General features: G+C 70.5%; 38 protein-coding genes and 1 pseudogene. 18 read left to right on the top strand and 21 right to left on the bottom strand.

What is annotated here, in order from left to right:
- The first annotated feature begins 802 nt into the window (after window positions 1-802).
- The 3 genes from BLQ63_RS26955 (at window position 803) to BLQ63_RS28690 (ending at window position 5,039) form a co-directional block, all read left to right on the top strand.
- Complete coding sequence (locus BLQ63_RS26955) at window positions 803-3,226, top strand: alpha/beta fold hydrolase (protein WP_091040640.1); 2,424 nt, start codon at window positions 803-805, stop codon at window positions 3,224-3,226.
- 74 nt (window positions 3,227-3,300) lie between these two features.
- Window positions 3,301-3,972: a winged helix-turn-helix domain-containing protein gene (locus BLQ63_RS26950; protein ID WP_091040639.1), complete on the top strand. Its 672-nt coding sequence runs from the start codon at window positions 3,301-3,303 to the stop codon at window positions 3,970-3,972.
- Complete coding sequence (locus BLQ63_RS28690; protein WP_177155127.1) at window positions 3,969-5,039, top strand: HAMP domain-containing sensor histidine kinase; 1,071 nt, start codon at window positions 3,969-3,971, stop codon at window positions 5,037-5,039. Before BLQ63_RS26950 ends, BLQ63_RS28690 begins: the two co-directional genes overlap by 4 nt.
- A gap of 267 nt (window positions 5,040-5,306) precedes the next feature.
- Here BLQ63_RS28690 and BLQ63_RS28685 read toward each other — a convergent pair whose 3' ends face one another.
- The 6 genes from BLQ63_RS28685 to BLQ63_RS26915 all read right to left on the bottom strand — a co-directional run bounded on the left by BLQ63_RS28685 (window position 5,307) and on the right by BLQ63_RS26915 (window position 8,740).
- Entirely contained in the window at window positions 5,307-5,459 is a 153-nt protein-coding gene (locus BLQ63_RS28685) for a hypothetical protein (RefSeq protein ID WP_177155126.1), read from the bottom strand.
- 196 nt (window positions 5,460-5,655) lie between these two features.
- Window positions 5,656-5,922: a hypothetical protein gene (locus BLQ63_RS26935; RefSeq protein WP_091040637.1), complete on the bottom strand. Its 267-nt coding sequence runs from the start codon at window positions 5,920-5,922 to the stop codon at window positions 5,656-5,658.
- Window positions 5,919-6,941: a hypothetical protein gene (locus BLQ63_RS26930; protein ID WP_091040636.1), complete on the bottom strand. Its 1,023-nt coding sequence runs from the start codon at window positions 6,939-6,941 to the stop codon at window positions 5,919-5,921. Before BLQ63_RS26930 ends, BLQ63_RS26935 begins: the two co-directional genes overlap by 4 nt.
- Window positions 6,938-7,258, bottom strand: a complete 321-nt coding sequence (locus BLQ63_RS26925; RefSeq protein WP_091040635.1) for a type VII secretion target — start codon at window positions 7,256-7,258, stop codon at window positions 6,938-6,940. The genes BLQ63_RS26930 and BLQ63_RS26925 overlap by 4 nt, the downstream gene beginning before the upstream one ends.
- Complete coding sequence (locus tag BLQ63_RS26920; RefSeq protein WP_091040634.1) at window positions 7,259-7,612, bottom strand: YbaB/EbfC family nucleoid-associated protein; 354 nt, start codon at window positions 7,610-7,612, stop codon at window positions 7,259-7,261. It lies immediately after the preceding gene.
- Window positions 7,613-7,732: 120 nt separating this feature from the next.
- Window positions 7,733-8,740, bottom strand: coding sequence for a 2-dehydropantoate 2-reductase (locus BLQ63_RS26915; protein ID WP_091040633.1), 1,008 nt, complete (start codon window positions 8,738-8,740; stop codon window positions 7,733-7,735).
- A gap of 117 nt (window positions 8,741-8,857) precedes the next feature.
- Here BLQ63_RS26915 and BLQ63_RS26910 point away from each other — a divergent pair, with 117 nt between their 5' ends.
- The 3 genes from BLQ63_RS26910 to BLQ63_RS26900 all read left to right on the top strand — a co-directional run bounded on the left by BLQ63_RS26910 (window position 8,858) and on the right by BLQ63_RS26900 (window position 12,750).
- Window positions 8,858-9,457 (top strand): hypothetical protein, encoded by a 600-nt coding sequence (locus BLQ63_RS26910; protein ID WP_143015119.1) that lies wholly within the window; start codon window positions 8,858-8,860, stop codon window positions 9,455-9,457.
- Between the two features lie 172 nt (window positions 9,458-9,629).
- Window positions 9,630-11,402 (top strand): bifunctional metallophosphatase/5'-nucleotidase, encoded by a 1,773-nt coding sequence (locus BLQ63_RS26905; protein WP_091040631.1) that lies wholly within the window; start codon window positions 9,630-9,632, stop codon window positions 11,400-11,402.
- 157 nt (window positions 11,403-11,559) lie between these two features.
- Window positions 11,560-12,750: a M20 metallopeptidase family protein gene (locus tag BLQ63_RS26900; RefSeq protein ID WP_091040630.1), complete on the top strand. Its 1,191-nt coding sequence runs from the start codon at window positions 11,560-11,562 to the stop codon at window positions 12,748-12,750.
- Window positions 12,751-12,917: 167 nt separating this feature from the next.
- Here BLQ63_RS26900 and BLQ63_RS26895 read toward each other — a convergent pair whose 3' ends face one another.
- Both BLQ63_RS26895 and BLQ63_RS26890 read right to left on the bottom strand, forming a co-directional pair.
- Complete coding sequence (locus BLQ63_RS26895; RefSeq protein WP_091040629.1) at window positions 12,918-14,312, bottom strand: GntP family permease; 1,395 nt, start codon at window positions 14,310-14,312, stop codon at window positions 12,918-12,920.
- 70 nt (window positions 14,313-14,382) lie between these two features.
- A complete protein-coding gene (locus BLQ63_RS26890; RefSeq protein WP_091040628.1) occupies window positions 14,383-14,883 on the bottom strand; it encodes a gluconokinase in 501 nt (166 codons plus the stop codon).
- A 91-nt stretch (window positions 14,884-14,974) separates the two neighbouring features.
- Here BLQ63_RS26890 and BLQ63_RS26885 point away from each other — a divergent pair.
- From BLQ63_RS26885 to BLQ63_RS26870, 4 genes and pseudogenes are all read left to right on the top strand, one after another.
- Window positions 14,975-15,676: pseudogene (locus BLQ63_RS26885) on the top strand (FadR/GntR family transcriptional regulator); the annotation flags it as partial.
- 439 nt (window positions 15,677-16,115) lie between these two features.
- Window positions 16,116-17,123 carry a hypothetical protein gene (locus BLQ63_RS26880; protein WP_177155125.1) on the top strand — a complete coding sequence of 336 codons (1,008 nt, stop codon included), beginning with the start codon at window positions 16,116-16,118 and terminating at the stop codon, window positions 17,121-17,123.
- A gap of 126 nt (window positions 17,124-17,249) precedes the next feature.
- Window positions 17,250-18,137 carry a poly(ethylene terephthalate) hydrolase family protein gene (locus tag BLQ63_RS26875; RefSeq protein WP_091040626.1) on the top strand — a complete coding sequence of 296 codons (888 nt, stop codon included), beginning with the start codon at window positions 17,250-17,252 and terminating at the stop codon, window positions 18,135-18,137.
- Window positions 18,138-18,241: 104 nt separating this feature from the next.
- Window positions 18,242-19,957, top strand: coding sequence for a helix-turn-helix domain-containing protein (locus BLQ63_RS26870; protein WP_091040625.1), 1,716 nt, complete (start codon window positions 18,242-18,244; stop codon window positions 19,955-19,957).
- A gap of 344 nt (window positions 19,958-20,301) precedes the next feature.
- Here the strand turns inward: BLQ63_RS26870 and aceB are convergent, their stop codons facing one another.
- Window positions 20,302-21,954, bottom strand: a complete 1,653-nt coding sequence (gene aceB / locus BLQ63_RS26865; protein WP_091040624.1) for a malate synthase A — start codon at window positions 21,952-21,954, stop codon at window positions 20,302-20,304.
- Between the two features lie 90 nt (window positions 21,955-22,044).
- Entirely contained in the window at window positions 22,045-23,373 is a 1,329-nt protein-coding gene (gene aceA / locus BLQ63_RS26860) for an isocitrate lyase (RefSeq protein WP_091040623.1), read from the bottom strand.
- A gap of 129 nt (window positions 23,374-23,502) precedes the next feature.
- Here aceA and BLQ63_RS26855 point away from each other — a divergent pair, with 129 nt between their 5' ends.
- Window positions 23,503-25,032 carry a helix-turn-helix transcriptional regulator gene (locus BLQ63_RS26855; RefSeq protein ID WP_091040622.1) on the top strand — a complete coding sequence of 510 codons (1,530 nt, stop codon included), beginning with the start codon at window positions 23,503-23,505 and terminating at the stop codon, window positions 25,030-25,032.
- A gap of 35 nt (window positions 25,033-25,067) precedes the next feature.
- On the opposite strand, the gene BLQ63_RS26850 is transcribed toward BLQ63_RS26855, so the two are convergent.
- Window positions 25,068-25,430 (bottom strand): hypothetical protein, encoded by a 363-nt coding sequence (locus tag BLQ63_RS26850; RefSeq protein WP_091040621.1) that lies wholly within the window; start codon window positions 25,428-25,430, stop codon window positions 25,068-25,070.
- Between the two features lie 291 nt (window positions 25,431-25,721).
- Between BLQ63_RS26850 and BLQ63_RS26845 the strand changes: the two genes are divergently transcribed.
- Window positions 25,722-26,954 (top strand): right-handed parallel beta-helix repeat-containing protein, encoded by a 1,233-nt coding sequence (locus tag BLQ63_RS26845; protein ID WP_091040620.1) that lies wholly within the window; start codon window positions 25,722-25,724, stop codon window positions 26,952-26,954.
- A 123-nt stretch (window positions 26,955-27,077) separates the two neighbouring features.
- Here BLQ63_RS26845 and BLQ63_RS26840 read toward each other — a convergent pair whose 3' ends face one another.
- Complete coding sequence (locus BLQ63_RS26840; protein WP_091040619.1) at window positions 27,078-27,728, bottom strand: hypothetical protein; 651 nt, start codon at window positions 27,726-27,728, stop codon at window positions 27,078-27,080.
- A 202-nt stretch (window positions 27,729-27,930) separates the two neighbouring features.
- Here BLQ63_RS26840 and BLQ63_RS26835 point away from each other — a divergent pair, with 202 nt between their 5' ends.
- A complete protein-coding gene (locus tag BLQ63_RS26835; RefSeq protein WP_091040618.1) occupies window positions 27,931-28,767 on the top strand; it encodes an alpha/beta fold hydrolase in 837 nt (278 codons plus the stop codon).
- A gap of 965 nt (window positions 28,768-29,732) precedes the next feature.
- Here BLQ63_RS26835 and BLQ63_RS26830 read toward each other — a convergent pair.
- Together BLQ63_RS26830 and BLQ63_RS26825 are read right to left on the bottom strand one after the other, a co-directional pair.
- Window positions 29,733-29,912 (bottom strand): DUF397 domain-containing protein, encoded by a 180-nt coding sequence (locus BLQ63_RS26830; RefSeq protein WP_091040617.1) that lies wholly within the window; start codon window positions 29,910-29,912, stop codon window positions 29,733-29,735.
- A complete protein-coding gene (locus BLQ63_RS26825) occupies window positions 29,890-30,741 on the bottom strand; it encodes a Scr1 family TA system antitoxin-like transcriptional regulator (protein WP_091040616.1) in 852 nt (283 codons plus the stop codon). The genes BLQ63_RS26830 and BLQ63_RS26825 overlap by 23 nt, the downstream gene beginning before the upstream one ends.
- A 203-nt stretch (window positions 30,742-30,944) precedes the next feature.
- On the opposite strand from BLQ63_RS26825, the gene BLQ63_RS26820 reads away from it, so the two are divergent.
- Window positions 30,945-31,283, top strand: a complete 339-nt coding sequence (locus tag BLQ63_RS26820; RefSeq protein WP_091040615.1) for a hypothetical protein — start codon at window positions 30,945-30,947, stop codon at window positions 31,281-31,283.
- Window positions 31,276-31,575: a hypothetical protein gene (locus BLQ63_RS26815; protein WP_091040614.1), complete on the top strand. Its 300-nt coding sequence runs from the start codon at window positions 31,276-31,278 to the stop codon at window positions 31,573-31,575. The genes BLQ63_RS26820 and BLQ63_RS26815 overlap by 8 nt, the downstream gene beginning before the upstream one ends.
- A 168-nt stretch (window positions 31,576-31,743) precedes the next feature.
- Here the strand turns inward: BLQ63_RS26815 and BLQ63_RS26810 are convergent, their stop codons facing one another.
- Entirely contained in the window at window positions 31,744-32,931 is a 1,188-nt protein-coding gene (locus BLQ63_RS26810) for a hypothetical protein (protein WP_091040613.1), read from the bottom strand.
- Between the two features lie 49 nt (window positions 32,932-32,980).
- The gene (locus tag BLQ63_RS26805) at window positions 32,981-33,796 is read right to left on the bottom strand and encodes a phosphotransferase (RefSeq protein ID WP_091040612.1); all 816 of its coding nucleotides are present in this window, start codon (window positions 33,794-33,796) and stop codon (window positions 32,981-32,983) included.
- A 149-nt stretch (window positions 33,797-33,945) separates the two neighbouring features.
- Between BLQ63_RS26805 and BLQ63_RS26800 the strand changes: the two genes are divergently transcribed.
- Complete coding sequence (locus BLQ63_RS26800; protein ID WP_091040611.1) at window positions 33,946-34,947, top strand: phosphotransferase; 1,002 nt, start codon at window positions 33,946-33,948, stop codon at window positions 34,945-34,947.
- Between the two features lie 115 nt (window positions 34,948-35,062).
- Here BLQ63_RS26800 and BLQ63_RS26795 read toward each other — a convergent pair whose 3' ends face one another.
- Window positions 35,063-35,929 carry a GNAT family N-acetyltransferase gene (locus tag BLQ63_RS26795; RefSeq protein ID WP_091040610.1) on the bottom strand — a complete coding sequence of 289 codons (867 nt, stop codon included), beginning with the start codon at window positions 35,927-35,929 and terminating at the stop codon, window positions 35,063-35,065.
- A gap of 312 nt (window positions 35,930-36,241) precedes the next feature.
- Between BLQ63_RS26795 and BLQ63_RS26790 the strand changes: the two genes are divergently transcribed.
- Window positions 36,242-37,207, top strand: coding sequence for a helix-turn-helix transcriptional regulator (locus BLQ63_RS26790; RefSeq protein ID WP_091040609.1), 966 nt, complete (start codon window positions 36,242-36,244; stop codon window positions 37,205-37,207).
- Here the strand turns inward: BLQ63_RS26790 and BLQ63_RS26785 are convergent.
- The 4 genes from BLQ63_RS26785 to BLQ63_RS26770 form a co-directional block, all read right to left on the bottom strand.
- Complete coding sequence (locus BLQ63_RS26785) at window positions 37,164-38,405, bottom strand: MFS transporter (RefSeq protein ID WP_091040608.1); 1,242 nt, start codon at window positions 38,403-38,405, stop codon at window positions 37,164-37,166. The genes BLQ63_RS26790 and BLQ63_RS26785 overlap by 44 nt on opposite strands.
- 114 nt (window positions 38,406-38,519) lie before the next feature.
- Window positions 38,520-39,476, bottom strand: a complete 957-nt coding sequence (locus BLQ63_RS26780; protein WP_091040607.1) for an acyl-CoA desaturase — start codon at window positions 39,474-39,476, stop codon at window positions 38,520-38,522.
- A 192-nt stretch (window positions 39,477-39,668) separates the two neighbouring features.
- Complete coding sequence (locus tag BLQ63_RS26775) at window positions 39,669-40,310, bottom strand: response regulator (protein WP_091040606.1); 642 nt, start codon at window positions 40,308-40,310, stop codon at window positions 39,669-39,671.
- A gap of 55 nt (window positions 40,311-40,365) precedes the next feature.
- Window positions 40,366-41,676, bottom strand: coding sequence for a sensor histidine kinase (locus BLQ63_RS26770; RefSeq protein ID WP_091040605.1), 1,311 nt, complete (start codon window positions 41,674-41,676; stop codon window positions 40,366-40,368).
- Window positions 41,677-41,807: 131 nt separating this feature from the next.
- Here BLQ63_RS26770 and BLQ63_RS26765 point away from each other — a divergent pair, with 131 nt between their 5' ends.
- Window positions 41,808-42,626, top strand: a complete 819-nt coding sequence (locus BLQ63_RS26765) for an SDR family NAD(P)-dependent oxidoreductase (RefSeq protein ID WP_091040604.1) — start codon at window positions 41,808-41,810, stop codon at window positions 42,624-42,626.
- Window positions 42,627-42,921 lie beyond the last annotated feature (295 nt).

The following is a 42,921-nucleotide window of genomic DNA, read 5'->3' as shown; positions in this document are numbered from 1 at the left end:
CTTCGCCATCACAACACCGGACCCCGAACCCCAAGCCGCCCAAGGGCGTCGATCAAGGTCGGAGCCCGCCCTCACCGCCACCGCCACCGCACCGGGGCCGGGCCCTTCTCGGTCGACCGACTTCGGGGAACCGCCGTTCTTACCCTGCCCCAGCAGGCCACTGCTGGGGGAAGCGCCACACGCCAGGCGCAGCCCGAACCCACCACGCGGGATCGGGCCCCTCACCATGCCCAGGCCACGATCAGCCGCCAGGCAGCCCCCGAACCCACACCGCCCCAGGCCACCAACCCACCCCAGCCCACCACACAACCCCGTATCGCCGCCCGCCCTGACCCCGAGCATCAACTGCCCCAAGCTCGCAGACTCAACCCAAGGGGAAAGCCACCCCTTGTCGCCGCCCGCCCGAACCCCGAACACCCGCCACCGCAACGCCGACAACCGGGCCCAACAAGAAGCCACCCCTCCGTCGCCGCCCGCCCTGACCCCGAGCACCAACTGCCCCGACCCCGCAGACTCAGCCCAAGGGGAAAGCCACCCCTCCGTCGCCGCCCGCCCGAACCGCAGGTATCCAAGCACCCGATGTCGAAGGCCAAGCCCGGCAACGGAACGCCTCTTCTCGCTGCCCGTTCTCATCCTGACCACAGCACCACCTCATGCCGAGGCAATGAAGGCGGCCCTGCAGGCTGGTCTCGGTTCCATTGGGCATCTTCATGTCAGACCCGGGGCGCAAGGTTCGGCCGCTGCTACGGGGTCGTCCGATCCCCGGCCGCTCAGTACGGCGCGCGTGCGGGAGGATCGGTCGATGCACTCGATGAGCGTGGACGCCGACGACAGGACCCGCCTGCATGTCGGCGTCGCCGGAAGCGGACCTGATGTGCTCGTCCTGTCCGGAGGCCCCGGCTGCGTCCACTACCTCGAGCGGGAGGAGCTCGCGCCCCGCGCCATGCGGGCGTGGTACCCCGAACCGCGCGGCGTGGGCGGCTCCGCCGGAGGACCGCACACCCTCGAACAGGCCGTCGCCGACCTTGAAGCGGTCAGACGCGCTGCGGGACTGGACGATTGGGTGGTCCTGGGTCATTCCTGGGGCGCGGACCTGGCGGTCCGTTACGCATTGGACCATCCCGCGCGCGTCCGGTCGGTCGTCGCGGTGGCCGCCCACGGACTGCACAAGGACCGCAGCTGGTCGCAGATCTACGAGTCCTTGAAGGACACCGAGCCGAAGGTCGACATTCACTGGGAGCCTCCGGTCCACCGCGCCCTGATGGAGTCGTTCCTGGAGTGGATCCACGAACCCGACCTGTTCCGGCGCCTGGCCGACTGCACCGTGCCGATGACCGTCATCGCCGCCGAGGAGGACATCCGGCCCGCTTGGCCGCTGCGGCAGCTCGCGGCCCTGGTGCCGCACGGCGTCTTCGAGGAGATCCCCGGTGTCCCGCATGATTTCTGGTCGACCCATCCGCAGGTCTGGATCGACGTCGTCTCCGGCGCCTGCCGCAGCCCGGTCGATCGCTCGTCGCGTTTACGGCTCGTTCACAGCCGGGCCCTTACGGTCTCGGGCATGAGACGCATCTCCATCATCGCGGCCGCAGTGCTCCTGTCGGCCGCCTGCACCGGCGACCCCGAAGTAGAGGTAGAGACGGGAGGCACCGCGGCCTGCGACCCCGACCTGGCGGCCGGCCTCGAGCGGTGGGCCGAGGCCGGGTTCAGCGGGTCGGTCGCGATCGGCGACGCCGAGGGCCCCTCGTGCCTGGCCTCGTTCGGCACGGCCGAGGGGGACGCCCCGAACACCGAGGAGACGGTCTTCGCGATCGGCTCGGTGAGCAAGGCCTTCACCGCGGCGGCGGTCTACGACCTCGTCGACACCGGGGCCTTCACGCTCGAGGACACGGCCGGTTCGCTGGTGGCGGGCCTGGGCGGTCCCGCGGCCGAGGCCACCGTCGAGCAGCTGCTGCTCCACACCAGCGGCCTCGCCGGGTCGCACGGCACCGACCACGAGCCGCTCTCGCGCGAGGAGGCCGTCGCCGCGTTGAGCGCCCTGGACGCCGATTTCGAGCCCGGCACCGACTATCTGTACACCAACGCCGGGTACACCCTCCTGGCGCTGATCGTGGACGAGCAGTCCGGATCGTCCTATAGGGACTACATGGTCGAGGAGATCCTCACCGGCCCGGACGGCGAGCGGTACGGCGGGTTCTGGGACGGCGAACCGGCCGCGCCCGGCCCCCGCGCCGTCGGGCTGACCGAGGAGGGCCCGGCCGAGTCCGTCGGCGACTTCGCGGGCCCGCACTGGGCGATGGAGGGCAACGGCGACCTCGCGATGAGCGCCGCCGACCTCGCGGCCTGGACCACGGCCCTCTTCGCGGGCGAGATCATCGCCCCCGAGGCGGTCGAACTGCTGGGCGCCACCGGGTTCGACCACGGCGAGGGCGCGACGGAGATCGGCGGCTGGGTAGTGCTCGACACCGAGCCCTTCGGCACGCAGGCCGTCGTCTCCTCCGGCGGCGGGGGCGACACCGGGCAGGAGGCGGTGATCGCCTGGCTGCCCGACACCGGCGCCGTCTTCGCGGTCACCTCCAACACCGCCGGCGTCACCGCGGGCGAAGTGCTCCAGGCGGTCGGCCCGGCCCTCGCCGCCGGGGAGCCGATCCCCGCCCCCGAGACGCGCGTCGAGGTCGATCCCGAAGAGCTGCAAGCGAGGGAGGGCGTCTACCTCCTGGAGACGGGCGGGTCCTTCACCGTCACCGCGGCGGACGGGGCCCTGGCCGTCACGGCCGACGGCGCCGACGCCGCGGCGGCGATGTTCGACTCGGCCGACCTCACCGTCGAGGACGCCGCCGACCACGAGGCGGCCGTCCTGGCGCTGCTGGAGGGCGGCACCGAAGCGGGCGACGCCGAACGCGCCGCCGTCGAGGAGACCGTCGGCGCGATCGAAGCCGTCGAGACCGCCGGGACGATCGTCGCCGAATCCGAGCTGCGCACCTACGTGCGCTTCACCGGCGGGACGGGCTCGCTCCTGGCCTGGTACGCCCTGGCCGAGCACGACGAGATCGCGGGCGTCGCCCTCGGCATCGAGCCGCCGGTGTTTACGCTGGTGCCTGCCGGCGAGGGCGAGTACCGCCTGGAGGACCTCGCCGGCACCGGAGCCGGCGTGGCCGTCGTCTTCGACCAGGACCTGATGAGCGTCGAAGGGCCGGCCGGCTCGGTCGACGCCCAGCGCCAAGGGTGATCGGGAACGCCCGGCGGGCCGGACAGCGGCCGCCGGGCGTTCCCGGACACCCCCTGACAGTGAAGGAGGGGGCCGTGCGCATCCTGCTGGTCGAGGACGACCGGGACCTGGGCCCGGTCCTGGCCCTCGGGCTCCGCAACGAGGCCTACGCGGTCGACCTCGCGACGACCTGCGCCGAGGCGGAGGAATTGCTGTGCTGCAACGACTTCGACGTCGCCTGCCTCGACCTGGGCCTGCCCGACGGGGACGGCATGGACCTCGTGCGGCGCCTCGGCACCGACCCGGCGCTGCGCCGTCCCCGCCGGCTCCTGGTGCTCACCGCCCGCGACGCCGTGGACGACCGCGTCGCCGGACTCGACGCCGGGGCCGACGACTACCTGGTCAAACCGTTCAGCTTCCAGGAGCTGGCCGCCCGGCTGCGGGCCCTGTCGCGCCGCGCCGACGTCTCCGGCGCCCTCATCGACGTCGGCGACCTGCGATTGGACGCCGCCGCGCACCGCGCCTGGCGCGGCGGCCGCGAACTGCGCCTGACACCGAGGGAGTTCTCCATGCTGCGCTACTTCATGCACCACCCGGGGCGGACCGTCACCGCCGAGGACCTCCTCGAACACGTCTGGGACGCCAACGCCGACCCGTTCACCGCCTCGGTGCGGGTCATCCTCAGCCGACTGCGCCGCAAACTCGGCGAGCCCGGGCTCCTCGAGACGGTGACCGGCGTCGGCTACCGATTGGTGGCGTCGCCGTGATCGGGGCGCTGCAGTCGCTGCGGGTCCGCTTGGCGCTCACGGGGTTCCTCGCGATCTACCTGCCGGTGGTCCTGGTCTTCGCCGTCACCGCGATCGACGAGCAGCAGGTGGTCGAGACCGGATCGGACGGCGTCTCGCGCACCGTCACCGACACCGGCGTCGTCCCGACCGGCTGGACGCTGGCGACGGTGATCGCCCTGCTGCCGGCCACGATCGCGCTCGCGTGGTGGTGGTCGGGCCGGGCCGTGCGCCCCTTCGAGCGCGTCCGCGCCGCCGCCGAGCGGATCGAGGCCTCGGACCTGAGCCTGCGGGTCGGCCCGGCGCAGGGCACGACCGAGGCGACGGACCTGGCCGCGGCCTTCGACGCGATGCTCGACCGGTTGGAACGCTCCGCGCAGGTGCAGCGGCGCCTGGTCGAGGAGACCAGCCACGAGCTGCGCACGCCGCTGGCGGTCCTCATCACCGGCGCCGACGTGCTGCTGGCCCATCCCGAGCCGAGCCTGGAGCTGTACCGGGAGGGCCTGGAGCGCAGCCGGAACGCGGCCGAGCGGCTGCGCGGCACGGTCGGCGAGCTGCTGGTGGACGCGCGCGGGCGGGCCCGGGTGATCGACCGGCGCGCGACCGACGTGGTGGCGCTGGCGCGAGCGGTCGCCCGAGAGATCGGCGCGGTCGCCGCGGCCCGCTCGGTGGTGGTGCGCCTCGGCGGATCGTCGACCGCGCTCGCCCCGGTGGACGGCCCGAGCGTGCAGCGGGCGATCGCGAACCTGGTCGGCAACGCCGTCAAACACGCGCCCGAGGGGACCGCCGTGACCGTCGAGGTGTCGCGGCGGGGCGAGGCGGTCGATGTGGTGGTGGCCGACGAGGGCCCGGGGATTCCCGAGGCGGAGCGCGAGCGGGTCTTCGAGCGGTTCTGGCGCGGCGAGAGCGCGCCGGGCACCGGTCTGGGGCTGCCGATCGCCCGCCAGATCGCGCAGGCGCACGGGGGTGAGGTCGAGCTGCTGGACGCGGACCGAGGATGCCGGTTCCGGCTGTCGCTGCCGGCCGGGCCGGCCCCGGACCGGGCCTGATCCGATCCTCAGGGGAAGGTGCCGGGAGCCGGGCCGACTGTCAAGCCGCACCCGTCGGCGCGCCCCGACCCGATGGGGACCCCGGGTTCGACCACCACGCCCGCGCCACCACTCCGGCACCGAACAACGTCCCCGGCCATGGCCGCCAGGGGGTCCAAGGTCGCGAAAGGGCCCTCGCACGCCATGTCCGCATGCAAGGGCCCTGGCAACGCGTCAAGCAGTCCATCGGGCCGGATGACGGCCGATGGAGGTTCGGGAACGCGTTCTTTAGCAGCAGAGTTCGTCGCCGGCGATGATGCCGGTGTTCGAAGGCTCGTCCGAGGCCGCGGCCTGAGCGAGGGAACCGGTCAGTGCGAACGCCAGTGCCGCAGCGAGCGCGAGCAGCCCGGTGGTGGCGACGCGAACAACGTTTTTCGTCATGGAATCTCCTCAGGGACAGGCCCGTCGGGGCCGTTGGGGGTCGCCTTCGATGAAACCAGTGGAACCGCCGCGCGGACAAGCGTTCCGCTGTCCGGGACGTTCCCGGACGGGGGCTCCGTTCACGCGCGCGCGTACACGCTACGGGTGCGGTGGCGGCGGTGTCGCCCGAACGTCGCGCGTCAGGGGCGGCGCCAGTTCACTCGGACGCCGCTCCGCCGCGGGATCGGCGCTCGTCCTGCTCGCGCATGAGCGCCCGCGCGCGGGCCCGCTCGGCGTCCTCGTCGGCCTGGCGCGTGCGGCGCTCGGCGATGAGCCGCTCGTACTCGGCGCGCCGCTCGGGGGTGAGGTCGGCGAGGGCCTCGGCCGCCTCCTCGCTCCGGCGGCGCCGCCAGGAGGGCAGCGCCGCGACGGCGAGGACCGCGAGGACCGCGCCCGCCGCGGCGAACCACCAGGAGCCGCTCACGGTCCCCCGTTGGCTTCCCGCTCGGCCGCGTTCTGGCTGTACTGGTTCTCCCCCGCCGCAACGGAGTTGCCCGTGTACTTGATGGTCTTCATCTTGTCGATGGGGTTCTTCCAGCTGTTCTTGAGCGGGTCCCACGACTTCACGAGCGGCCCGTCCGAGAGGTTGTACAGGCTTCCCGCGCTGCGGTTGGCCCGGTCCCCCGCGCCCATCAGGACCTTCCCCGAGCCCTTGAGGAGCTGGTCGGTGGCGCCGTCGAGGGACTTCTTGAGGCCGGTGGAGCCGGTGCCGAACTTGCGCAGCGAGACGACCCAGCGGCCGAGCTTCGTCATGAGCTCGCCGAGCTTGCGGACCATGTCGCCGAAGACGCTCACGGCCTTGGAGACGACCCGGGCGACGGCCGCGGCGGCCGTGGCGCCGAAGGTGAACCCGGCGGTGGCGAGGGCGCTGAGGAGCCACAGGATCGCCTCGGCGATGAAGTTGGAGATGATCTCCAGGAACATCGTCCGCGTGATGGAGACCAGGACGCCCGCGCCGGTGATGAGGTTCGCGGTCCACTTCGCGCCCTCGGCGGCGCCGTTGATGACCTCGCCGAACGCGGCGGCGCTCTGGCGGTAGGCGTCGGCGTCGGTGCCGTCCCAGTCGGCGGCCGACTGGAGTTCGGCGGCCCATGCGCCGGAGGCGTCCTGGAGGGCCATGGCGATGTTGTTCCAGGTCGTCGAGAGGCCCTCGATGGCGTTGGGGTTGCCGGCCACCCAGTCGAGGGGTTCGCGCAGGAACGAGATGTGCTCGAACAGCCAGGAGACGCCGGCCTGCACGAGGTGCTTGAAGGGGTTGGAGATGAACGAGAGCGCGTCCAAGCCCACCGAGAACGTGGAGGCGGCGATGTCGCCGACGTCGACCTTCCCCTGGGTGATGACGTTGCCGTAGGCTTGGCCGGCCTTGTAGACGCCGTAGAAGATCTTGGAGCTCTGCGGCATCGACGTGGGGGTCTCGCCGGCGATGAGGGGGTTCGCGTTCACTTGTCGAGCTCCTTGAGCAGCGCGTCGAAGACCGCGGCGACCTCTTCGTCGGCGGTCTGGTACTTGATCGCGGTCTGTTTGAGCGCTTCGGCGAAGCCGTTGCCGAGGTCGTCGATCGCGTCGAGGGTCTCGGTGCCGTCGTCGAGGAACAGGTCCAGGGCCGGGGGGATGAGCTGGGCGAAGATGACGCCGTAGGCGTTCTCGTCGCCGAGGCGGACCTGCTTGGCGGCGTCGGCGGCCTGCACGACGATCGGCATGGGGCCGTTGATGAGGCGCGAGGCGTGGTCGCGCAGCTGCTGCGGGTCTACTTTGGGCACTTAGGGCTCCTGGCGGGGCTGGGTGAAGGAGTTGATGACGCCCATGGCCTCCGAGTCGGCGCCCAGCAGGCCCGACATGATCTGGGCGGTCTTCTGGCTCGACTCCTCCACGGCCCGGTTGTAGGTGTCGAGGACGAGGTCGGCGAGGCCGCGCCCGGACATGCCGCGGGCCTGGGGCGAGAAGTCCAGGCCGGTGAGGGTGCCGCCGGCGTTCACGGTCACGGTGACGACCTCGTCGTCGCTCACGAGGGTCGTCGCGGAGTCGGCGAGGGCCTGCTCGGCTCGGCCCGCCTGCTCCTGGATCTGGGCCACTCGGGCGTCCAGGTCCTGCATGATCTCTTCAGGAGTGCGCATCGTCGCCCTTCGCTCTCGCGCTCGAATACCGCGTCTGATGGTGCGAAAGTCAAGCTAGCCAACGAGAATGAACGATCGATGGCACGATGCTGAACGGGCCGGGACCAGTGGGGCGCTGTTCTAGCGCCCCCGTGCGCTGCGGCGCAGGTCGGCGAGGAGTTCGCGGCCGGTCCAGTCCTTCCGGCCGCCCTGCTCGGCCTCGTGGACGAGGGCGGTGAGGCGTTCGTTCACGGGTGCGGCCAGGCCGCCTTCGGCGGCCAGCAGCGCGATCTCGCCGTTCAGGTAGTCCACTTCGGTCGGACGACCCGCTTCGAGGTCGTCCCAGGTGGAGGATCTGGCGAGCGGGTCCATGGCGAGCATCTTGGCGGCGGCCCTGGTGAACACGGCGTCGGGCAGGCCCATCACGACCGGCAGGAGCCTCGAGTCGAGCCCGACGGTCTTGGCGGGCCTGATCCCGGCCGCCTTGTAGGCGGCGAGGGCCTCGCGCTGGGCGAGGGCGAGGCAGCGGCGAAAGGCCCGCTGCGACAGTTCGGTCTTGAGCGGCAGCCCCGACAGCGCGTTGACGGCGTTGTTGAGGTTGAGCAGGAGCTTCGCGGCCTGGGCGGCGGTGAGGTCGGCGCGGCGCGCCAGCGGCAGCCCGGCGCGGGCGAACAGGTCGGCGACGGCGTCGAGCGCGGGCGCGTCCTGGACTTCGATGCCGCCGTCGGTGGCGCGGTGGAAGCGGCCCTCGCCGGTGCGGACGACGTTGAAGGCGACCATGCCGGCCAGGACGGTGGCCCCGGGGAGCTTCTCGCGCAGCACGGCGGCGTTGCGCAGGCCGTTCTGGAGGCTGACGACGACCGCGCCGGGCCGCAGCCGGTCGGCGAGCTGGCCGGCCGTGTCGGCGGTGGCCGCGGACTTGACGGCGACGAGCACGAGGTCGGCCTCGGCCACCGCGTCGGGGACCGTCTCGTAGCGGGGCGCGTCCACGCGCAGACGCGCGCCGTGCAGGTCGGTGAGGGTGAGGCCGTGCGCGGCCACCTCGTCGGCGAGGCGGCGGCGGCCGACGAAGGCGACCTCCGCGCCGGCGGCCGCGAGGCTCCCGCCCACATAGCAGCCGATGCTTCCGGCGCCGTACACGCAGATCATCCCCGGATGCTACAACCGGCCGTCCCGGCGGGCCGGCGCCCGCTCGCCGCCGTTGAAGGCGGCCCGGGTGTGTCATGATCCCCAAGCCCGCACGCTCACGATTTGAGGACCTTCGCCATGGCAGCTCCCGACCGACTCCCGAGCCCCGCGGTGATCGTGAAGGAGTGGATGCGGCCCGGCGACCTCCTCTGGCTCGCCGCCGGGCTCGCCCTGATCGGCGCCGTCGTGCTGGTGCAGATGCAGGTGCCCCCCGGCGACCAGGTCAGGATCGGGGCCGACAGCGCCTTCCCCAAGTTCGCCGACACGAACCGGACGCCCATGCAACTGCCGATGATCGCGGCGCTCGGGTGGGTCGCGGCGAAGTTCGGCTCGCACCTGAAGAGCCCCCTGTCCGCGCGCATCGACGCGGACGGGATCAAGCTGTACGCCGACTCCAAGTACGGGATCCGCATGAAGATCGGCGCGCCGAAGGCCGAGGCGCCCTGGAGCGCGATCAAGTGCGTGGTCGTGCGCCGCCGCCGCTCAAGGGTGCTGAAAGTCCTCCCCGTGTGGTCGACGGTGCTGTCCTTCGAGAGGCCCAGCGGCAAGCGGTACGGCCACGGCGCGAGCGTGTCGCCGTGGTCGCTGGGGAAGGTCGCGGCGGGCGTCGCCCGGTTCGCCCCGCAGGTCGAGGTCGTCGACGACCGGCGCGGGAAGCGGCGCGTCCTCGCGCCGTAGGCCGACCGCGCGATCAGGCCCGTTGCGCCGCTGCGGGCTCCGGAAAACGCCGAAACGTTCCCCTATCGACACCCGTCGTTCAAGATGGGGTCATGGGATGACACCCGGAAACGAGTGGAATACTCCAGGCATCCCTCGGTTATCCCCGGTGCTGAGTAAGGAGCCACCCCATATGGCAGTCAACCGCAGAACCCTCCTCGGCGCGTCCGCCGCCGGAGCCGCCGCCGCCGTCGCGGCCGCCTCACCCGCCGAGGCCAAGTCCACCAAGCGGTACTCGTTCACCGTCATGGGCACGACCGACCTCCACGGCAACGTCTTCAACTGGGACTACTTCGGCGACAAGACCTACAGCGACGCCGCCGGCAACACCCGCGGCCTCGCCCGCATCTCCACCCTGGTCGAGCAGGTCCGCGAGGAGAAGGGCCGGCGGAACACCATCCTCATCGACGCCGGCGACACCATCCAGGGCACGCCCCTGGCCTACTACTACGCCCGCGTCGACCCCATCGCCGCCGACGCCGGCCCCGTCCACCCCATGGCCCAGTCCATGAACGAGCTCGGCTACGACGCCGCCGCCCTGGGCAACCACGAGTTCAACTACGGCCTCGACACCCTCCGCAAGTTCGAGTCCCAGCTCGACTTCCCGCTCCTGGGCGCCAACGTCATCGACACCGAGACCGGCCGCCCCGCCTTCCCGCCCTACCACATGGTCCGCCTGCGCAACCGGTGCGGCAAGGACGTCAAGGTCGCCATCCTCGGCCTGTGCACCCCCGGCGTCACCATCTGGGACAAGGCCATCGTCGAGGGCGTCCTGGAGTTCCCCAGCCTGGAGTCCGAGGCCGCCTACTGGGTCCCCAAGCTCAAGGAGCAGGGCGCCGACGTCGTCATCGTCTCCGCCCACTCGGGCACCTCCGGCACCTCCGCCTACGACACCTCCACCGGCCTGGGCATCGAGAACGCCTCCAAGATCGTCGCCGAGACCGTCCCCGGCATCGACGCGATCCTGGTCGGCCACGCCCACGTCGAGATCCCCGAGACCCGCGTCGCCGGCCCCGACGGCGGCGAAGTGGTCCTGTCCGAACCGCTCTGCTACGGCCAGCGCCTCACCCTGTTCGACTTCGACCTGGTCCTGGAGCGCGGCAAGTGGAAGGTCGAGCGCGTCGGCGCCTCGGTCCTCAACTCCAACACCGTCGAGGAGGACGAGCGGATCGTCGAGATCCTCTCCGACGAGCACAACGAGGTCGTCGCCTACGTCAACCAGGTCGTCGGCCAGGCCGTCGCCGACCTCGACACCGCCGAGGCGCGCTTCAAGGACGAGCCGATCATCGACCTCATCACCAAGGTCCAGGAGGACGTGGTGACGGCGGCGCTGGCGGGCACCGAGCACGCGGACCTGCCGGTGGTCTCGCAGGCCTCGCCGTTCTCGCGCACCTCGCTCATCCCGGCGGGCGACGTCAAGATCAAGGACCTCTCGGGGCTCTACATCTACGACAACACGCTGGTGGCGAAGCTGCTGACGGGCGCGCAGATCCGCGACTACCTCGAGTACTCGGCGTCGTACTACGTGCAGACCGCCGCGGACGTCGCGCTGGACCCCGAGAAGATCACGAACGCGGGCGGCCAGCCGGACTACAACTACGACTACGTCTCGGGCTTCACCTACGAGATCGACATCGCCAAGGCGGTGGGCTCGCGCGTCGCGAACCTCCGGTACGCGGGGGCCGAGGTGGCCGACGACGCGCGGTTCGTGCTGGCGGTCAACAACTACCGGGCCAACGGCGGCGGGAACTACCCGCACGTGGCCGCGGCCGAGGAGCTGTGGAGCGAGTCGATCGAGATCCGCACCCGGATCATCGAGTGGGTGACGGCCAAGGGCGCGCTCGACCCTGCCGAGTTCGCGTCCGTGGACTGGTTCCTGACCCGCGAGGGCACCCCGGTCTTCTGATTCGCACTGCGACGACGCGCCGCGGTCCGACCGGACCGCGGCGCCGTCGCGTTCGGGCCCTGTCGGCCCGCGGGGCGGACGTGGCAGTATTGCGTCTACCAGGCGGGCTGACCGCCCGGCTAGTTGACCAGAACCCAATACCGCCCCAGGAGTGCACATGGACTTTCGGGAAGAAGCCGCCGCCATCGCAGGCGAGCTGATCGCGCTGCGCCGCGAGCTCCACCGGATCCCCGAGATCGGCCTCGACCTGCCCAAGACGCAGGCGGCCGTCGTGGCGGCCCTCGAAGGGCTCCCCTTGGAGATCACCCTCGGGCAGAGTTCGACCGCCGTCACCGCCGTCCTGCGCGGCGCCGGGCCGGGTCCGGCCGTGCTGCTGCGCGGCGACATGGACGCGCTGCCGGTGACCGAGGAGAACGACGCCGACTACGTCTCCGGGCACGTCGGTACCATGCACGCCTGCGGCCACGACCTGCACACCGCCGGTCTCGTGGGCGCCGCGAAGCTCCTCAGCGCCCACCGGGCCGAGCTGGCCGGGGACGTCGTGTTCATGTTCCAGCCCGGCGAAGAGGGCCACGACGGCGCCGGGCACATGATCGCCGAAGGCGTGCTGGAGGCGGCCGGTCGCAAGGTGGACGCGGCCTACGGGCTGCACGTCATGTCGGACCTGCTCCCGCGCGGGGTGTTCACCACCAAGCCAGGCCCGATGATGGCCGCGTCCTCGGGGCTGTTCGTGAACGTGGTCGGCCGGGGCGGGCACGGCTCGCGCCCGCAGTCCACGCTCGACCCGATCCCGGTGGCCGCCGAGATCGTCACGGCGCTCCAGAACCTCATCACCCGCCGGTTCTCGGTGTTCGAGCCGATCGTCATCACCGTGGGCACCTTCCACGCCGGCACCCGGCACAACATCATCCCCGACAACGCCCGGTTCGAGGCGACCGTGCGCACGTTCTCGGAGGAGGCGCTCGCGCAGGTCGAGAAGGAGTCGGTGAAGCTCGCCGAGGACATCGCGACCGCTCACGGGTTGCGGGCCGAGGTCCGGTTCGACCGCGAGTACCCGGCGACGATCAACGACGCCGACGAGGCCGCGTTCGTGGCCGCCACGGTGAAGGACGTCTTCGGCGAGGACCGCTACACGCCGATGCCCGAGCCGGTCATGGGCTCGGAGGACTTCTCGCGGGTCCTCGAGGCGGTGCCCGGGAGCTACCTGTTCTACGGCGCCACGGTGAAGGCGGACCCGAACGACGCGGCCTCGAACCACTCCCCGCGCGCGGCCTTCGACGACTCGGTGGTCGCCGACGGTGCGGCGCTCCTCGCGGAGCTGGCCGTGCGCCGCATGAACCGCGGCTGATCGCTTGACAGAAACTCGGCGATCAATACCGATCGCTTGATCGAAACTCCGCGATCACCACCGGTCGATACCGGTCGCCCGACCGAAACCGATCGGGGTCGGCCGATCACATGACAGAAAAGAGGGGAGGCGGGCCAAGCCCGCCTCCCCCTCGCTCCCTCAGTGAATCAGCTTGCGGCCGAAGCGATCGCGTAGATCGCCGAAGCCAGGCCGAAGCCCATGAGGCCGATGGTGGTCTCCATGACCGTCCAGGTCTTCAGCGTGGTCTTGACGTCCATGCCGAGGAACCGGCCCACCAGCCAGAACCCGGAGTCGTTCACGTGGCTGGCCATGACCGAGCCCGCCGCGAGGCTGAGCACGAGCGCCGCCAGCTGGACCGCGTTGTAGTCCCCCGTCGCCACGATCGGCTGGACGAGCCCGGCCGCGGCCGTCAGGGCCACGGTGGCCGAGCCCTGGGCGACGCGCAGCGCGGTCGCGATGAAGAAGGCCGCCACGATGACCGGCAGCCCGATGCCCGAGAGCGCGTCCGCGAGCGCCTCGCCGATGCCGCTGGTGCGCAGCACGCCGCCGAACATGCCGCCGGCGCCGGTGACGAGGATGATCGCACAGACCGGGCCGAGCGCCTTGTCGAGCAGGTCCTCGATCCAGTCGCGGGTGCGCCCGCGCCGCTCGCCGAGCACGTAGCTGGCGACGAACACGGTGATGAGCAGGGCGATCGGCGTCGAGCCGATGGCGCGGGCGACGTTGAACCAGGTCGCGTCCGCGTCGACCCAGCCGGCCGACCCGGCCGTGTTCAGGCCCGTGTCGAGGAAGATGAGCACCAGCGGGAGCAGCAGCAGCGCGATGACGGTGCGGGCCCGGGGCGGGTTCTCGGCGTCCTCGACCTGCGGTCCGCCCGAGAGCACTTCGGGCACGGGCAGTTCGAGGCGGCGCCCGACCCACAGGCCGAACAGGTAGCTGGTGACGTACCAGGTGGGGATCGCGACCAGGAGCCCGAGCGCGACCACGAGGCCGACGTCGGCGCCCAGCAGCGTGCTCGCGGCCACCGGCCCCGGGTGCGGGGGCACGTAGATGTGCATGACCGAGAACGCCCCGGCCGCGGGCAGCGCGTACTTCAGGATGCCGCCGCCCAGGCGCCGCGCGACCGCGAAGATGATCGGCAGCATCACGACGAGCCCGGCGTCGAAGAAGATCGGGAAGCCGAAGATCAGCGACGCGACGCCCAGTGCGAGCGGCGCGCGGTGCTCGCCGAACCGCGCGATGAGCATGTCCGTCAAGGCCTTCGCCCCGCCGGAGACCTCCACGAGGCGCCCGAGCATGGCGCCGAGGCCGACCAGGAGCGCGACGCTCGCCAGTGTCGCGCCGAAGCCGCTGGTGAGCGTCGGGATGAGGTACTCGGCGGGGATGCCGGTGGCGAACGCGGTGAGCACCGAGACGGTGACCAGCGCGAGGAAGGCGTGGACGCGCAGCCAGATGATGAGGACCAGCAGGAGCGCGACGGCGCCCGCGGCTATCCCCAGGAGCGGTCCAGCTCCGAGAGTCTGAGTCCAGTCCAATTCCATGGGAGCAAGCTCCTTTGCTTGTCGGGTGGTGGGAACTGCCGGGGAGAGGGGACGAGGAGGGTGAGGGGCGTCAGTCGAAGGCGGCGATGACGGTGTCGGTGATGGCCTCGGGGGTCGCCGAGATGTCCACTCGGATGCCGTCTTCGCCCGCGGCGAGCGGTTCGAGGTCGGCGAACTGGGAGTCGAGCAGGCTCGGCGGCATGAAGTGGCCGCTGCGGCCCTGGAGCCGGCCGGCGATGAGTTCGCGGCTGCCGTCCAGGTGCACGAACACGACGCGGGCGCTGGCTTCGCGCAGGGCGTCGCGGTAGCGGTGCTTGAGGGCCGAGCAGGTGACGACGGTCGAGATCCCCGCCGCGTCCTGCTCGCTGATCCAGTCGCGCAGGCTTCGCAGCCACGGCGCGCGGTCGCTGTCGTTGAGCGGGAAGCCCGATTCCATCTTCGCGATGTTGGACGCGGGATGGAACTCGTCGGCCTCCGCCATGAGCCGGCCGAGCCGGTCGGCCAGCATCCGGGCCACGGTGCTCTTGCCCGAGCCCGAGACTCCCATGACCACCAGGCAGGTCGTCGTCATCGCCCCTCCTCATTGAAAGGTAGTATCTTTTCCGGGGAAAGGTAACACCATTCAAACCGCGGCGCAACCGGCCCCCGGATATGATTCCCCCATGGGCGAGACGCGCAACCGGAACGGCACGGGACTCCACGAGCCCGTGCTGGAGAAGCTCGGCATGGAGATCGCCTCCGGCGAGCTGCCCGCCGGGCACGTGCTCACACTGGACGGCATCCAGGAGCGCTTCGCCGTGTCGCGCACCGTCGCCCGCGAGGCCATGCGCATCCTCGAGTCCATGGGACTGGTCGAGTCCCGCAGGCGCGTCGGCATCACCGTCCGCCCCATCGAGGACTGGAACGTCTTCGACCCCAGGGTCATCTGGTGGCGCCTCTCCGGACCCGGCTACGGCGCCCAGCTGCGCACCCTCACCGAGCTGCGCATCGCCGTCGAACCGCTCGCCGCGGGCGCGGCGGCCCGGGCGGCCACGAACGCGCAGCGCTCGCGCATCGTCGAACTCGCCGCGATCCTGCGCCGCCTCGGCGAGGCCGCCGAACTCACCGAGTTCATGGAGCGCGACGTCGAGTTCCACGTGCTCCTCTTGCAGGCCAGCGGCAACGAGATGTTCGGCGCACTCGCCGACTCGGTGGCCGCGGTGCTGCGGGGCCGGACCCAACTGGGCCTCATGCCGCACCGGCCGGTGCCCGAGGCCCTCGACCTGCACGAAGAAGTGGCGCGGGCCGTGGCCGCCGGCAGGTCGGCCGACGCCGAGCGCGCGATGAGCGAACTGCTCGGCGAAGTCCGGGGCGCCATGCTTCCGGGCTTAGGTTTCAAACCTCCGAATCCTGGTAATACACCCCATGCCGCATATGACCGCGCATCAGGGATGGGACCTGCGCAACGGGACGTCGGCGGCCGCGCCCCGGCGCACGGAAACGGGCGACCCCCTTCCGTCGCAAGGGAAACGGCTGTCCGATGCAACGGTAAGGGCCCTTCACTGCGCCTAGTAGTCGGCGAAGCATGCTTTTCCGCCACGAGAGCGGCCTGGTTCGGCCGCATTCGCGGTGAAACCGTACATCCCGTGCGCCGCCGAGCCCCGCCCACAGGCGGGAATGTATTTGTACGGCAACACGGCGTTTCTCCTGGTCTGACCAGGGAGGCACACGCTGTAACCGATTAGCATGTGCCACAACACCACCACGGCTCACAAGGCCGCGACACCATTGCAGATCGGACCAGCCATGCACGGATTGGGACCAGTGCGACTGCCGCACTACGATGGTCGGGCCGCCGGCCCGCACTCGCTCCTCGCCGACGTCGCGGCCTGGACCGGCTCCGAGCCCATGCGCCGCCTCCTCGAACCCCACGGCGGCGCGCTCCCCGGCACCAGCACGGCCGACGACCTCGCCTACCTCGAGGCGTTCTCCGCCGTCCACTGGGACTTCCGCGCCGGCCGCGAACGGCACGAGACCGATCTGGCGCCGCTCGACCCCGAGCAGGAGCGCCTCGTCGGCCGCGCCGCGCTCGCGCTCGGCCTGGGGGCCGACGCGAAGCCGCGCCGCCGCCACTACACGCACGTGCTCGTCCTCGGCGGGCTCGTCGGCTCGTGCCTGTTCCGCACCCGCTTCGCCGCCCAGCTCCTCGCCGAGGGGATCACCGCCGACAACGTCACCGGCGTGGGCGGGTTCCGACCGCTCGGCGCCGCCGACTTCGAGGCGGCCGCCGTGAGCGGCCTGCCCTGCGAGGGCTTCGAAGTGGACGCGATCGAGTCGACCCTCAAGCGCGCCTTCGACCTCCGGGGCGAGCCGCGCATCGACCAGGGCGGCGACCCGCACACGGCCCCGGGCCGGGCGTGGAAGGTGGCGACCTACGAGGCCGGACCGGTCGTCGTCCGGGCCGTGGCCGCGCCCTCGTCCCAGCCCGACCGGCGCCGGGCCGACACCGTCGACACCTGCCGGTTCTGGGCCGACGAGGTGGTCGACCTCGCGCCGGGCGACAGCGTCCTGGTCGTGACCTCCTCGCCGTACACGGCGTTCCAGCACTGCGACGCGATCGCCCACATGGGACTCCCCTACGGGTGCGCCGTGGACACCGTCGGCGTCGACCCCTCGATCCTGCCCGAGCCGCATCTTCGCAAGGCGCACACCGCGAGCGGCTACCTCCAGGAGGTGCGCTCGACCATCAGGTCGATGCAGCGCCTCTACGACGCGGCCTACGCGGCGGTCCAGGGTCGCGGCGTGAAGGCGCCTTCGGCCGCGGCACGGTAGCGCGTCACATACGACCACCGAGTCCTCACGCTGCGTCGAGGGCCGGTGATTTCACCGATGCGCACCGTCGCAGACCAGTAGATATTTACGTCCATCACTTGATGCTCGCTTCAAGGAGGACGATCCATGCACGCAACGATCAGACACCGGCGCACCGTCGTCGCCGCCTTCCTCACCGCGGTCCTGGCCGCGGTGGTCGGATTCGGCGTCGCCACCGCGCCCGGCGCGTCCGCCCAGGACAACCCGTTCGAGCGGGGCCCGGCGCCGACCGAGTCCAGCATCGAAGCACTCCGGGGCCACTACTCGACGTCGAGCACGAGCGTCTCCTCGCTCGTGAGCGGCTTCGGCGGCGGCACCATCTACTACCCGACCACCACCGCGGACGGCACGTTCGGCGCGGTCGTGATCTCCCCCGGGTTCACCGCGTACGAGTCCTCGATCTCCTGGCTGGGCGCCCGGCTCGCCTCGCAGGGCTTCGTGGTCTTCACGATCGACACCAACTCGACGCTCGACCAGCCCGGCTCGCGGGCCGACCAGCTCATGGCCGCACTCGACTACCTGGTCGAGGACAGCACCGTCCGCACCCGCGTCGACGAGGACCGCCTCGCCGTCATGGGCCACTCCATGGGCGGCGGCGGATCGATCGAGGCCAGCCGGGAGAACCCGGAACTCCAGGCCAGCATCCCGATGACGCCGTGGCACACCACCAAGTCCTGGACCTCGGTGTCCACGCCGACCCTGATCTTCGGGGCCGAGTCGGACACGGTCGCCCCGGTCGGCTCGCACAGCGAACCGTTCTACAACTCCATCCCCAGCTCGGCCGAGAAGATGTACATCGAGCTCAACGGCGCCTCCCACTTCGCGCCCAACAGCGCCAACACCACGATCGCGAAGTACTCGATCTCGTGGCTGAAGCGCTTCGTGGACAACGACACCCGCTACAACCAGTTCCTCTGCCCGCTGCCGGACGGCAGCGCGGTCGAAGAGGCGCGCGGCACCTGCCCGCTCGGTTAGCGACCTCGGATCCCGATGAGCATCGGACGGCGGCCTCGGTCGCCGTCCGATTCTTCGCGCTCAACCCCTTTTAAACCGACCGGTCGGTTTTGTACGATGGACCCATGGGACGGAGCGCACTGCGGCACCCCGCCCGGGCGGCGACGCCCGCGCGGCCCACCGAAGCGCCCCTGGACGCCACCGTCCGCCGGCTCGACGACGGCAGCGTCGCCCTCGTACTGACCGCCGCCGACGCCCACCGCCTCGACGAGCCCGGCTCGGCCGGAACCACACTCACCGTCCACGTCACGAACGGATCCACCGAGGACGCCGCCAGGGCCGCACTCGCGAACGGACTCCGGACCCTCGCCGCCGGCCCCCTCGGAGACGCCTACGCCTCGCTCACCCTCGCCGCGACGCTCGCCGCCCCGACCGCACCCCGCCTGGCGCGCAACGCGACCCTCGCCGCGGCCGACGCCGCCTGGTCGGCCGGCGAACGCCTCGCCTGCACCGCCGCACTCGACACCGCCCTGCGCGCCCTCGAACCCGGCGACGGCCCCCACACCGACTACCTGCTCGGCCTCAGAGGCCTCATCGACCAGGCCCCGCTCGACGCCATCGGACCCCTCCGGCGCGTCCTCGCCCACGCCGAGGGCAGCGCCTCCCCCGAGACCCTCCACCTCGCCGCCGTCGCGGCGCTCCTGCTGGGCGACCTCGCCGCCTCCTGCGACATGGGCATGCGCGCCTTGGCGAAAGCCCGCACCGAAGGCCGCGACGACCTCGTCCCGCGCACCCTCGAGTACCTCGCCTACGCCGAAATGCGGGCCGGGCGCCACACCCGCGCCCGATCACGCGCCCGCGAGGGACTCCTGGCCGCACTCCAGACCGGACGGGCGAACACCGAAGCCCACCACCGGGCCGTCCTGGCCCTCACCGCATCGGTCGAAGGCGACACCGCCGCGGTCGCGACCGAAGCGGCACTGGCGCTCGCCACGGCGAGGAGGCACGGGCTGGCGCAGACCGCCGCGCTCGCGGAGTGGGCCCTGGCGAGGGCCGATCTCGGCGCGGGAAGGCCGGAGGCGGCCGTGACGAGGCTGCGCGGGCTGGTCCGTCCCGGCGGCGGCCACTTCGCGGTGCGGCCGCTGCTGATGCCGTGCTTCATCGAGGCGGCGGTGCTGGCCGGGAGGGCCGAGGAGGCGCGGCCGGTCGCCGAAGAGCTGCGGGCATGGGCGGGGTTCGGCATCGACCGGGTGGCGTTCGCGCAGCTCGCGAGGGCGCAGGCGCTGATAGCGGCGGCGGACGCGGTCGCGCCGGGGCCGCCCGGCGGCCGGATCGAACCGGAGGCGGTGAACGCGCTGTTCCAGCGGGCGGTGCAGCTGCACCCGGGCGAGATGGGCGAGTTCGAAAGGGCGAGAACACTCCTGCTGTACGGCAAATGGCTGCGCCGCAGGCGGCAGCCGCTCCAGGCGAGGGCGGTGCTGCGGGACGCGCTCCACGGCTTCGAGCGCTGCGGGGCCGCGGGTTGGGCGGCCCAGGCACGGGACGAACTGCGGGCGACGGGAGAGCAGGGCACGGGTGAGACGGGCGGGTCGGGATCGGACCGGGACGTCGCGGGGGCGAAGCCGAAGGGAGCCCTGGCCGCGCTGACGCCGCACCAGCTGCGGATCGCGAGGAAGGTCGCGACGGGGGCCACGAACCGCGAAGTGGCGCAGTCGATGTCGCTGAGCGTCAGAACGGTGGACCACCATCTGAGGAACATCTTCGCGTCGCTGGGGGTCAGGTCGCGGGTGGAGCTGGCCCGCATCGTCGCGGGAGCGGGCACCGGGACGAACGGCGCCTGAACCGCTCGTGCTCGCCTGAGCGACAGGACGACGCCGCAAAGCGGCGTGTTCGCCGGGCCGGAACGCCGCAGGGCTGCCACGCGATCGCGACGCGGCCGTCCGTGGCGGCCTGACTGATCGCGGCCACGAGCGTCTGCCGTTCGGCGGCGAACCATTCCATGGCCCCGTCGAGCTTCGATGAGGTTGACCGCCGTGGTCGGCGCCGAGTCCACGGCTGCGGCGCAACCGGAGGCGAATACCTAGCGTTCGATATATATCCATATGACCGTGGAAGAGGACGGCCGGAACGAGGGCGGGGCCGGGCTTGCGCCCGGCCCCAAGGGGATCACTCAGCGGATAAAGCCTCAGATCAGGAACCTCGTGTAGGCCGGCAGGGTCAGGAACGTCGGATAGTCCTCCCCCAGCGCGCATTCGGTGAAGATCGCGAGGGCGTCGTCGAAGCGGTCGCCCTCGAACCGCTCGAACCCGTCGAACTCCTCGCGCAGCAGCTCCTCGACCCACTGGCGGGTCACGGCGCGGCCCTCGTCGGTCTTGGACCCCGCGTTGATCCACTGCCAGATCTGCGAGCGCGAGATCTCGGCGGTCGCGGCGTCCTCCATGAGGTTGTTGATCGCCGCGGCGCCGTTGCCGCGCAGCCACGACTCGATGTACCGGACGCCGACCTCGAGGTTCTTGCGGATGCCGGTCTCGGTGATCTCGCCGGGCGTGGCGGCCACGTCGAGCAGGGCGGCCGCGTCGGGCACGACGTCCTCGCGCTGCCGGTCGATCTGGTTGGGCACGCCGCCGAGCGTCTCGTCGAACACGGCCATGGCGACGGGCACGAGGTCGGGGTGGGCGACCCAGGAGCCGTCGAAGCCGTCGTCGGCCTCGCGGGTCTTGTCGGCGCGGACCTTCTCGAGGGCCGCGGCGTTGGCCTCGGGGTCCCTGCGGTTGGGGATGAACGCGGCCATGCCGCCGATCGCGGAGGCGCTGCGCCGGTGGCAGGTGCGCACGAGCAGTTCGGTGTAGGCGCGCATGAACGGCGCGGTCATGGTGACCTGGTCGCGGTCGGGGAGCACGAAGCGGGGTCCCCGCTCGCGGAAGTTCTTGATGACCGAGAAGATGTAGTCCCAGCGTCCGGCGTTGAGCCCGGACGAGTGGTGGCGCAGTTCGTAGAGGATCTCCTCCATCTCGAACGCGGCGGTGATGGTCTCGATGAGGACGGTGGCGCGGATCGTGCCCTGGGGCAGGCCGAGGAGGTCCTGCGCCATGATGAACACGTCGTTCCACAGTCGCGCTTCGAGGTGCGATTCGAGTTTCGGCAGGTAGAAGTAGGGGCCGCGGCCGAGTTCGATGAGCCGGTGCGCGTTGTGGAAGAAGTGCAGGCCGAAGTCGACGAGCGATCCGGCGACGGGCAGGCCGTCGACGCGCAGGTGCAGTTCGGCGAGGTGCCAGCCCCTCGGGCGCACGATGATCGTGGGCAGGTCGGTGAGGGCCTCGCCCTTGAGCCGGTACTCCTTGCCCTGCTCGGAGGTGAAGTCGATGCGCCGCTCTATCGCGTCGCGCAGATTCACCTGCGAGTCGATGACGTTGTGCCAGTTGGGCGTGGAGGAGTCCTCCAGGTCGGCCATCCAGCATCGGGCGCCCGAGTTGAGGGCGTTGATCGTCATCTTCTTGTCGCAGGGGCCGGTGATCTCGACGCGGCGGTCCTCCAGGCCCGGCGCGAGGGCGGCGACGCTCCAGGAGAAGTCCTCGCGCACGTCGGCGGTCTCGGCGAGGAAGCCGGGGTCGACGCCGTTGGCGATCTGGGTGCGGCGCTCCTGCCTGCGCTGGAGCACTTCCTGGCGGCGGGGCGCGAAGGCCCGGTGGAGCGCGGCGATGAACGCCAGCGCCTCGGGCGTCAGGATCTCGTCCTGCCGGGCGATGCGGGGCCCTTTGACCGTGATCGCCGCGTCGGTGCCGGTCGTGGCGCCGGTGCTGGTCTCGAAGCCCGTACGGGTACCGGTAGTGGTCACCATCTCGGTTGTCTCTCTTTCTGTGGCAAGCACAGTGTGCGTGGCGGGCGAAACCGCGGACGGTTCCGCCGCATCGGACTGGTCGCAGGGCAGCTAATGGAATTGTCCCGCCTCGGTGGACCCGGCGAGCGCGAGTGTCGAGGATTTCGGGTTGAGCGCGGAGGTGACGAGGTCGAAGTAGCCGGTGCCGACCTCGCGCTGGTGCCTGGTGGCGGTGTACCCGCGGTCCTCGGCGTCGAACTCGCGTTCCTGGAGGTCCACGTAGGCGGTCATGCCGTCGCGGGCGTAGCCGTGGGCGAGGTCGAACATGGAGTAGTTGAGCGCGTGGAATCCGGCGAGGGTGATGAACTGGAACGTGAAGCCCATGGAGCCGAGTTCGCGCTGGAATTTGGCGATGGTGTCGTCGTCGAGGTGGCGGCGCCAGTTGAACGACGGCGAGCAGTTGTAGGCGAGCATCTGGTCGGGGTGCTCGGCCTTGACCGCTTCGGCGAAGGTGCGGGCGGCCTCGAGGTCGGGCGTGCCGGTCTCCATCCACAGCAGGTCGGCGTAGGGCGCGTAGGCGTTGGCCCTGGCGATGCACGATTCGATGCCGTTGCGCACCCGGTAGTAGCCCTCGGCGGTGCGTTCGCCGTCGAGGAACGGGTGGTCGCGCTCGTCGATGTCGGAGGTCAGGAGCGTGGCGGCCTCGGCGTCGGTGCGGGCGACGATGATCGTGGGGACGCCTTCGACGTCGGCGGCCAGGCGGGCGGCGTTGAGCGTCCGGATGTGCTGCGAGGTCGGGATGAGGACCTTGCCGCCGAGGTGGCCGCACTTCTTCTCGGAGGCGAGCTGGTCCTCCCAGTGGACGCCGGCGGCGCCGGCGCCGATCATGGCCTTCATGAGTTCGAAGGCGTTGAGCGGACCGCCGAAGCCGGCTTCGGCGTCGGCGACGATGGGCGCGAGCCAGTCCTCGACGGTGCGCAGGCCTTCGGAGGCCTCGATCTGGTCGGCCCGCATGAGGGCGTTGTTGATGCGCCTGACCACTTGCGGGACCGAGTTGGCCGGGTAGAGCGACTGGTCGGGGTAGGTCTGGGCGGCGAGGTTGGCGTCGGCGGCGACCTGCCAGCCGGAGAGGTAGATGGCGTGGAGGCCGGCCTTGACCTGTTCGACGGCCTGGCCGCCGGTCATGGCGCCGAGCGCGTGGGTGTAGCCGCCGGTCGCCGCGTCCTCGGTGAGCCGGGACCAGAGGTTTTCGGCGCCGCGGCGGGCGAGGGTGTGCTCTTCGGTGACGCGGCCGCGGAGGCGCACGACGTCGGCGGCCTCGTAGTCGCGGACGGTGTGGGCCCAGCGCGGGTTGGACGCCCAGTCGAGGGCGAGCCGTTCGGCGGCGAGGCTGGTGTCGTTCGCGGCGCTCTGGGTGCGTTCACGGTGCTTGTCGGACATCGTCGGCTCCGAACAGTCGGGACCGCAGCGCGGTCATTACTTGCAGGTAACAGCAATCTTTCATCGATTGAGGCGCCTCGGGAGCCGTTCCGAGTGGAAAGAATGACGTTTCTTCGCGATACTGGGGAAATGACGAACCTATCGGCGACCGGCGGCGAGTCGGGCGCGACGCCCGCGGCGCACCGCCCCTGGGGTGCGGCCGAGGCCGCCGAGCTGGCGGCCGACGACATCACCGTGGACCTCATCAGCCTGGGCAAGCAGATCCGGCACCTGCGCAAGCAGCGGGAGCTGAGCCTGGACGACCTGGGCGCGGCGGTCGGGGCGGCGCCGTCGCAGCTGTCGCTGATCGAGAACGGGAAGAAGGAGCCGAAGCTCTCGATGCTGCGGGCCCTGGCCCGGGCGCTGGGGGTGTCCTCGGACGAACTGCTCGGCGCCGATCCCCCGAACCGGCGGATCGCCCTGGAGATCGAGCTGGAAAGGGCCCAGCGGAGCGCGCAGTACCGGTCGCTGGGCCTGCCGAGCGTCAAACCGTCGGGCAGGGTCCCGACAGAGATCCTCGAAGCGCTGGTGGGCCTCCATAGAGAGGTGGACCGCCAGGTCAACCTCCATGCCGCCACCCCCGAGGAGGCCCGGCGCGCGAACACCGAACTGCGCAAGCGCATGCGGGACAAGGACAACTACTTCGCCGACATCGAGGCCGAGGCCAGGAGGCTGCTGGGGAACGTCGGCTATGCGGGCGGGCCGCTGTCGCAGCACCAGATCGCGGACCTGGCCGCACACCTGCGGTTCACGCTGCACCACGTGGACGACCTGCCGCACTCCACCAGGTCGGTCACGGACCTCAAGCACCGGAGGATCTACCTGACGCAGGTGGGCACCGGCTCGCACGACCCGCGCACGGTGCTGCTCCAGGCCCTGGCGAGCCACGTGCTCCAGCACGGTGTGCCGAGCACGTACCTGGAGTTCCTGGGCCAGCGGGTGTCGACGAACTACCTCGCGGCGGCGCTGCTCATCCCAGAGTCGAGCGCAGTGGCGTTCCTGCGACAAGGCATGGCCGACAAGGAAGTAGCAGTAGAAGACCTGCGGGACAACTTCGCGGTCTCCTATGAGGCGGCCGCACACCGCTTCACCAACCTCGCGACCCACCACCTGGGCATCCGGACCCATTTCCAGAAGGTCCACAAGTCGGGGATCATCTTCAAGGCGTACGAGAACGACGACGTGGCGTTCCCCGCCGACCCCACTGGCGCGATCGAAGGACAGCCGATCTGCCGGTACTGGACGAGTCGGCAGGTCTTCGACGTGCCGGACAAGTTCAACGCGTTCAACCAGTACACGGACACGGCGACCGGAACGTACTGGTGCACGGCGAGAACGGAACGCAGCCCGGACGGCCTCTTCTCGTTGAGCATCGGGGTCCCCTATGAATCCGCAAAATGGTTCAGGGGCAAGGAGACCAAGGCGAGAAGCGTCTCCCGCTGCCCGGACCCGGACTGCTGCCGCAACCCCCCGAGGGAGCTCTCCAAGACCTGGGCGGGAAACGTCTGGCCCACGGCGAGAGCCGCGAGCTCCCAGCTCGCGGCGATGCCGATCGGCTCGTTCCCGGGTGTGGATGAGACCGAGGTCTACCAGTTCCTCGAACGCCACGCCAAGCCCTGAGGGTCCCGACCATCGGCGCCCGAGGAACTGCGCGCTCAGGAGGGCGCCGCTTGGGCCAGGAAGCCGCTGAAGATGTACAGCACCTGGTCCAGGAACGTGATCCCGGTCCGCGTATAGGTGGAAGCGGATTCATCGACGCAGCCCGCCACCATCATGTGCGACGGGTCCGGAAGGTCCGTGGTGGAGATGTTCCACGCCACCATCGCGAACACGACGCCGAGCAGCACGACGCGGACCCAGCGGGGAAGCCGGTGCCGCTTCACCGGCAGCGCCAGGATGAAGGCCGTCGCGACCATCAGGGTTCCCGACATCACCTTGCCGCCGCCGAGCAGCACCACGCCGCACAACCCGATGACGACGATGCCCGTCCACACCGCCACCGTCTTGAACTTGTCCATGAGATTCCGTCCTTCCGTCACGGCCGAGGGGTTCGGACCGATGGACTCAGTACACCGCGCACCCTGTTGCGCGGGCGTCAACCACAACGGCAATGCCGCGGCAATATCCGACACGCTGCCGACGCGTTCACCCTCACTTGGGAACGTCCGATTTGCCGGGACACTCCGCTCGCATTCCGCTAACACCCTTATATTGACTTTCTTCGATGAATGCGGTTACCGTGGACGCTCGGGCGCTGGCAAGCGCCTTCCCTGTCTCGTACCGGCAACTATCGAGAGGGTCACCCTCACATGACCACCACAGCAAGCGCTCCGCGCCGCTGGACGCGCAAGGCCGTGCTCGCACTCGCGGCGCTCACCGCAGCAGCGGCGGCGACCGCCTTCGTGTTCACCGGCACCCAGGCCTTCGCCCAGACCGCCACCATCACCGTCGCCACCAACGGGAACGACGCCAACCCCGGCACCGTCGACTCCCCGCTCAAGACCATCCAGGCCGCCGTGGACAAGGCCGCCCCGGGCACCGTCATCCAGATCCGCGGCGGCACCTACGCGCCCTCGACCAATATCCAGGTCAACTCGAACGGCACCGCCTCGGCACCGATCACCATGCGCGCCTACGGCACCGAGAAGGTCGTCATCGACGGCGAGAACATGCCGTACACGCCCGGCGCCGTCGACTCCTCGATCCCCCGCGCCGACCGCGGCGCCCTCCACGTCGAGGGCGACCACTGGCGCTTCGAGCGCCTGGAGATCATCCACGGTCCCTACGCGATCTTCGCCCTCGACTCCAACAACAACGTCTACGACCGCCTCATCACCCGCGACAACTACGAGTCCGGCCTCCACATCCAGGGCGCGTCCTCGAACAACCGCATCGTCAACCTCGACTCCTACGGCAACCGCGACCCGCGCAAGAACGGCGAGAGCGCCGACGGCCTGGCCATCAAGGAGGGCTCGGGCACCGGCAACACCGTGATCGGCGCGCGCCTGTGGAACAACGCCGACGACGGCTTCGACGCCTGGGAATTCCTCTCCCCCATCCGCATCGAGGACTCCGTCGCCTACGGCAACGGCTACAACTACTGGAACATCCCGAACTACTCCGGCGACGGCAACGGCTTCAAGATGGGCGGCGGCGACCCCGATCCCGCCGCGAACCACGTGGTCGTGAACTCCATGGCCTGGAAGAACTCCGCCCACGGCTTCACCGACAACGGGAACCCCGGTTCGATGCAGATCAGCCGCTCCACCGCCTGGAAGAACGGCAAGACCGGCTTCGACTTCGACTCCTCGACGTCGACGCTGACGGCGAACCTCGCGGTCAACAACGCCGCCCCGGTCGCGCTCGGCTCCTCCACCGGTTCGGGCAACTCCTGGAACATCAAGTCGAAGTGGGTCGACGCCGACCTGGCGAACACGAGCACCTCGGCCATCACCGGCGCCCGCGCCTCCGACGGCTCGATCCCCTCCACGAACTTCCTGGTCCCCAAGAGCTACCCGAACCTCGGCGCGACCTTCGTCTAGGCCCGCTTCGGCATTCGCAACCCGTCGAGGCCCTGCCGCGAATGCGGCAGGGCCTCGTGATCGATCGCCAAGGGCCGCAATACCGGCGACCCTGAACGAATCGCCGACACCCGCCCGCGATCGTCAGCCGCTGACGATGTTGCCGTACCGGCGCGGAACGTAGTTCTGGCTCTGCAACGAGTTCGCGCTGATCTTCTTGTGCCGCATGTTGTCCTGCGGGTCGGCCAGGTCGTACATCCAGAGCATCCCCGAGGTGATGCTCCAGGAGTCGAACAACATGCAGTGGACGCCGGCGCGGTTCATGACGTCGCCGGCCTTGAGGTCCGACCACTTGATCTTCTTGGCGATGCTGGGGATCGTGGAGGTGCTGTAGCCGCCGTTGGATCCCAGGTAGGTGTGCCAGCACTGCGACACGAATCCGGAGCAGTCGGTGCGGTACTTGTGGGACCCTTCGAGGTCGCGGTAGAACCTGCTCTGGCTGTAGGGGACGTCCCGGTCGTACCAGTACTTCGCCCGCTTGATGACCTGCGAGCGCTTCACCTTGATCTGGCCGCCGGGGGCGGCGTCGGCGGAGTCGGCGATCACGAGCGACCCGCCGGCGGCCGCCGCGGGGACGAGCAGGGCCGCGGTCAGCATCCGCCGCCGTGACAGGTTCGGTTGTTCGGTGTCGGTCATGAAGTGCTCCTTCGTGAGGGTCTGACCGGTGATGCCGCCGGTGCCCCCGGCGCCGATGCGGCGCCGGCGGACCGGCCTGCCGACGATGCTATGCAGCACGGCGCGAGCGGATCTGACAGCGAATCCCGTACTCCTCCCGTACCCGCCGCCGTTCGCACCGGCCCTCGCGCACGCCACGGGAGCTGGCGAAATGCGACGGCGGGGACTTCGAGCGCTGGGCGACGGGCCCTGTCGCCGACGCGCTCCGTTCGAACGGGAACCGCTGCCGCAGGGCTTTGGACCCTTTGGAACAATCCGTCACATGACTCCCACGATCGTCTTCATCCACGGTTCGAACGCCAACTCGTTCACGTTCGCGCCGCTCCAGCGCGAGCTGGCCCTGCTCGGCCGCCGCTCCTTCGCGGTGGACCTGCCCGGCCACGGTTTCGACGCGATGTTCCCCGAGGCGTTCCAGACCCAGGACGCGGCCGGCATAGCCGAGGCGCCTTCGAACCTCGCGGGCGTCACCCTCCAGGACGGCGTGGACCACCTGGTGCCGATCCTCAAGCGCGCCAAGGATAACGGTCCGGTCATCGTGCTCGCCCACAGCCGCGGCGGGGCCACGCTCAGCGCGTTGGGGAACGCGCACCCGGAGCTGATCGACCGCATGGTCTACGCGACCGCATGGTGTCCGATCGACCGCCCGATCGGCGCGTACATGGCGTTGCCGGAGTTCGGGGCCTCGGTCCTGGACGAGGCCGCCGCGGTTCTGGCCGCCGACCCGAGTGTCCTCGGCGCGATCCGGATGAACTGGCGCACTGGTGATCCGAAGCTTCTGGCCGTGCTGAAGGAGTCGATGCTCGCCGACGGCTCCGATGACGAGTTCCGCGTCTTCCTGGCTTCGCTCCAGTCGGATGAGAACCTGGACGTGGGCGGCGACGCCCGCGTGAACCCCGAGACCTGGGGTCGTATTCCCAAGAGCTACATCCGGATCACGAAGGACACCTCGATCCCGGTCGCGTTGCAGGATGTCTTCATCAAGGAGGGGAACGCTTTGACGCCGGACAATCCGTGGGACGTGCACACGATCGAGACCAGCCATGTGGGCTTCCTGGTCCGCCCCGAGCGCATGGCGGCGATCCTGGCGGGGCTCGCCTGAGGATCGGCGCAGGGCCCGCAGCCGCTGCGGGCGGGCCCTGGTAAGTCCACTATGTTCAGACGGGCCCACCGTTCGACGGAGTTCGGCGGATCGGGAATGAGCAGCGTCCACCGGCCGTGCCAGTGCGACTGCCGGATCAGGTAGCCGCCCTCGGCCTCGGACCCGAAGATGTCGGTTGCGGGCCGAACGGCATGTTCGCCGTTGCGCGAGCGCATCGCCTGGGCCGCTTTGGCGTCGCTGGCGAGTTCGGCGAACCAGGTACGGAACGCGCGCTTGACCTGGGCGGCGCGGGCCGGGTCCGTTCGGACGTCGATGCCGATCACGGCGTCGTACCAGCCGTCGCCGCCGAGGACCTTGAGGTCGGTCGGGAAGGTCTCGCACAGGATGCCGCGGTCGCGGTAGGCGTCGTAGAGTTCGCGGACCTCGCGGGGGTGGTCTCGTCGGTCCTTGCGGTAGATCTGGGGTGCGTGGATGAGGCACCAGACGCCGATCATCAGCGGGGCGATCCAGTGCCAGCGGAGTGCGAAGAGGAAGAGGCCGTAGAAGCCCTGGGCGTCTTCGGGAGGCTCGGGCACGATCGAGGGGATCACTAGGGCGTAGACGATCGCTCCGACGCCGACGATGGCGAAGAGGATCGCCGAGGCAGGGCCGGGCATGGGTGAAGCGGCCCGGCGCGCGAAGTCCTCGAGGCGGGAGAGGTCGGGCGGTTCGGTGGAGGCGGACCGGGCGGCGGAAGCGGGCGCTGGGGCGGGAGCGGACTCGGGCGCGGACGCGGCCCAGATCGCGGCGGGATCCCCGGGCCAGGGTTTCGGAGGGCGCATCGGTTCATTATGCGTCGCACGGTAAGGACGGGCTCCGACCGCGCGAAGGACGCTGAGAGGCGACGCGCTCGGCAAGGGCCCCGAGACCGGCACGGGATGCGACCGGGCCGGGAGCCTTGTTGCTCCCGGCCCGGTCAAAAAGCGTTATCGCGCAACGGCGCTCAGGAAGCTGCGCCAGTCAGCCGGTGAAGCATCGAGGATGGGAGAGCCCTCGCCGAGCTTCGAGTCACGGACCTGAACTGCGAGCTCGACCTGTCGAGCCTCGACGCACTGCCCGCCTTGGGAACCACTGCGGCTTGATTTACGCCAGTCCCTGGTCAGCATGTAGGTACTCTCCTAGCTCCACGCACTCAGTCAAGGTGGTCGTGAACAGCTTACGAGAGTGATCAACCGACTTTCGATCCTCCCTGTACTCATCGCCGAGGTGCGATTCGAGGTAGACAAGGTTCATGCTGACCGGGTGGCTGAACCCCATGATCGAGTACGAGGCCTGCATCGATGAGTGGAAGCCCCTGCTCAGCGGCAGGACATAGATCCCGATTTCGTGACGCCTCACCATCTCCAGCAGATGCGAGATCTGCGCATCGAAGAAGCTCGTGCCCTTAATCCGCAACAGACACGGCTCGTTGAGGATCAACCGCATCGCAAGGGCTCCCCCGGGGCGCTCGGAGCCCCAGGCCAGCTTCTGTCGACGCAGCTTCAGGTCGATGATTTTCGCAGCCCATTCCGCAGTCAGGGTCGGGTCGACCCGATTGACCTCCTTCATATACAGCAGGATTTGGAGCAGGCCGGTGATGTACTCGGACTCGTAAATGTCGAGGTAGGTCGCCTCGGCCTCGATCGAGGCGAAGGGGCTCAACCACTCCGCGCTGCCCGAACTCATCGGCCGATAGCCGGTCGCATCGGTGTCGTGGGTCTGCACTGCCATGTTGAAAAGCTCCTGCGCGACTTCGATCGAGGCGCCCAGCAGCTGAGCCACACCGAATACCTTCGGCGGATCGTATCGGTAGATCTCCGCGCTCAGCATCCTCCCCAAAGTGTCCTTCTTGGTCTGGGTGATCCGCGCAGCCTCGCGAAGTGACAGTCCCCTGGCTTCCATGAGCATGGTCAGCGTCGCGGCGATGCGCCATTGATCGAATCGCGGTTTCCCCATTCGCCCATGGTCGCAGACTCCGAATCGGAGCGCATCATCAACCATTGCGCCCTGTCGCAGATCGCTGTCGCTCTGTGAGACACCCTGGCGCGACACCGGCCGTCGATGCGCTGCTGCGCCAGCACAACTTGCGATTTCACCGGCGCTGAGCTGCGGTTACGTTGTGGTGAGCTAGCGAAAGCAGCTAAGGGAGGAGACTCGACATGACCGACAAGCGCCGCACCCAAGAACCACCCGACCCGCTGGAGCGGGGGCGATTCAATGATGGGCATACCGACTTCACCGTGTGCGCCTCGAGCGCCAACGCGCCAGACTCGTTCCAGGTCTTCGCAAACCAGATCCGCGCCGACATCGTCCTTATCGTCTCCGGACTCAACTCCGGCCATCTCCACGCGACTTGGGGCCAAGGCTGGCGAACCTTCACTCCTGAGTGGAAGATCTGGGTCGAAGACGCCGCCTTCAAAGTCTTCTACAACGGCCACCACATCGACAACCGTCCCGAGGACGGCGGACCGGGCACGGTGAAGTTCTGCAATGGCTGAAACCACCCTCCATACCCCGGAATACGACCCTGCCAACGACGGCTGGCTCGGCGACTTCCACCGCGGCCCGGCGGTCTTCTCCGTCCACCGCGAAACCGCCAACGCTCACCCGCTCAGCCCGCCCGAATACCGCATCTCTTGCAACGACGGCGCGGGCCCGCGCGTGATCTGCCACTACATCGATGAGCCCGAACCCGTCCCCGAGTGGTTCGGCGCCTGGCGCGGAGACGAATGGTGCGACTGGATCCTCGAGCAGGCCCGCCGCCTGATCGCCGATCCCGAGAACACCTGAATGCCCGGACGCGGCGGGAGACCGCGAACGCTCGGCACCCCGGGTCGAGCGGTCCCGCGATCGTCGCCAGCACCGCCGCGTCCTCGATCGGCCGTGCCCGGTACAGGTGGGTACCGGGCACGGCCTCAAGCGGTACCGGGAACGACCTCAGTCGTTCCGGGTCTGGCCTCAAGTGCCGATGTTCGCCAGCGCGTCCTCGATCTCGGCAAGGTAGGTCTGCTGAGCCGAGGCTGAATTCCCGAACACCGTGGCGAGGCTCTGCGCGTACTGCGCGTTCGCGGCCTCGGAGTACCCGCTGGCCACGTCGCATTCGGCGATCGCGGCGGCCGCCGCGAACTCGTCGGCCTTCACGGCCTCGTAGCGTTCGCGGTCGGCGTCGGTGATGTCCGAGTAGCTGTATTCCGTGCCCCCGTCCTCGGTCGCCTGCGCGGCCTCCGGCAGGTACTGCGCGCGCCAAAGATCATGAATGTCGAGTCCGCCGGATTCCGAGAACGTCCAGTCCGGGTACCCGGCGCCGGCGAGGCAGGTCAGGAAGCCGTCGGCTTCGGGGACCGCCGCGACCTGGATGGGCGCGAAGAGAGCGGGGTCGATCTCGAGGGTCGGGCCCCAGATCCATTGCGATTCGGTGATGCCGTCGTCGGACAGGCGCGGTTCGCCGTGGAGTTCGGTGAGGACCGAGCCTTGGCAGCCCTGCGGAGGTTCGGTCATGGTTTCGGCGGCGACCCATTCGCCGTCGGGCAGGCCCGCCTCGGCCCACTCGTCGGCGGTGAGCACGCTGGCGGCCTTGCTGGTGGCGGCCCAGTCGGTGCCGCGGTAGGCGATCTCCCAGGCCATCTGATCGACGGCGGGCAGCTCTTCCCAGCCTTCGCCGGCCGGTTCGAGCGGGGAGAGGTCGACGGCGGGCGCGGTCTCCTCCCCCTCGGTTTCGGCGCGTTCGGCCTCGTTGATCGCAATGCCGTCCTCGTCGCCGTAGGCGTCGGCGAAGCTGAGCCACTGGCCGAGGGCGCGGGTCTCGGCTTCGGCGGTGTCGGGGAGGCCGGTCGAGTCGCCCAGGTCCGCGAGGATCTCGCTCGGCACCGGGCTCGCGGAGCTCCACGTGCTGGACAGCGAACTGATGTCGTGGACCGTGAAGCCTTCGGCCTCAAGGCATTCGATGACGAGTTGGGCTTCGGCGAGTCCGAGTTCGGCCCGTGTGGCCGCGACGTCGGTCCACAACTGGTCGAGCTGTTCCATGTCCATGGCGGCGTCCGTGGTCGGCGTCGCTTCGGGGGCGGGTTCGGCGCCGCCGGTGCAGGCGGTGGCGCACGCGGTGGCGGCGAGGATTGCGAGCAGTGGAGCGAGTCGGCGCGAGCGCACGGCGAGGTTCCGTTCAGTTGACGGTCGGCGGTCCATGGAGGGGCCGAGCCTACCCGCGGGGCGGGGGCGCGTCCGGACGCCGATCGGCGTCCGGTCCAGAGTCCGGTCGGGTGTCGGAGCCGGAATCCAAGCCGGTGTCCGCGCTGCGGCGGCGCGCGGCGTCGCGGCGGTACATGGCGGCGTGTTCGGGGAGGTCGCGGCGGCCGGTGTCGGCGGCGCGCCGTTCGGTGAACGCGGCCAGGTCGTCGAGGCGCCGGGCCATCTCGTTGCGCACCGCCGCGGGGTCGAAGGCGGCGCCGTAGGCCTCGGTGAGCAGCCGAAGCCGGTCCTCGCGGGAGCCGTGGCGGGCAGGGTCGAACCCGGCCGCGTCCTCGGCGTACGGGACGAGTCGGTAGGCGAGGTAGGCGAAGTCCCACAGGCGCGGGCCGGGAGAGGCCGTGTCGAAGTCGATCACGCCGACGAGCCGACCGTCGCGCACGATGAGGTTGTAGGGCGCGAAATCGTTGTGGCAGACGACTTCGGCGGGGTGGTGCGTCTCGGTGCGCCAGGTGCGGTGCTGCGCGGCGAGCGGTTCGCTCGCGTCGTGGAGTCGGCGCATCAGCGCACCGGAGTCCGCGAGTATGGAAGGGTGCCAACGGGTCTCTGGTGCGGCCTGTTCGAGCGTCGCACCTTCGATGAAGGTCAGGACCTCTCGGCCTTCGGCGTCGATCCCTTGAGGACGGGGCGTCTCGGGGATCTCGGCCGCCGCGTAGCGTTCGAGCAGTTCGTGCACGGCCGCGGTCCACTCGCCGCTGACGCGCCGCACGGTGCCGCCGATCCTGACCACCGGGTCCATGTTGCCGCCCGACAGGGCCTCTTCCTGCATCGCCTCATCGTAGGGGCGCGGCGGCGACGGGCTCGGGTACCGGGTCCTGCCCCGGGTCGTAGCGCTGAAGACCGATACCGACCCTGACCGGGGCTCGCGGCGCTGAAAACGGTCTCGCGAGCGATGTCGATGTGTGCGAGGCTTGGCGCGTGGGAGACCCGTCAACACCGCCCGTCGAGGAACCGTCTAGCGATCCGGCGCTGCTGCGGACGCTGACCGCCGCCGGCCTGCCTCCAACCGGGCGCTTTACTCCGAAGGGCGGCTGGGTCAGCCGCGTGTGGGTCGGCGACCAATACGTCGTACGGCTGAACAACGACGGACGGTTCCGCGACGCGTATCGCCACGAGGCGACGGTCGTCAAGCTGCTCGCCGGCAGCGAGGTCCCGCACGCCCGGATCCTCGCCCACGGCGACGGCCCGGACGGGCCGTGGTACGTCTCCGAACGCCTGCCCGGCCGGACCCTGTACGACGCATGGCCGGCGGCGGACTCGCACACGCGCCGAGCGATGATCGAAAGCCTCGGCGCCGCACTGCGCGCGCTGCACCGCGTTCGCCCCCCGGCCGACCTGCTGCCGCCCTGGCTGGTCGACGCGCTCGCCGGCGAGCCGTGGGCCGCGTTCCACCCGCCCGTGGTGGGTGCGGCGCTCCAGCGGGTCGAGGCCGCCCGGCAGTGGCCCGGTCACGACCCGCGCCTGCTCGCGGAGGTGGACGATTGGATCAGGGAGCGGCTGGCGTTGTTCGCCGCCGACGAACCCGTTCTCGTCCACGGCGACCTGCATGGATCCAACGTGATCGTCGACAAAGGACGCGTCACCGGCCTCATCGACTTCGCGGAGGCTTCGGCGCAGCCGGCGGACGTCGAGCTCGACATCATCCTGCGCTGGTGCGCGAGGGCGCGAGAGTACCCGCCCACACCTGAGGAACAAGGGCTTGACGAGACCACGCTCACCGAGGTCCCCGGATGGCTGCGCGGCGCGTATCCGGAGCTGTTCGAACGCGAGGATCTGCGCGAGCGGTTGCGCTTCTACGACATGCACCGGGAACTCGCGCTATACGCGCACCATTCCCAGCCCGACGAACGCGAAGCGGCGCGCGACCGCGTCGCCCGCCTGCTCTCCGGCCGCAACCATCTCGATCGGCTTGTCTGGTAGGCCGCAGGCCTCACATCCACAAGGGACTTATACCCGAGTCGGCTCGAGTCCGTCGCGGCCGACACCGTCGTCGTGGACACGCGGGGCGATCGGCCGGGCCGAATCGTAACGCGCCCTAGGCGTCGCGGCGGCGGTCGCGGACTTCGGGAAGCGGTCGGAAGCCCGCCGACTTGTAGGCGCCGACGCCGGCGGCGTTGGAGGTCGGGGTGCACACGATCGCGCTGGACGAGCCCATGTCGCGCAGCGCGGCGGCTCCGGCGACGGTGATGGCCCTGCCGTGGCCGTGCCCGCGGAAGTCGTGGTGGGCGCCCAGCGGCTCGATCAGCCCGGGCCTGCCGGGACCGGCCGACCAGACGGTCACCGTCGCGACCGCGTTGTCCCTGTCGTCGTAGGCGACCAGGCAGCGGGCGTCGGCGTAGGCCGGCCCGGCTGCCATCGCGTGCCAGCGCTCTGCGTTGAACGTGGAGCCCTCGAACGCGGCCACCTGCAGGTCGACCCGGTCGGCCACGAACTCGGGGCCGACGATCTCGATCCGCACGCCCGGGTCCTCGACCGGTTCGGCGAAGTCGCGGCGCAGCGGCGTCCACGGCTCGTCGGTGTCCCAGCCGTCCGCGGCCAGCACGTCTTGGAGCACGGCGGTGCTCGGGGCTTCGATGTAGGCCTTGCCGGGCGGCAGGACGCCGCGGTCGGCGTCGGCCACGTCGGCGGTGATCTGCCGGGCCAGGGCCTCGTCCCTGCGGGCGCCGGGGGCGATGGTCATCCGCAGCAGGCCGGGGCCGTCGAGGAGCCCGACGGCGAGGATGTCGCCGTCCCGGCTCCAGGTGCGGACGGCCGCGGCCGTGGATTCGGGGCCGAACCGCCAGAACCAGCCCAGGTCCCCCGGGTGCAGCTGCATGCCGGCGTGGTCGTCCTGCCAGTCCCGCAGGGCGGCCAGGGCCTGGCCGAGCTCGTGGACTTCCGGCCGGTGCAAGAGAATCGCCATGGCCCGATCTCACACCACCGGGCGGCGCCTCCGCATCCGATTTTCACGGGCGGGCGCTGGGCTGCGTTCGTGAACTCGCGGACAGCACCTAGGGCCTGTCCTGCGAATCGGAACGGACTGCATTCGGCCCATTCGCCCGCTCGCCGCGTTGTCGGGCCTTCGAATACAGCACCGGTTTTCAAAGGCCCTTCCGCCTGTGAGCGAACCAATGGGCTCGGATGCAGCTCCGCCCGGATTCGCAGGACAGGCCCCAGTCGATGACCGGTTCGGCTTCGGCCGGGCGGGTGTCGGGGACGCGTGGATACTGGCTGCATGCGTGCCGGTCGCCTCGTCTCGATGCTGCTCCTGCTCCAACAGCGGGGCAGGATGACCGCCGAACGGCTGTCGGCCGAGCTCGGCGTCTCGGTGCGCACCGTCTACCGCGACGCCGAAGCACTTGGGGCCGCGGGCATCCCGATCTACGGCGAACCCGGCCACGAGGGCGGCTACCGCCTCCTGGAGGGCTACCGGACCCGGCTCACCGGCCTCACCGACGCCGAAGCCGAGGTCCTGGTGCTCGCCGGGGTCCCCGAGGCCGCCGCCGACCTGGGTCTCCAGGCCGAGCTGGCCGCCCTCGAACTCAAGCTCGCGGCGGCACTGCCGCCCGGCCACCGGGAGCGGGCCGAGCGAGCGCGGCGCGTGTTCCACCTCGACGTCGCCGGATGGTTCCAGCGCGCCGACCCCGTCCCGCTCCTGTCCACCGTCGCCGGCGCCGCGTTCCGCCAGCAGCGGCTGCGCGTGCGGTACGAGCGGTGGGCGAAGCCGAAGCTCGTGGAGCGGGACCTGTCCCCGCTCGGGCTGGTCCTCAAGGGCGGCAAGTGGTACTTGGTCGCCCTGGCCGACGGCGCCGAGCCGCGCACGTACAAGGTGGCGAACCTGCGCTCGGCCGAGATGACCGAGGAGCGGTTCGAACGCCCGGCGGACTTCGAACTCGCCGACTGGTGGTCGCGCCACCTCGGCGACTTCGACGAGCGGCGCTACCCGGTGCGGGCGACCGTGCGGTTCTCACCTGAAGCGGTCGAGCAGGCCCCGGACTACCTGGACGCCAAGGTGGTCGACGCGATCGACGCCGGCCAGACCGATGCGGACGGCTGGACCGTGGCCGTGATCCCGATCGAGTCGGACGACCACGCCGCCCGCCACCTGCTCCTCCTCGGCGGCGTCGAAGTACTCGAACCGGTCTCGCTGCGCGGCCTCATCCGGTCGCGGGCACAGGAGGCGGCGGCGCTGCACTCGTGACGGAACCCTTGCCGCGCAACGTGATCGCGACGGCGATCGTGGCGACGGCGCACGCGGCGCCGAGCACGTAGAAGCCGTAGCGGACATGTGAGGCGTCGGCGACGTACGCGACCAGGATCGTCATGGCGGCGCTCAGGCCCAGCCCGGCGGCGTTCACCGCCCCGAAGAGACGCCCGGCGCGCTGCTCGGGGACCGATTCGAGCAGGAGCGTCCGCATGGCCACACGCGACAGTCCCACCAGGAACGCCGCGGGCGGCACGCAGACGAGCAGGGCCGCAAGGTGGATCGGCAGCAGGAACGAGACCAGGGCGCAGCCGACGCCGCCCGCCACGGCCGTGCGCAGATGCCCGAAGCGCCCGCTGACCAGGGGATAGCAGGCCGCGGCGATGCAGAACCCGACCCCGGCCAGCGCGTCGACCAGGCCGTACACGCCCGCGCCGCGGCCGAAGCCCTCGTAGACCAGCACGATCAGGGTGGTGTTGCTGACCATCGTCATGACCTGGCAGAGCGCGTACAGCAGGCCGTAGCGGACCAGCGGGGCGGCCGCGGCACCGGTGGCAGCGGTTGCGGCCGTGGCGGTCTCGCGGACGGCGGGTGCGGAGCGCAGCGCGTACAGGGCGGCGGCGGAGGCGAGGAAGGTGACCGCGTTGAACATGAACAGCGGTGTGGTGCCGACGAAGTGGATGAGGAAGCCGCCGATGGAGGCGGCCAGGAGGGTGCCGAGCTGGAGGGCCATCTCGTAGTGGGAGCTGAAGCGGGCGACGCGGGCGGGGTGGACGCGTTCCTTGATGAGGGCGTTGGAGGCGGGCATGAACAGGGCCGCGAGGAGGGAGAGGGCGAACGCGGTGGCGTAGGCGACGGGGCCGGGGTCGCGGCCGGTGAGGATCCAGACGGGGAGGACCAGGGCGGCCGCGGCGCTGGCGAGGTCGGCGATGAGGCAGAGGGTGCGGCGGTCGAAGCGGTCGGCGACCGTGCCGAACCAGAGGGAGAGGAGCGCGGGCGGAACGGAGACGGCGATGAAGAGCCAGCCGACGGCGAGGGCGCTCTGGCCGGTGGTGAAGACGAGGACGGCGGCGGCCACGAGCTGGATGCCGTTGCCGAGGCTGGTCACGAACGTGGCGGGCAGGAGGAGCCGCTCGGCCCGGGAGGCGGGCGGCAGCGCGGTGCCGATCGCGGGCAGCGGGGAGGTGATCGTCATACCGGAAGCATGCGGCAGGTCCACTGACAACCGATGTCAGTGAATCTTTGTGACACCCGACACCACGAAGCCGCGCCGGGCGGTGCCCGGCACGGCTCGTCGCAGGTTCGGCGTCTAGTCGACGGCGAGTTTGGCGAGGCGTTCTTCGGTGGGCCACTTGACGTTCGTGACCCAGCCGGCCCGCTCCAGGAACCAGATGATCCGCGCCGAGGTGTCGATCTGTCCGCGCTTCACGCCGTGGCGGGCGCAGGACTGGTCGGCGTGGTGGGAGTTGTGCCAGGACTCGCCGCCGGACACGAGCGCGAGCGGCCAGAAGTTCGCGGCCTTGTCGCGGCTCTTGAAGGGCCGCTCGCCGATCATGTGGCAGATCGAGTTCGTCGACCACGTCGCGTGGTGCAGGACCGCGACGCGGACCAGGCTCCCCCAGAAGAACGCCGTCAGGGCGCCCGTCCAGGACATCGTGATGAGGCCGCCGAGGATCGCCGGGAGGAAGAACGTCGCGACCGTGCACAGCCAGAAGTACTTGTCGATGAGGACCAGATCGCGGTCCTTGCGCAGGTCCGGGGCGAACCGCTCCTCGTTGGTGGTGTTGCGCGGCTCGAACATCCAGCCCATGTGCGCGTGCCAGAAGCCCTTGGACAGGGCCCAGGCCGACGTCCCGTACAGCCACGGCGAGTGCGGGTCGCCCTCCTTGTCGGAGAACGCGTGGTGGCGGCGGTGGTCGGCCACCCAGGTGATGAGCGGGCCCTGGACGGACATGCTGCCCAGGATCGCCAGCGTGACCTTCACGGCCCGGTTCGGTTTGAACGAGCTGTGCGTGAACAGGCGGTGGTAGCCGACGGTGACGCCGTGGAGGGTGAGGATGTAGAAGCCGACCGCGATGGCGATGTCGGTCCAGCTGAGGAGCCCGGTCGTCCACGCGAAGGGGACGGCGGCCGCCAGGGCGGCCATCGGAACGAGCAGGAACAGGTAGATCAGGGACTGCTTGCCCGCGTCGCGCTGCTCGCCGTGGATGGGCTTAGGTCCTGCGGGTGCTTGGCCGGGGGGCCTGGCCTGCGTGATGATCGCCATCGCACATCCTCGCTCTCGATTCGTCCGACGATTCAATCGTCGTCGCTCGGGAGCGGGGGCGCAGTGGGGCAGACCGGTGGTTTTCCGACCACCGGTGCCCCGTGAAACTGGGGGTGTACGCCCCTCGGACTCAGGTTTGGAACCAGACCCTGTTGCGGCCGTGTCGAAGTGCGGCCTGTCGCAAGCGCGCCGCTAGTTGCCGTCGAGGTAGGCCAGGACCGCCAGGACGCGGCGGTTGTCGTCCTCGGACTGGCCGAGGCCGAGCTTGCGGAACACGTTCGCCGAGTGCTTGCCGACGGCCTTCTCGGTCACGAAGAGGCTCGCGGCGATCGCGGCGTTGGTGCGGCCCTCGGCCATGAGCGCCAGGACCTCCTGCTCGCGCGGGGTCAGGTCGTCGAGCTTGTTCTGCTGCTTGCCCAGGAGGCGGGCGACGACCTCGGGGTCCATGGCGGTGCCGCCGGCGGCGACGCGGCGCAGCGCCTCGATGAACTCGCCGACGTTGGAGACGCGGTCCTTGAGCAGGTAGCCGACGCCGCCGCGGCGGTCGCCGAGGAGCTCGCGCGCGTACAGCTGCTCGACGTACTGGGAGAGCACGAGGATCGGCAGGGCCGGAATGTGGCGGCGGGCCTCGATCGCGGCGCGCAGGCCCTCGTCCTTGAACGTCGGCGGCAGCCGTATGTCGACCACGGCGACGTCGGGCCGGTGCTCGAGGAGGGCCGCGAGGAGCGCGGGCCCGTTGTCGACCGCCTCCACGACCGTGCAGTCGTGGGCCTCGAGCATGCGGGTCAGGCCGTCTCGGAGGAGCAGGTGGTCTTCGGCGAGGACGACGTCCATCGGGGCTCCTAGGTGGCTCGGCGCTCGGTTCAGCTCAACGGATCAGTGCGGCGGATCATCGGCGTTCAGCGTGGTCGGACGCATTATCGGCGCCGTTGCGGAAGACCGTGTGGGCGGGGATGGTCATGGTGACGACCGTCGGCCCGCCCTCGGGACTGGAGACGTCGAGGGTGCCGTCGAAGGCGGACAGGCGCCGGGCCACGCCGTCGAGGCCGCCGCCGGGAGCGACGACCGCGCCGCCTCGACCGTCGTCGCGGATCTCGATGCTGACCAGGTCGCCCTCGCGGCCGACGATCATCTGAACGTGCGTCGCCTCGGAGTGCTTGGTGATGTTGGTCAGGACCTCGTTCGTCGCGAAGTAGGCCGCCGCCTCCAGCGGTGGGGCCAGCTTGTCGGCCAGCCGGTCCACGACCGACACCGGCAGCGGATGGTCGAGCGCCATCGCCTGGAGCGCGCCGCTGAGGCCGCGGTCGGCGAGCACCGGCGGGTGGATGCCGCGCACGAGCTGGCGGATCTCCTCCAGCGCGTCCGAGCAGGCCTGGCGGGCCTCGCCCACCAGCGTCGCGGCCTGGTCGGGCCGGTCGTGGTGGAGCAGCTCCTCGGCCATGCCGAGGGTCAGGCTCAGCGCCGCGATGCGGGCCTGCGCGCCGTCGTGCAGATCGCGCTCTATGCGACGCAGCTCCGAGGCCGCGTGGTCGACCGACTGGTCGCGGGCCTGGCGCAGCTCCGAGACCCGCTCGGTCAGCAGCACCTTCGCGGTCGGGCCCAGCAGCAGCACGCCCAGGTGGGAGTACCAGCGCAGGAACAGCTCGCCCCAGCGCCACCACGCTGCCGCGCACGCCAGCGCGAACGGCACGAGCATGAGCGTCTTCGCCGGGGTGTCGAAGTCGTAGAACCCGAAGTCGTTGACGGCCATCGGTATCGGCGCGGCGTGGAACACCGTGACCAGCAGCAGCGGCTGCACCAGGTAGTAGACCGCGACCCCGAACACGCCGAGGTACAAGAGGTTCACCATGAAGCCGAGGGTCGCGTCGATCGCGAGCCAGGCGACGTCGCGCCAGGTCGCGGCCTCGTGCACGAGCCCCAGGGCCTGCTGGTCTATCCGCGCCTTCGGACGGGGCCGGTACGGGGCGGGAATGTGAATGCCGAGCTGCTCGCCGATGATGCGGCGCTGCGTGTTGGCCCAGAGGCGGATGGCGAGGAGGACGGCGACGGCGACGGGGATGCCGATCAAGAACACCACCAGCACGCCGGTGACGATCGCGGCGGCCAAGAGGGCGGCGGCGACGATCGTGAGGCTGAATCGCAGGACCGACCAGCCCGGTAGGGCCAGACGTCTCGTGATCGGGTTGGTCGGCATCGACATGGTGCGGCAAGCCTACCCTCAGCTTTTCGCCGATCCGGCCCCTACCTGCGGCGCGACCGTCCGAGGTGGTGGGATCGATAGGCTGGGCACGATTCGCTCGGGTACGGGCTGCGGATACGGGAGGGGCCGGAATGGTTGCTGGGTCGGAGGCGGCGAGGCCGTGGGCGCTGGTCACGGGCGCGTCCGCGGGCATCGGGGCGGCGTTCGCCCGGCAGCTGGCGGGCCGGGGGCTGAACGTGGTCCTGGTGGCGCGGTCGGCGGACCGGCTGGAGGCTCTGGCCGGGGAGTTGCGGGAGCGGCACGGGGTCGAGGCGCTGGTGGTGGTGCGTGATCTGGCGGAGCCGGGGGCGGCCGAGCGGGTCGGCGAGGCGGTCGACGCGGCGGGCGTCGAGGTCGAGGTGCTGGTGAACAATGCCGGAATCGGGACGTTCGGGCGGGACGTGGAGATCGGGGCCGATTACAGCCGCGATGTGGCGATGGTGAACGTGGTGGCGGTGACGGGCCTGGTGAAGCGGTTCATGCCGGGGATGGTGGCGCGCGGTTCGGGGTCGGTGGTGAACGTGGCGTCGATGGCGGGGTTCCAGGCGCAGCCGTACATGGCGCTGTACGCGGCGACGAAGGCGTTCGTGGTGCAGTACAGCCTGGCGCTGTGGGTGGAGGCGCGCGGTTCGGGGGTGCGGGTGCTGGCGGTGTGCCCGGGGCCGGTGGACACGGAGTTCCCGATCGCGAACGGGATCAAGTACGACCGCAAGCGCCTCGGGTGGCTGCTGGCGGAGCCGGAGACGATCGTGCGGCAGTCGCTGAAGGCGCTCGACCGGAACCGGGGCTATGTGGTGCCGGACGCGAAGAACTGGCCGGAGGCGCATCTGATGCCGAGGCGGCCGCGGCGGTTGATGGCGCGGCTGTTCGCGGTGGTGCTGCGGCGCTTCGCGGACTACCAGCGCCGCTGACGCGGTGTCCGCGGCGGCGCGGGTATTCCCGCCTCGCCCCTGCTCACCCCTCTACGTCTCCGCCTGCCCGCCTGCCCGCCGACCCGCCGACCCGCCGACCCGCCGACCCGCCGACCCGCCGACCCGCCGACCCGCCGACCCGCCGACCCGCCCTTACTGCCTACCATCCCTAACCCCCACCCTCCCGGGGAAAGGTAGCCGCAACCTTCCCGCGCGGGTGTGACAAGAACCGGGCCCGGCGGCGTCCATGTCACCCGAACGGGTGCGGCCGGGTCAGAACGGGTGTCCCCGCGCC

The sequence above is a fragment of the Glycomyces harbinensis genome (genome assembly GCF_900101745.1).
Taxonomy (GTDB): Bacteria; Actinomycetota; Actinomycetes; order Mycobacteriales; family Micromonosporaceae; genus Glycomyces; species Glycomyces harbinensis.
This window is presented reverse-complemented; position numbering and strand designations above follow the sequence as displayed.

What these genes read in the sequence shown, in the direction of transcription:
- BLQ63_RS26915 (WP_091040633.1), bottom strand. Translation starts at nt 8,740, where the DNA reads ATGATCTGCGTGTACGGCGCCGGAAGCATCGGCTGCTATGTGGGCGGG.
- BLQ63_RS26850 (WP_091040621.1), bottom strand. Translation starts at nt 25,430, where the DNA reads ATGGACAAGTTCAAGACGGTGGCGGTGTGGACGGGCATCGTCGTCATC.
- BLQ63_RS26900 (WP_091040630.1), top strand. Translation starts at nt 11,560, where the DNA reads ATGGACTTTCGGGAAGAAGCCGCCGCCATCGCAGGCGAGCTGATCGCG.
- BLQ63_RS26805 (WP_091040612.1), bottom strand. Translation starts at nt 33,796, where the DNA reads ATGCAGGAAGAGGCCCTGTCGGGCGGCAACATGGACCCGGTGGTCAGG.
- BLQ63_RS26830 (WP_091040617.1), bottom strand. Translation starts at nt 29,912, where the DNA reads ATGCTGACCAGGGACTGGCGTAAATCAAGCCGCAGTGGTTCCCAAGGC.
- BLQ63_RS26820 (WP_091040615.1), top strand. Translation starts at nt 30,945, where the DNA reads ATGACCGACAAGCGCCGCACCCAAGAACCACCCGACCCGCTGGAGCGG.
- BLQ63_RS26815 (WP_091040614.1), top strand. Translation starts at nt 31,276, where the DNA reads ATGGCTGAAACCACCCTCCATACCCCGGAATACGACCCTGCCAACGAC.
- BLQ63_RS26770 (WP_091040605.1), bottom strand. Translation starts at nt 41,676, where the DNA reads ATGTCGATGCCGACCAACCCGATCACGAGACGTCTGGCCCTACCGGGC.
- BLQ63_RS26765 (WP_091040604.1), top strand. Translation starts at nt 41,808, where the DNA reads ATGGTTGCTGGGTCGGAGGCGGCGAGGCCGTGGGCGCTGGTCACGGGC.
- BLQ63_RS26890 (WP_091040628.1), bottom strand. Translation starts at nt 14,883, where the DNA reads ATGACGACGACCTGCCTGGTGGTCATGGGAGTCTCGGGCTCGGGCAAG.
- BLQ63_RS26855 (WP_091040622.1), top strand. Translation starts at nt 23,503, where the DNA reads ATGACGAACCTATCGGCGACCGGCGGCGAGTCGGGCGCGACGCCCGCG.
- BLQ63_RS26920 (WP_091040634.1), bottom strand. Translation starts at nt 7,612, where the DNA reads ATGCGCACTCCTGAAGAGATCATGCAGGACCTGGACGCCCGAGTGGCC.
- BLQ63_RS26795 (WP_091040610.1), bottom strand. Translation starts at nt 35,929, where the DNA reads ATGGCGATTCTCTTGCACCGGCCGGAAGTCCACGAGCTCGGCCAGGCC.
- BLQ63_RS26870 (WP_091040625.1), top strand. Translation starts at nt 18,242, where the DNA reads ATGGGACGGAGCGCACTGCGGCACCCCGCCCGGGCGGCGACGCCCGCG.
- BLQ63_RS26895 (WP_091040629.1), bottom strand. Translation starts at nt 14,312, where the DNA reads ATGGAATTGGACTGGACTCAGACTCTCGGAGCTGGACCGCTCCTGGGG.
- BLQ63_RS26905 (WP_091040631.1), top strand. Translation starts at nt 9,630, where the DNA reads ATGGCAGTCAACCGCAGAACCCTCCTCGGCGCGTCCGCCGCCGGAGCC.
- BLQ63_RS26835 (WP_091040618.1), top strand. Translation starts at nt 27,931, where the DNA reads ATGACTCCCACGATCGTCTTCATCCACGGTTCGAACGCCAACTCGTTC.
- BLQ63_RS26845 (WP_091040620.1), top strand. Translation starts at nt 25,722, where the DNA reads ATGACCACCACAGCAAGCGCTCCGCGCCGCTGGACGCGCAAGGCCGTG.
- aceB (WP_091040624.1), bottom strand. Translation starts at nt 21,954, where the DNA reads ATGGTGACCACTACCGGTACCCGTACGGGCTTCGAGACCAGCACCGGC.
- BLQ63_RS26955 (WP_091040640.1), top strand. Translation starts at nt 803, where the DNA reads ATGCACTCGATGAGCGTGGACGCCGACGACAGGACCCGCCTGCATGTC.
- BLQ63_RS28685 (WP_177155126.1), bottom strand. Translation starts at nt 5,459, where the DNA reads ATGACGAAAAACGTTGTTCGCGTCGCCACCACCGGGCTGCTCGCGCTC.
- aceA (WP_091040623.1), bottom strand. Translation starts at nt 23,373, where the DNA reads ATGTCCGACAAGCACCGTGAACGCACCCAGAGCGCCGCGAACGACACC.
- BLQ63_RS26825 (WP_091040616.1), bottom strand. Translation starts at nt 30,741, where the DNA reads ATGGGGAAACCGCGATTCGATCAATGGCGCATCGCCGCGACGCTGACC.
- BLQ63_RS26785 (WP_091040608.1), bottom strand. Translation starts at nt 38,405, where the DNA reads ATGACGATCACCTCCCCGCTGCCCGCGATCGGCACCGCGCTGCCGCCC.
- BLQ63_RS26910 (WP_143015119.1), top strand. Translation starts at nt 8,858, where the DNA reads ATGGCAGCTCCCGACCGACTCCCGAGCCCCGCGGTGATCGTGAAGGAG.
- BLQ63_RS26775 (WP_091040606.1), bottom strand. Translation starts at nt 40,310, where the DNA reads ATGGACGTCGTCCTCGCCGAAGACCACCTGCTCCTCCGAGACGGCCTG.
- BLQ63_RS26875 (WP_091040626.1), top strand. Translation starts at nt 17,250, where the DNA reads ATGCACGCAACGATCAGACACCGGCGCACCGTCGTCGCCGCCTTCCTC.
- BLQ63_RS26780 (WP_091040607.1), bottom strand. Translation starts at nt 39,476, where the DNA reads ATGGCGATCATCACGCAGGCCAGGCCCCCCGGCCAAGCACCCGCAGGA.
- BLQ63_RS26790 (WP_091040609.1), top strand. Translation starts at nt 36,242, where the DNA reads ATGCGTGCCGGTCGCCTCGTCTCGATGCTGCTCCTGCTCCAACAGCGG.